This is a genomic window from Microcoleus sp. bin38.metabat.b11b12b14.051, assembly GCF_013299165.1.
Taxonomy (GTDB): Bacteria; Cyanobacteriota; Cyanobacteriia; order Cyanobacteriales; family Microcoleaceae; genus Microcoleus.
Genome location: NZ_JAAFKD010000011.1, coordinates 18154 through 75824, shown reverse-complemented (window position 1 = coordinate 75824; position 57671 = coordinate 18154). Strand labels below are relative to the sequence as shown.

45 protein-coding genes and 1 tRNA gene (1 of these 46 running past the window's edge) are annotated in these 57671 nt (G+C 45.7%); 34 read left to right on the top strand and 12 right to left on the bottom strand.

All coding sequences use genetic code 11. The annotated features are described in order from the left end of the window. The 16 genes from arsH to QZW47_RS13700 all read left to right on the top strand — a co-directional run. Window positions 1-586, top strand: the 3' portion of a protein-coding gene (arsH, locus tag QZW47_RS13775; RefSeq protein ID WP_293128010.1) for an arsenical resistance protein ArsH. The gene continues 83 nt to the left of window position 1, outside the view; the window shows 586 of its 669 coding nt (coding positions 84-669); its start codon lies off the left edge, out of view; its stop codon occupies window positions 584-586. Window positions 587-1019: 433 nt separating this feature from the next. Then, on the top strand, window positions 1020-1421 hold the full coding sequence (arsC, locus tag QZW47_RS13770; RefSeq protein WP_293128009.1) for an arsenate reductase, glutathione/glutaredoxin type: 402 nt from the start codon (window positions 1020-1022) through the stop codon (window positions 1419-1421). A 195-nt stretch (window positions 1422-1616) separates the two neighbouring features. Further along, entirely contained in the window at window positions 1617-2603 is a 987-nt protein-coding gene (gene arsS / locus QZW47_RS13765; RefSeq protein WP_293128008.1) for an arsenosugar biosynthesis radical SAM (seleno)protein ArsS, read from the top strand. A 318-nt stretch (window positions 2604-2921) separates the two neighbouring features. Beyond that, on the top strand, window positions 2922-3650 hold the full coding sequence (locus QZW47_RS13760) for a TVP38/TMEM64 family protein (RefSeq protein ID WP_293128007.1): 729 nt from the start codon (window positions 2922-2924) through the stop codon (window positions 3648-3650). Window positions 3651-4208: 558 nt separating this feature from the next. After that, window positions 4209-6698: an ATP-binding protein gene (locus tag QZW47_RS13755; protein ID WP_293128006.1), complete on the top strand. Its 2490-nt coding sequence runs from the start codon at window positions 4209-4211 to the stop codon at window positions 6696-6698. A 59-nt stretch (window positions 6699-6757) separates the two neighbouring features. Continuing rightward, window positions 6758-7657 (top strand): class I SAM-dependent methyltransferase, encoded by a 900-nt coding sequence (locus QZW47_RS13750; RefSeq protein WP_293128005.1) that lies wholly within the window; start codon window positions 6758-6760, stop codon window positions 7655-7657. Between the two features lie 349 nt (window positions 7658-8006). Continuing rightward, window positions 8007-8741, top strand: a complete 735-nt coding sequence (locus QZW47_RS13745) for an HAD family phosphatase (RefSeq protein WP_293128004.1) — start codon at window positions 8007-8009, stop codon at window positions 8739-8741. A 245-nt stretch (window positions 8742-8986) separates the two neighbouring features. Then, window positions 8987-9059 (top strand) — tRNA-Ala (locus tag QZW47_RS13740). A gap of 473 nt (window positions 9060-9532) precedes the next feature. Continuing rightward, window positions 9533-10861 carry an urea ABC transporter substrate-binding protein gene (gene urtA / locus QZW47_RS13735; protein WP_293128003.1) on the top strand — a complete coding sequence of 443 codons (1329 nt, stop codon included), beginning with the start codon at window positions 9533-9535 and terminating at the stop codon, window positions 10859-10861. Further along, window positions 10839-11129, top strand: a complete 291-nt coding sequence (locus tag QZW47_RS13730) for a hypothetical protein (protein ID WP_293128002.1) — start codon at window positions 10839-10841, stop codon at window positions 11127-11129. Before urtA ends, QZW47_RS13730 begins: the two co-directional genes overlap by 23 nt. Then, window positions 11098-12258, top strand: coding sequence for an urea ABC transporter permease subunit UrtB (gene urtB, locus QZW47_RS13725; protein ID WP_293128001.1), 1161 nt, complete (start codon window positions 11098-11100; stop codon window positions 12256-12258). Before QZW47_RS13730 ends, urtB begins: the two co-directional genes overlap by 32 nt. A 27-nt stretch (window positions 12259-12285) precedes the next feature. After that, window positions 12286-13428, top strand: coding sequence for an urea ABC transporter permease subunit UrtC (urtC, locus tag QZW47_RS13720; protein ID WP_293128000.1), 1143 nt, complete (start codon window positions 12286-12288; stop codon window positions 13426-13428). A gap of 90 nt (window positions 13429-13518) precedes the next feature. Next, window positions 13519-14247, top strand: a complete 729-nt coding sequence (locus QZW47_RS13715; protein WP_293127999.1) for a TIGR00266 family protein — start codon at window positions 13519-13521, stop codon at window positions 14245-14247. Window positions 14248-14684: 437 nt separating this feature from the next. Beyond that, window positions 14685-15434, top strand: a complete 750-nt coding sequence (gene urtD / locus QZW47_RS13710) for an urea ABC transporter ATP-binding protein UrtD (RefSeq protein WP_293127998.1) — start codon at window positions 14685-14687, stop codon at window positions 15432-15434. 187 nt (window positions 15435-15621) lie between these two features. Next, window positions 15622-16320 carry an urea ABC transporter ATP-binding subunit UrtE gene (urtE, locus tag QZW47_RS13705; protein ID WP_293128115.1) on the top strand — a complete coding sequence of 233 codons (699 nt, stop codon included), beginning with the start codon at window positions 15622-15624 and terminating at the stop codon, window positions 16318-16320. After that, window positions 16289-16489, top strand: coding sequence for a hypothetical protein (locus QZW47_RS13700; RefSeq protein ID WP_293127997.1), 201 nt, complete (start codon window positions 16289-16291; stop codon window positions 16487-16489). Before urtE ends, QZW47_RS13700 begins: the two co-directional genes overlap by 32 nt. Before the next feature lie 117 nt (window positions 16490-16606). Here QZW47_RS13700 and QZW47_RS13695 read toward each other — a convergent pair whose 3' ends face one another. Further along, window positions 16607-17296 carry a pentapeptide repeat-containing protein gene (locus QZW47_RS13695; protein ID WP_293127996.1) on the bottom strand — a complete coding sequence of 230 codons (690 nt, stop codon included), beginning with the start codon at window positions 17294-17296 and terminating at the stop codon, window positions 16607-16609. A 251-nt stretch (window positions 17297-17547) separates the two neighbouring features. On the opposite strand from QZW47_RS13695, the gene QZW47_RS13690 reads away from it, so the two are divergent. Both QZW47_RS13690 and QZW47_RS13685 read left to right on the top strand, forming a co-directional pair. After that, window positions 17548-18225, top strand: coding sequence for a response regulator transcription factor (locus tag QZW47_RS13690; RefSeq protein ID WP_293127995.1), 678 nt, complete (start codon window positions 17548-17550; stop codon window positions 18223-18225). Further along, the gene (locus tag QZW47_RS13685) at window positions 18191-19585 is read left to right on the top strand and encodes a HAMP domain-containing sensor histidine kinase (protein WP_293127994.1); all 1395 of its coding nucleotides are present in this window, start codon (window positions 18191-18193) and stop codon (window positions 19583-19585) included. The genes QZW47_RS13690 and QZW47_RS13685 overlap by 35 nt, the downstream gene beginning before the upstream one ends. 22 nt (window positions 19586-19607) lie before the next feature. Here QZW47_RS13685 and QZW47_RS13680 read toward each other — a convergent pair whose 3' ends face one another. After that, window positions 19608-19898, bottom strand: a complete 291-nt coding sequence (locus tag QZW47_RS13680) for a hypothetical protein (RefSeq protein WP_293127993.1) — start codon at window positions 19896-19898, stop codon at window positions 19608-19610. A 164-nt stretch (window positions 19899-20062) separates the two neighbouring features. Between QZW47_RS13680 and QZW47_RS13675 the strand changes: the two genes are divergently transcribed. The 4 genes from QZW47_RS13675 to QZW47_RS13660 all read left to right on the top strand — a co-directional run bounded on the left by QZW47_RS13675 (window position 20063) and on the right by QZW47_RS13660 (window position 24088). Next, window positions 20063-20722, top strand: coding sequence for a Fe2+-dependent dioxygenase (locus QZW47_RS13675; RefSeq protein WP_293127992.1), 660 nt, complete (start codon window positions 20063-20065; stop codon window positions 20720-20722). Window positions 20723-20829: 107 nt separating this feature from the next. Then, on the top strand, window positions 20830-21735 hold the full coding sequence (locus tag QZW47_RS13670; RefSeq protein WP_293127991.1) for a hypothetical protein: 906 nt from the start codon (window positions 20830-20832) through the stop codon (window positions 21733-21735). A gap of 255 nt (window positions 21736-21990) precedes the next feature. Next, window positions 21991-22575 (top strand): PepSY domain-containing protein, encoded by a 585-nt coding sequence (locus QZW47_RS13665; protein ID WP_293127990.1) that lies wholly within the window; start codon window positions 21991-21993, stop codon window positions 22573-22575. Window positions 22576-22804: 229 nt separating this feature from the next. Beyond that, on the top strand, window positions 22805-24088 hold the full coding sequence (locus QZW47_RS13660; protein WP_293127989.1) for an adenylate/guanylate cyclase domain-containing protein: 1284 nt from the start codon (window positions 22805-22807) through the stop codon (window positions 24086-24088). An 82-nt stretch (window positions 24089-24170) separates the two neighbouring features. On the opposite strand, the gene QZW47_RS13655 is transcribed toward QZW47_RS13660, so the two are convergent. Further along, complete coding sequence (locus QZW47_RS13655; protein WP_293127988.1) at window positions 24171-24641, bottom strand: chemotaxis protein CheW; 471 nt, start codon at window positions 24639-24641, stop codon at window positions 24171-24173. On the opposite strand from QZW47_RS13655, the gene QZW47_RS13650 reads away from it, so the two are divergent. Continuing rightward, entirely contained in the window at window positions 24633-24845 is a 213-nt protein-coding gene (locus QZW47_RS13650; RefSeq protein ID WP_293127987.1) for a hypothetical protein, read from the top strand. The genes QZW47_RS13655 and QZW47_RS13650 overlap by 9 nt on opposite strands. On the opposite strand, the gene QZW47_RS13645 is transcribed toward QZW47_RS13650, so the two are convergent. From QZW47_RS13645 to QZW47_RS13620, 6 genes are all read right to left on the bottom strand, one after another. After that, window positions 24842-27673, bottom strand: a complete 2832-nt coding sequence (locus QZW47_RS13645) for a hybrid sensor histidine kinase/response regulator (RefSeq protein ID WP_293127986.1) — start codon at window positions 27671-27673, stop codon at window positions 24842-24844. The genes QZW47_RS13650 and QZW47_RS13645 overlap by 4 nt on opposite strands. Window positions 27674-28183: 510 nt before the next feature. Then, a complete protein-coding gene (locus tag QZW47_RS13640; protein WP_293127985.1) occupies window positions 28184-34378 on the bottom strand; it encodes a PAS domain S-box protein in 6195 nt (2064 codons plus the stop codon). A gap of 199 nt (window positions 34379-34577) precedes the next feature. Then, a complete protein-coding gene (locus QZW47_RS13635; RefSeq protein ID WP_293127984.1) occupies window positions 34578-35078 on the bottom strand; it encodes a chemotaxis protein CheW in 501 nt (166 codons plus the stop codon). Window positions 35079-35506: 428 nt separating this feature from the next. Further along, window positions 35507-35872, bottom strand: coding sequence for a response regulator (locus tag QZW47_RS13630; RefSeq protein ID WP_293127983.1), 366 nt, complete (start codon window positions 35870-35872; stop codon window positions 35507-35509). A gap of 289 nt (window positions 35873-36161) precedes the next feature. After that, on the bottom strand, window positions 36162-38537 hold the full coding sequence (locus QZW47_RS13625) for an amylo-alpha-1,6-glucosidase (RefSeq protein ID WP_293127982.1): 2376 nt from the start codon (window positions 38535-38537) through the stop codon (window positions 36162-36164). 746 nt (window positions 38538-39283) lie between these two features. Next, entirely contained in the window at window positions 39284-40369 is a 1086-nt protein-coding gene (locus QZW47_RS13620; protein WP_293127981.1) for a glycosyltransferase family 4 protein, read from the bottom strand. Between the two features lie 517 nt (window positions 40370-40886). On the opposite strand from QZW47_RS13620, the gene QZW47_RS13615 reads away from it, so the two are divergent. From QZW47_RS13615 to QZW47_RS13595, 5 genes are all read left to right on the top strand, one after another. Continuing rightward, window positions 40887-42332 (top strand): EH signature domain-containing protein, encoded by a 1446-nt coding sequence (locus QZW47_RS13615; RefSeq protein ID WP_293127980.1) that lies wholly within the window; start codon window positions 40887-40889, stop codon window positions 42330-42332. 372 nt (window positions 42333-42704) lie between these two features. Next, entirely contained in the window at window positions 42705-43607 is a 903-nt protein-coding gene (locus QZW47_RS13610; protein ID WP_293127979.1) for a class I SAM-dependent methyltransferase, read from the top strand. Window positions 43608-43897: 290 nt separating this feature from the next. Beyond that, the gene (locus QZW47_RS13605; RefSeq protein ID WP_293127978.1) at window positions 43898-44632 is read left to right on the top strand and encodes a phosphoadenylyl-sulfate reductase; all 735 of its coding nucleotides are present in this window, start codon (window positions 43898-43900) and stop codon (window positions 44630-44632) included. Between the two features lie 257 nt (window positions 44633-44889). Further along, window positions 44890-45846 (top strand): class II fructose-bisphosphate aldolase, encoded by a 957-nt coding sequence (locus tag QZW47_RS13600; protein ID WP_293127977.1) that lies wholly within the window; start codon window positions 44890-44892, stop codon window positions 45844-45846. Between the two features lie 14 nt (window positions 45847-45860). Then, window positions 45861-46106, top strand: a complete 246-nt coding sequence (locus QZW47_RS13595; RefSeq protein ID WP_293127976.1) for a hypothetical protein — start codon at window positions 45861-45863, stop codon at window positions 46104-46106. A 317-nt stretch (window positions 46107-46423) separates the two neighbouring features. Here QZW47_RS13595 and QZW47_RS13590 read toward each other — a convergent pair whose 3' ends face one another. Then, complete coding sequence (locus tag QZW47_RS13590) at window positions 46424-47281, bottom strand: Uma2 family endonuclease (protein ID WP_293127975.1); 858 nt, start codon at window positions 47279-47281, stop codon at window positions 46424-46426. 194 nt (window positions 47282-47475) lie between these two features. On the opposite strand from QZW47_RS13590, the gene QZW47_RS13585 reads away from it, so the two are divergent. Then, window positions 47476-49683: a Tex family protein gene (locus tag QZW47_RS13585; RefSeq protein WP_293127974.1), complete on the top strand. Its 2208-nt coding sequence runs from the start codon at window positions 47476-47478 to the stop codon at window positions 49681-49683. A 312-nt stretch (window positions 49684-49995) separates the two neighbouring features. Continuing rightward, window positions 49996-51267 carry an RNA-guided endonuclease IscB gene (gene iscB, locus QZW47_RS13580; RefSeq protein WP_293127973.1) on the top strand — a complete coding sequence of 424 codons (1272 nt, stop codon included), beginning with the start codon at window positions 49996-49998 and terminating at the stop codon, window positions 51265-51267. A 145-nt stretch (window positions 51268-51412) separates the two neighbouring features. Here iscB and QZW47_RS13575 read toward each other — a convergent pair whose 3' ends face one another. Continuing rightward, the gene (locus QZW47_RS13575; RefSeq protein ID WP_293127972.1) at window positions 51413-51598 is read right to left on the bottom strand and encodes a hypothetical protein; all 186 of its coding nucleotides are present in this window, start codon (window positions 51596-51598) and stop codon (window positions 51413-51415) included. 12 nt (window positions 51599-51610) lie between these two features. Next, a complete protein-coding gene (locus tag QZW47_RS13570; RefSeq protein ID WP_293127971.1) occupies window positions 51611-52690 on the bottom strand; it encodes a PIN/TRAM domain-containing protein in 1080 nt (359 codons plus the stop codon). 375 nt (window positions 52691-53065) lie between these two features. On the opposite strand from QZW47_RS13570, the gene hemW reads away from it, so the two are divergent. The 4 genes from hemW to QZW47_RS13550 all read left to right on the top strand — a co-directional run bounded on the left by hemW (window position 53066) and on the right by QZW47_RS13550 (window position 57088). Continuing rightward, a complete protein-coding gene (gene hemW / locus QZW47_RS13565; RefSeq protein ID WP_293127970.1) occupies window positions 53066-54409 on the top strand; it encodes a radical SAM family heme chaperone HemW in 1344 nt (447 codons plus the stop codon). Between the two features lie 228 nt (window positions 54410-54637). Beyond that, window positions 54638-54898 carry a hypothetical protein gene (locus QZW47_RS13560; RefSeq protein ID WP_293127969.1) on the top strand — a complete coding sequence of 87 codons (261 nt, stop codon included), beginning with the start codon at window positions 54638-54640 and terminating at the stop codon, window positions 54896-54898. A gap of 101 nt (window positions 54899-54999) precedes the next feature. After that, entirely contained in the window at window positions 55000-55272 is a 273-nt protein-coding gene (locus QZW47_RS13555; RefSeq protein ID WP_293127968.1) for a DUF1830 domain-containing protein, read from the top strand. A 250-nt stretch (window positions 55273-55522) separates the two neighbouring features. Beyond that, the gene (locus QZW47_RS13550; protein WP_293127967.1) at window positions 55523-57088 is read left to right on the top strand and encodes an FAD-binding oxidoreductase; all 1566 of its coding nucleotides are present in this window, start codon (window positions 55523-55525) and stop codon (window positions 57086-57088) included. The last annotated feature ends 583 nt before the right edge of the window (window positions 57089-57671 follow it).

The following is a 57671-nucleotide window of genomic DNA, read 5'->3' as shown; positions in this document are numbered from 1 at the left end:
AGAATCGGCTCGAATTATTGAGGAATTTGGCGCAGAAGTTCGGTTTTTCGCTCCTCTGGAATTGCCGATTTATGGCAGCGTTCCTGATACCCATCCCAAGGTTCAGGAGTTGCGGGAATTGAGTTTGTGGTCGGAGGGTCAAGTGTGGTCTAGTCCAGAAATGCACGGCAATATTACGGGCATTATGAAAAATCAAATTGACTGGATTCCTTTAAGTATTGGGGCTGTGAGACCGACTCAAGGTCGCACTTTGGCGGTGATGCAGGTTAGTGGCGGTTCGCAGTCTTTTAATGCTGTGAATACTTTGAGGATTTTGGGCCGCTGGATGCGGATGTTTACGATTCCTAATCAGTCTTCGGTGGCGAAGGCTTATCAGGAATTTAATGATGATGGGACGATGAAAGATTCGCCTTTTCGCGATCGCGCGATCGATGTTATGGAGGAATTGTACAAGTTTACCTTGCTGTTGCGCGAGGAAGTTGACTATTTGACCGATCGGCATAGCGAACGCAAGGAACAAGCGGCAAAGAATCACCCGGCGATTGAAATCGCGGCGACACAGACAAAACCTGCCTCCGCAGGTTGAAGAATGAGCCGGCGATTGAAATCACGGAGAATCACCCGGCGATTGAAATCGCGGCGACACAAACACTCACGCGCCTTCGCGGGTTGAAGAATCAAAAATTTCTCTTCAGTCCGCGGAGGCGGACATCGTTTGTGTAGCCGCGGTTTCTAACCGCCGAGGCCTCAATAACGAACAAAAAAACATCGAAATCACGGAGGATTATCAACTTATCTAAATCGCAAAGAATCACCCGGCGATTGAAATCGCGGCGACACAGACACTCACGCGCCTCCGCGGGTTGAAGAGTCAACGATTTCTCTTCAGTCCGCGGAGGCGGACTTCGGTTGTGTAGCCGCGGTTTCTAACCGCCGAGGCTTCGTTTGTGTAGCCCCGATTTCCAACCGCCGAGGCCCCGACAATAACCAACAACCAAAAATCAACAACAAACAAAACCATGAAAAAAGTAATGTTCGTGTGCAAAAGAAACTCCTGCCGATCGCAAATGGCAGAAGGATTCGCTAAAACCATCGGCAAAGACAAGATTTCCGTCACCAGTTCCGGCTTAGAATCAAGCAGAGTTCATCCGACAGCAATTCAAGTCATGTCAGAAATTGGCATTGATATCACAAATCAAACATCTAACGCCTTAAGCGAATTCAACGCCGAAGACTACGACGCAGTAATTTCTCTGTGCGGCTGCGGCGTGAATTTACCCGAAGCCTGGGTATTGCGAGAAGTATTTGAAGATTGGCAACTCGATGACCCCGATGGACAACCGATCGCAACTTTTCACCGCGTTCGAGGTGAAATTAAAGCACGAGTTGAAAAATTAGTAGACTCTCTCAAACAAGATTAATAATCCTGGACGCACTGGTGGTCAGAAACCGGGTTTTTTTCGAGAAGACGTGTTACAGCCCGCAAAAATCGAAAAAAACCCGGTTTCTTTGGTTTTGATGCGTCCACGACTATTAGAATTAGTGCTAAATTATCAGAGGCGTTCCCCCGGAACGCCTCTACATTCGTTGCGAGCACAGACTAAAAAATTTAGCACATGATTCAGACCGCCATCACGCCTTTCAAAAACAAACTCAACTCAGCTTTAACTAAAAAGCAGATTACCGTCTTACAAATTAATCTAGGGAAACGCTGCAATCTCGCTTGCACTCACTGTCATGTAGAAGCTAGCCCCACACGAACTGAAGAACTTTCCCCGGAAATTTGCGACCAATTAATCGAAATTATTCGCCGTTTTCCTCAAATAACAACTGTTGACCTCACGGGCGGTGCTCCCGAAATGCTTTATGGTTTTAAACCATTGGCAGAAGCTGCGAGGGCGACAGGTAAAGAAGTAATTGTTCGTTCTAATTTAACGATTTACTTTGAAAAAGGCTTTGAAGATATTCCTGAATATTGCGCGCAATACCAACTCAGAATTGTGGCCTCGCTTCCTTGTTACCAAGCTGACAATGTTGACAAGATGCGCGGCAGCGGTGTTTTTGATAGTTCGATTCGGGCGCTGCAAAAGCTAAATGAGTTGGGCTACGGTAAAAATCCAAATTTAATTCTAGATTTGGTGTACAATCCCCAAGTACCGACAACAGATAAGTTTTCGCTAACTGCGGAACAGGGGAAGTTACAGCAAGATTATCAGGTTTATTTAGCCGAACATTTTGGGATTTGTTTTAATCAATTATTCGCGATTACTAATTTGCCGGTGGGACGGACTAAGTTTCATTTGGAACATAAAAAACTCCATAAGCCTTATCTGGGGTTTTTGGAGGATAATTTTAATCCCGGTACTCTGGATTATTTAATGTGTCGCAATGAATTGTCGATCGACTATTTAGGCAATGTGTACGACTGCGATTTTAACCAAATGGAGAATCTGCCGGCGAAAACTGGCAGCGGGGAAAGGATAACTGTTGCTAAATTGCTGGAATCTGGTAGTTTAGATGTAATTCAAGAGGTGCAAACTGCTGCTTATTGCTACGGCTGTACAGCGGGTAGCGGTTCTAGTTGCGGCGGTACTTTAACGTGATTTAAGGGAAAATTTGCGTTGATAGCAGTTTTCAATTTCACGAAATTCGGGACACGGTAGTGTTTTTCGTAGTGTCAACTTAAGTTCAAACGTAGTATCAGTCTACTGTTTGACAATTAGGCCCAGATCCCCCCTAGCCCCCCTTAAAAAGGGGGGGACAGGAAGCATTCAAAGTCCCCCTTTTTAAGGGGGATTTAGGGGGATCGAGACTAGGGTACAAGCGAGATTTATCAAGGGTTTTAGGCGATTGTTGTCACCATGAAGGGCACCGCGCCGTGTCCCCAACTTGCAATCAATTTAGACTTAGGAGTTTAGGTAATGAATGATTTGCGATCGCCCGATGAGAAAAATCCACCACCATCAAATAAGTGGAAGCTGTTTTTAGGGATTGGTTTAGCTGTGGCTTTGATTGTGGCGGCCAAGTTTTTCAATTTTCAAGGAATTCTGACAAATGCGCTATCGGCGATCGCCAATCTCGGCCCTTGGGGCCCCGCAGCTTTTATTCTAATTTACATTATCGCCACAGTCTTATTTATCCCCGGTTCGTTGCTGACTCTCGGTTCTGGCGTTTTGTTCGGAGTCCTGGGCGGTACGGTTTGCGTTTCCATCGGCTCGGTTTTGGGCGCAACTTGCGCTTTTTTAACAGGTAGGTATTTAACTCGCGATTGGGTTTCCAAGCAGATAGAAGGTAATCTCAAGTTTCAGGCGATCGACTCCGCAGTTGCTTCGGAAGGATGGAAAATTGTACTCCTGACGCGACTTTCGCCAATTTTTCCGTTTAATTTGCTTAACTATGCTTTTGGAGTCACGCAGGTGTCTCTCAGAGACTATTTTTTCGCCTCTTGGATCGGCATGATTCCCGGAACCGTGATGTATGTTTATATCGGTTCCCTGGCTGGTAGTTTAGCTGCGATCGGAGCACAAGGGCGATCGCGCACTAATGCTGAGTGGGCCCTGTACGGCATTGGTTTGCTCGCCACCATCGCTCTCACCGTTTATGCAACCCGGTTGGCCAAAAAAGCTTTAGACGAAAAAATTTCTCCTTGAAGCCAGAGCGCAAGTTTGTCAAATTGTCAAGAGTGTTTTGACCATACATTATAATACATTGCTAATTTAAAAAACTCCGTATTTTCTCTGTGTTATTTACAAGAATTTTGTTATAAAAACGAGATAGATATTAAAGATATAGCAATTCTCAAGTGATTCTGGTCACAGATTGGTAATTCCTAAGACTACCGACGAGTACCTCACGAAAATTGACAACGGCTATATCTTAAATCACTAACATCAAGTAAGCAAAGCGAAGGTCATAATATCAATTTGATGCTAAAACCGAATGCTATCGCGCGATCAAAACTTGTTTTTGAAGCCAGGAATGTTATACCATTTTCCCCAAAAACATAACTGTAAACTTTGTTTTTAACCCTAATATTAATCACTCACTTCCAATTTTTTAATCTAAAATTTAAACATAAAAAATGGTATAACCCCTGATTGGTATCACCAATCAAGACTCAAGCCCTCACTATTTATCTAATATTAATTCTGCCGGATTACGAATAACAAATGCCGTTTGATCTATTAGACTCTCAATGAGAACATTTGATGATGCAACACCCAGCAAATCAAGCCCAAACCGTGTCTGCGCAGCCGCCCCATCAAACAAAAAAGCTGCGCCACTTGTGGCAAAAAATAAGTAATTCTGCTCAATTGCGGTGGCAGCAAGCGCACAGTCTTTGGCAGCACAGACGGCAGCGCCGCCATTTGCTGACCCTACTAATACTGGGCAGCACGGCTTTAACGATTAGTACAACTGCTTGCATCAGCTATTTCGTAGTGCGCGGACTAATTATCGACAATTTAAAGGAAATAGCACTGTTAAAATTAGAAAAAGGCAGTGAAGAAATAGATTTCTGGCTCAGCAGCCGGAAAGCAGAAATAGAAACCATTGCTTACTCTCCTACTGTTCGCACTCTCAATTGGAAATTAGTTGAACCCATTTTGCAAGGAGAAACCTACAGGTTAAAAGAGTATTTCCTCTTGTCATTAGTTCAAGCAGATGGAGTAGTGCAGAACACTTTAGGTACTAACACCAACACGAAAGACCGCAAACAATTTCAAAAGGCAATGAACGGAAAAGTTAACGTTTCCGACCCGCTGATCGGACGCAGCAGTAAACTTTCGACAATCATCATTGCATCTCCACTTTGGGCATTGCCTCCCACTCCCAACAAAGTAATTGGAGTCCTTGCAGGTAGCATTAAAGTAGACCGAATAGCTTCTGTAGCTAACAGCTTGCAGTATGGTGCTGATAGCTATGCTTTTGTGCTTAATTCAAATGGAGTGCCAATTATTCATCCCAACAATAAATTAATAGGAACTATCGACCTGCCAGCCCCAACTTTTTTAAAATCACAAGACTCAGGATTAGCAGCAATTGCGCGCCATATGATCAGCCACCAGACGAATATCGAACTGGTAAAAATAGATAACAAATGGGTGTATGTGGCCTATGCTCCCCTGAACGAAGTTAACTGGTCAATGGCTCTAGTAATTCCCCGCGAAAATATTGAATCCCAACTCCAAGCATTAAATTTGCTGACATCCGTCGTCGGCGGACTGCTCGTCCCGGCAATCCTAGCAGCAATTTGGCTAATTTACTCCTCCGAAAACCATCGCGCTCAAGCGGAGCGAGAAGCCATGCTAAACCGCATTGCCGCAGGCATTCAAGCTTCCCTAGAATTAGACAAAATTGTGCAAAGCACAGTGGAAGAAATAGTAACTTTGCTGCATCTGGAGCGGGCAGCTTTTGGTTGGTATGAACCACACAATAGAACATTAGAAATTCTTTGGGAATCTTGCGAATTTGAGTGTCCGAAAGAAGCGATCAAATTCGAGCCTTACTTTTTAGAAAATTTGTCAGTTCGCAGCAACAAATCTGACCCAATTATTCTTTCGAGGGACACTTGGGCTGAGGAGGGTAGTCAACTAATCGAACTTCAAGCTAATAGCTATTTAGCCGTACCTGTTCAAACGAAAAATGAGCGGCAGGGTTATTTGATTTGTAGCCATGCTACCCATTGGTTTTGGAGTGGTGAGGAAATTCAATTGTTAAAAGCTGTAGCAGACCAATTGGCAATCGCCATCAATCAGTCTCACCTTTATGGTCAAACCCAAGACCAAGTAAAACTGCTCAATAGTGCCTTAGATGAACTCAAAAAAACACAAACTCATTTAGTACAGAGCGAGAAAATGTCATCCCTGGGTCAAATGGTGGCCGGGATAGCTCACGAAATCAACAATCCGGTTAACTTCATTTCGGCTAATTTGCCTCACACCACCAAATATACTAAAGATTTATTGGATTTGGTGAGTTTATACAAACAAACCTTCCCACAAGTAACTCCGGAAATCGAAGAGTTTGCAGAATCAATCGAGTTGGAATTTATCGAGGAAGATTTGCCGCATATGTTGAATTCTATGAAAATAGGAACCGAACGGATTCGCAACATAGTTCTTTCTTTGCGTAACTTTTCTCGTCTCGATGAATCTGACAAAAAACTGGCGGACATTCATGAAGGTATTGAAAATACCTTGCTGCTGCTATCCAATCGAATTAAAAATGGCATTTACATAGTCAAGAGATACGGGAAAGTGCCTTCAGTCGAGTGCTATCCGTCTCAGCTAAATCAGGTGTTTATGAACTTGCTGAGCAATGCGATGGATGCTTTAAATGAGAACGATCGCCTGGATAAAATCATTACTATTTCCACAGGAGTAGTTCGAGAAAATGGTCATAAATGTCTGAAGGTGACGATTGCTGACAACGGGCCGGGCATTCCCGAAAGCATTCAAGACCAAATTTTTAACCCATTTTTTACGACAAAACCAGTCGGAAAAGGCACTGGTTTGGGATTAGCAATTAGCTACAAAATTGTAGTGGATGGACACGGCGGCAGTATCAAAATTGCTCAACCTAAAGGCGGGGGGACAGAGTTTTTGATCAAAATTCCGATCGCGAATGAGCATCAAAACACAAGCAGGAAGAGGGAAGGAACGGCACTGATGACTGCAACCCAGGTAAAGGAGCTTTAATGAATGCTAAGTTGGCTGACTTTGGCTAAAATTAAAAGAGTTTTTGTGGAAGGAGTTTTATGGCTGTTGGCAAGGATACAATTTTTGAGCGCTTTTTGTCGCCTCTGATGGGACTGGCGATCGACGAAGAAGCACTGAAACGACTCTACGAAGGTATTGATTGGGAAGCAGCGGGCGATCGCCACCGACAACCCAACCTAGTTTATCCCGAATATTACAGCAGCCAAAACTTTCACGGCATCAAAAACGGCTACCTCAATCCCAGTGCAGCGGTTTCCTACGATCCAATTACGCAATACGTTTTACCTCCCAACGAAACAGTCGTCAGGCAATGCTTAATTGATGCTGTGCGGGTGAAACCGCGCCGAATTATCGATTTGGGGTGCGGCACGGGTTCGACCACGCTGATGCTCAAACAAGCCTTTCCCGAAGCCGAAGTTGTCGGCCTGGATTTGTCGCCTTATATGCTGGTAGTCGCCGAAATGAAAGCGCAAAAAGCCGGCTTAAAAATCGAGTGGTTGCACGGAAAGGCGGAAAGCGTCGCTTTTGCTGACGACAGCTTCGATTTGGTTGCAGCTTCCTTGCTGTTTCACGAAACGCCGCCTGCTGTATCGCGGGCAATTTTGCGAGAAAGTTTCCGACTGCTGAAGGTTGGGGGACAAGTGGCAATTTTGGACGGAAACCAAAAAACTTTGCGGCAGACAGAGTGGCTGACTGATATCTTTGAAGAGCCTTATATTAAGTCTTACGCCGCTGGTAGTATGGATGCTTGGGCGGGGGCTGCTGGATTCGCGGCGGTGCAAACTCAGGATCACTGGTGGGTGCATCAGGTAACGCAGGGTGTGAAACCTCTTCCTGGAGAAGATTTGGAACCGGTGGGGGCGGCGACGGCGTGGAATTGGGGCGATTTGGTTCCTGATTTTGATGGCGATTTACCTGGGATTCCAGCACCGGTTTGATCTATTGTTACTGATACCAATTTAAAAAAGTTTTGCGATAATCCTGAATCTTATATCGATTATTAAAAGTCGCAGATCCGGGTGAGGACACGACAATGCCCAAGGCGTGTCAACTTAAGCCCCAGCGAATGGAATTCGCGGTTATACAAACAAAGCCCACCTCCGTGGGCTTAAGAAAAAATCAAGGTTTTTTAACCCACGGAGGTGGGTTTTGCCTGTGTAGACGCGGTTTCTAACCGCCCTTTTACTTTGAATAATTGGTATAACTTCCTTCTTCCCTCTTCCTTCTTCCTTCTTTCTTCTTCCTTCTTCCTTCTTCCTTCTTCCTTCTTCCTTCTTCCTTCTTCTAATGACTCTAAAAGCAGTTTTATTTGATTTTAATGGCGTTATTATTAATGACGAGTCGATTCACGAGAAAATAATCGATCGACTAATGCTCGATGAAAATCTCCAACTCAAACGCGGGGAGTTTCGAGAAGTATGTTTGGGAAAGAGCGATCGCGCTTGCATTACCGAACTGCTGAAACGCCGGGGACGTTATCTCACAGAAACATACCTCGATCGCTTGCTGCGCGGCAAGGCCAAAGCTTATCAGGAAACAATCAATAGTTTGGAAAAATTGCCCATTTATCCGGGTGTGGCAGAATTTATTGACAAAATTCGGGTTTCGGGACTGAAAATGGCGGTAGTTAGTGGGGCAATGCGATCGGATATAGAATTGGTGTTGGAGCGATCGGGTTTGGCTGCAAACTTTGAATTAATTGTCGCAGGCGACGACTTGATGGCGAGCAAACCAGCACCCGACGGCTATCTGTTGGCGGTGGAACTTCTCAACCAGAAATATCCCGAATTTAACTTGCAAGCGATCGAGTGTTTGGCATTAGAAGATACTTTTGCAGGGATAGAAGCGGCGAAAAAAGCGGGGATTCAGGTAGCGGGGGTGACTCACACTTACCCGTTTCACATGATCCAGCGCCAAGCTAATTGGACAGTGGACTATTTTGCTGATTTAGAATTGGACAGAGTGGCGCAACTTTGCTCGATCGCCCGGGTGCATCTCACTTTTGAAGAGGGCGAAGCATGACCGCATATAAGTTATTAGTTACAATCCCATATTGACGGAGGTCATGCTTCGCCCCTACAAACATATTTGCCTTCATTGAGATGCACCCGATCGCCCCGACTCCGACGGCTGCGGAAAACCCTTGACGTTTTTAGCAGTTACGTGCTAACCTAGTTGACTGTCTGACCAAGTAAAAGCAAAGGCGACGTTTAAGCATTTTAGCTTCGCCAATCGCGTATCTAAAATGCTAAATTGAAAGTCAATCAGGGGAATTAGCTCAGTTGGTAGAGCGCTGCGATCGCACCGCAGAGGCCAGCGGTTCGAGTCCGCTATTCTCCATATATCAATTGACAGTGGACAGTGGACAGTGGACAGTGGACAGTGGACAGTTGCAGAGTAGGGGAATCAAACCATTTATCCTTGACTGGCATCGGCTCTATTCATCAGGTTATTTATGTCCGCGCCCGATGTGGCGGTTGCTATATTTGTAGAAAGGGCGATCGGTCACGCAGTTTGACATTTGCCTGTGTGCGATCGACCATTTTCTGGCTAACTCCCAGCATTCATCAAGTATTCCTCTAAAAAAAGTGGCTTTCTAACTTCAGACTGATTCCGCAAAATACGTATTTGGGTGGATAAACCGATTTCTGTCGCAGTTCCTATCAATCCAGACAATACCTTCATCTTGTCAATCAACAATAAGTTTTGTATCTAAAGGTACAACAGTCTCCTAAAGCGAGTCTTAATATCAAGTGGCTATGTGTTATTATTCTCAATCATCTGACTGAGCTATTCAGGAGTAACAAGAAAAAATGACAAAGAGATTCGATCGGCGGAAATTTCTATTATACAGTTCTGCAACCCTAACATCAAGTTTATTTCTAAAAGCTTGTAGAACTCCGACTCCAACAGCAACCCCAACCCCAACTGCTTCTCCAACAGGAACTACACCAGCAGCACCAGCAGCAGTGAGTGGAAACACGATCAAAGTAGGAATTTTGCATTCCTTGAGCGGCACAATGTCAATCAGCGAAAAAAGCGTTGTCGATGCCGAACAATTAGCGATCGAAGAAATCAATAAAGCTGGCGGCGTCCTCGGAAAACAAATCCAAGCAATAGTAGAAGACGGCAACTCAGACTGGCCGACTTTTGCCGAAAAAGCCAAAAAATTGATCGATCAAGATAAAGTTGTCACCGTCTTCGGCTGCTGGACATCCGCCAGTCGCAAAGCAGTGTTACCAGTATTTGAAGAAAAAAATCATATGCTCTGGTATCCCGTACAATACGAGGGTCAAGAGTGTTCCAAGAATATCTTTTATACCGGAGCCGCGCCGAACCAGCAAATCGAACCAGCAGTTGACTGGCTGCTAGAAAATAAAGGAAAAAAATTCTTCTTAGTCGGGTCAGACTACGTTTTCCCCCGCACCGCAAATACCATTATCAAAGCACAGCTAGCAGCCAAAGGTGGCGAATTAGTTGGCGAAGATTACATACCTTTGGGCGGTACAGAAGTCACGCCAATTATTACTAAAATTAAGGCAGCTTTGCCCGATGGCGGCGTCATTTTCAATTCCCTTAACGGCGACAGCAACGTCGCATTTTTCAAACAGTTGCAGGGTGCCGGTTTGGGCCCGGATAAATATCCGTCAATGTCCGTCAGTATAGCAGAAGAAGAAGTAAAGGCGATCGGCGTAGAATATCTCAAAGGCCATTACGCCGCCTGGAATTACTTCATGACTGTGGAAACTCCCGCGAATAAAAAATTTGTGGAAGCTTTCAAGGCAAAATACGGCAAAGACAGAGTGACCAACGACCCGATGGAAGCAGCTTACATCATGGTTTACCTGTGGAAGCAAGCCGTCGAAAAAGCAGGAACACCAGACGATTTAGAAAAAGTACGGGCAGCAGCTTTGGGTCAAACTTTTGACGCACCGGGGGGCAAAGTAACGCTGGAAACTAACCATCACCTTTCTAAATTTGTGCGGTTGGGCCAAGTGAGAGAAGACGGTTTGTTTGAAATCGCTTTTGCTACGCCAGAAGCAGTGAAGCCAGTTCCTTGGAATCAGTTTGTTCCTGAAACAAAAGGCTTTGCTTGTGATTGGTCAGACCCCGCTAAAGGTGGCAAATTCAAGGCACCATAAGCAGAAGGAAGAAGGAAGAAGGAAGAAGGAAGAAGGAAGAAGGAAGAAGGAAGAAGGCTGTAGGGTGCGGATTTCGCACCTTATACCTGACATAACGGCCCAAAATATTAGACAATATCGCAAAAATTGCTCGCTATTCTTGAAATTATCTGCGTTCATCTGCGTTGATCTGCGGTTGATCTCTAAATTAAAGATTTATGGAATCTTGTCTATTATAGAAAAAGCAAGGAAAAAAAATGGCTATCGACTTATTGGACGGTTTATTTAACGGCATTAGCATCGGCGCTGTTTTGCTAATTGCAGCCCTGGGATTAGCAATTATTTTCGGGCTGATGGGCGTGATTAATATGGCTCACGGCGAGTTGATGATGCTGGGGGCTTATACAACTTTTGTTGTGCAGAATGTCTTCAAAGGTATCGGAGGATTTGCCTTTGAAACTTATATTTTATTTGCCATTCCCCTCGCTTTTTTAGTGGCGGCATTAGTAGGATTAATTCTTGAACGCGGAGTGATTCGCCATCTCTACGGGCGGCCGTTAGAAACTCTGCTGGCAACTTGGGGCGTAAGTTTGATTTTACAGCAGTTTGTCCGCAGCGTCAGTTGGATGTTGGTAAGTGGGATTGCGGTGTTCTGTTTGCTGTTTTTTGGTGGCTTGCAGGTGCTCAAATCGCGCCCGGATTTCGATCGCACTCGCAGCACATTTATCGCCATAATTTTGCCTCTGTCTTTGGGTATTTCCTGGGCGGCGAGCGCATTTTTAGGGGAAACTTACAAACTGGCAGTAACTCAACCTTGGTTTGGCGCTCAAAACGTTGATGTGACTGCGCCTGCATGGCTGCGTGGCGGCATTCCGCTGGGAACTTTTCAATTACCCTACGCCAGACTTTTTATTATTGCACTGACAGGCATTTGTTTGGCGGGAATTTACCTATTTTTGCAAAAGTCTGTCTGGGGATTGCGGATTCGCGCTGTGACGCAAAATCGTAGCATGAGCGCTTGTTTGGGAATACCTACCGAACAAGTAGATGCGCTGACTTTTGCTTTGGGTTCCGGCTTAGCTGGTGTCGCTGGGTGCGCGATTAGTCTGATTGGTTCCGTAGGGTCAAATACCGGACAAAATTATATAGTCGATACCTTTATGGTGGTGGTTGTCGGCGGTGTCGGCAAGATTATGGGGAGTGTAGTTGCTGCAATGGCGATCGGCACTGCCAATTACCTGATCGGTTCGGGAACATTAGCATTAATGTTTGCTCCTGTCAAGCCCTTAGCTGATTTTTTCACATTTTTCGCCACCACCAGCATGGCAAAAGTGATGGTATTCGCCTTAATTATGGCTTTTCTACAAGTGCGGCCGGGAGGAATTTTCCCGCAAAAAGGACGCACAGTTGAGAATTAAAAACTACAGCTTTGAGCGGCTAAACTAATGAAGAATACAGAAAAAAAGGCTCTGTTTAAAGAAGCAGCAATCGTAGGGGCGATCGCCCTAATCCTCATATTGCTCATCCCAGGAATACTCCCCGACGCTCGTCTCAACCAATTGGGACGATTTTTAGCACTAGCAATTGCAGCCCTCGGTATAGACTTAATCTGGGGATATACAGGTTTGCTCAGTCTGGGACACGGCGTATTTTTTGCGATCGGTGGCTACGCCTTCGCCATGCACCTTAAACTGCAAATTCCCCCAACCGCCAGCAGTCAATTGCCCGAATTTATGAGCCTCTACGGCGTCACCGAACTGCCTTGGTTTTGGCAACCGTTTTACTCTTTTCCCTTCTCAGTTTTTGCAGTATTCCTCATCCCCGCCATCTTGGGCGGACTTTTAGGTTACTTAGTATTCCGCAATCGAATTCGAGGCGTTTACTTTTCAATTCTCACCCAAGCAGCCACAATTGTATTTTTCAACTTCTTTAATGGCCAGCAAAAACTGATTAACGGCACCAACGGACTCACCGACTTTAAAACCCTATTCGGAGCCACAGTAAACGGCAGAGATACTCAATATATTTTCTACATTCTCACCATACTATTTCTAGTAGCAACTTACGCCCTGTGCCGCTGGCTGACAAGCGGGCGTTTCGGGCGCTTGCTAGTAGCAATTCGCGACGACGAAGTGCGGCTGCGTTTTTCCGGCTACAATCCCACAGGATACAAAGTTTTAGTATTTGCAATTTCCGCCGGTTTAGCCGGGATTGCAGGCGCTTTATTCACCGTACAAACGGGAATTATTTCGCCAAAAGCGATGGATATTGCATTTTCGATCGAAATGGTAATTTGGGTAGCAGTCGGAGGTCGCGCCACATTATCAGGAGCAATATTAGGAGCATTGCTAGTCAACTTTGGCAAGAGTTTCTTGAGCGAACAATTTCCAGAAGTGTGGCTATTTTTCCAAGGTGCGCTATTCTTAATAGTAGTCACAGTCTTGCCCGACGGCTTAGTTGGGTGGCTGCAATATCAAGATTTTGAGCCAATTCGCCGCTTGTTCAGAAAACCGAAGTACGCATCCACTTACCCCAGCCTGGAACAAGACCCCGAAGTGCAGCAGGAAAAAGAAGAACTTGAACATTGATCGTTCAAAAATGATGTACGTTACTTTTGCGGATTCCCAACCAAAGATTTTGTAGTAAAATATTCAGTTATTTAATTTGAGGGAAAATGTATGGCAGATGTTATTGACTACAAAATCTACGGCGACGATTTGCAACTCATCGAGATTGAACTTGACCCGAGAGAAGGCGTCAGGGCTGAAGTGGGAGCCATGACATACATGGAAGGCGACATCCAGATGCAAACAGCCACAGGTGGTGGCATATTTCAAGGTTTCAAACGGATGCTGACAGGGGAAAGTTTTTTTATTAGCACCTTTGTCAACAGTGGAAATCGCAAGGCCCGCGTCGCTTTTGCCGCCCCCTATCCTGGGAAAATAATTCCCCTCGATTTAGGCAAACTTGGCGGCAAATTTCTGTGTCAAAAAGACTCATTTCTCTGTGCGGCCAACGGTATTGACATTGATGTAGCTTTCACCAAGCGGCTTGGTGCCGGTTTCTTTGGCGGAGAAGGCTTTATTCTGCAAAAATTGCAGGGTGACGGGCTAGCTTTTGTTCATGCTGGAGGAACAATTGTTGAGAAAAATTTGGGAGTTGGTGAAGTGTTGCGGGCGGACACTGGTTGTTTGGTCGCTTTTGCGCCGACTGTAGATTACGATATTCAGTTTGTGGGTGGCTTTAGAAATGCTCTGTTTGGTGGTGAAGGTTTGTTTTTAGTCAAGCTAACCGGGCCTGGAAAAGTGTATTTGCAAAGTCTGCCGCTCTCGAAGTTGGCTGAGCGGATTATGGCGGCCAATCCAGCTCCAGTAATTAGCAACTCTAGCAGTTTTACGTTAGAGTAATAGGTTCGTAGTGAGGACTTCAGTCCGCATTTAGCTCAAATACTCGTTACCAGGCTAAGAGGTTTGTAGTGAAGACTTGAGTCCGCATCTTACCCAAATACTTGTTACCAGGCTGTAGCTGATAACCCAATACGGTTGACTTAAGAACAATCTGAGTTTCAAGAAATCCCTGTATCGCCTATAAAATCGCGATCTGAAATTCGCCAAAAAGTAATATTTGTGTAGGGTGCGTCAGCCCGAAGATTTTTCGCCTTTTAGAGAGACTGTGAACTGACGCACCTGACCGGAAAAGTACGAGGGTATCGGTCGTTGTATATTGCTGAATTCAAGTTATGTAAGGTGCGTTAGTTATGCAAGGTGCGTCAGTTAGTAGATTTTTCGATTTTTTCGGGAACTGTTGACTGACGCACCCTACAATTAAAATTAAGGATAAGCAGATGAACCAAAAAGTATTAGAAATCGAAAACTTGACTGTGAGTTTTGATGGTTTTAAAGCCATCAACGGTTTAAATTTTAGTATGGATGCGGGTGAACTGCGAGTGATTATTGGCCCCAACGGTGCGGGGAAAACAACTTTTCTCGATTCGATTACTGGGAAGGTGCAGCCGACGGAAGGGCGTGTGTTATTTAAGGGAAAAAATTTGCGGAAGTTGTCGGAATATCAGATTGCGCGTCTAGGGATTGGCCGCAAGTTTCAAACGCCGCGAGTTTATTTGAATTTAACGCCTCGGGAAAATTTAGATTTGTCTTGCAATGGCAATAAAAATGTATTTCCAACTTTGTTTAAGCCTGCTCCTGCTGCTGAAAAACGCACGGTGGCGGGTTTGTTAGAAACAATTGGTTTGGTTGCTAAAGCTGATACTGCTGCTGGTTTGCTTTCTCACGGGGAAAAGCAGTGGTTGGAAATTGGGATGTTGGTGGCTCAATCTCCCGATTTGTTGTTGGTGGATGAACCTGTGGCGGGCTTGACTGATGAGGAAACGGCGCTGACTGGAGAGTTGCTGATTTCGCTGGCCCAAAGTCACTCGGTGTTAGTTATAGAACATGATATGGAGTTTGTGCGGCAAATTGCTAAAAAGGTGACGGTGTTGCATCAGGGTGCTGTTTTGTGCGAGGGAACGATGGATGAGGTGCAAAATGACGATCGCGTAATTGAGGTATATTTGGGAAAACCTGACAACAGTTGACAGTTGACAGTTGACAGTTGACTGTTGACTGTTGACTGTTGGCTGTTGACTGTTGGCTGTTGACTGTTAGCTGTTGGCTGTTGACCATATTTCTTGTGGAACAGGCATCCTGCCTGTTCAAAACTGGCTTCTCTGGAGATGTCTATTAGTTCCCAATGACCAATTCCCAATGACCAATCCAAAAAATATGCTGCAAGTCTCTGATTTGAATGTTTACTACGGCGAAAGTCACATTTTGCGCGGTGTGGATTTAAGCGTTAATGCGGGACAAATGGTTTGCTTGATTGGCCGCAATGGTGTGGGCAAAACTACGATGCTGAAAACGATTATGGGGTTGCTGCAACCGCGCAGCGGCACTATTGCTTTTGGGGGTAAGTCTATTACTTCTAAGTTGACTCACCAGCGGGCTAAATTGGGGATTGGTTATGTTCCTCAAGGGCGGGAAATTATTCCGCGCTTGACTGTGAAAGAAAATCTGTTGTTAGGTTTGGAAGCGAAACCAACTCTGACTAAAAATCCTGAAGTTCCTGATGAGATTTTTGAGTTATTTCCGGTTTTGAAGACTATGCTCGATCGCATGGGAGGCGATTTGAGCGGGGGACAGCAGCAGCAGTTGGCGATCGCTAGGGCTTTGATGGGTGAGCCGCAATTGTTGGTTTTGGATGAACCGACGGAGGGGATTCAGCCGTCTATTATTTTGGATATAGAGGCTGCGGTGCGCCGTGTGGTTGCTACTAGGGGGATTTCGGTTTTGTTGGTGGAACAGCATTTGCATTTTGTGCGGCAAGCTGATTGGTATTATGCTATGCAAAAAGGCGGGATTGTGGCTTCGGGAAGCACTAGCGAATTGAGTGATGAGGTGGTTCAGAGGTTTTTGGCTGTTTGAATCGAAGGAAGAAGGAAGAAGGAAGAAGGAAGAAGGAAGGAAGGAAGGAAGGAAGGAAGGAAGGAAGGAAGGAAGATTTTTTGTAGGTTGGTTTCGGCTGGAAAAGAGGAGGCAGAGCCTCCGGATCTTCGTTACCAGGCAGAGCCTGGTAACGAGTAACGCCTGGTAACGAGTAAAAAAACCCGGTTTCTGCTTGTAGGAATTTTATTATTTTTTTCTTCTTCCTCTTCCCTCTTCCCTCTTCCCTCTTCCTTCTTCCTTCTTCCTTCTTCCTTCTTCTGTATTATTAATTTTTTCGGCCGTCGGGCATTGTGGTGCCGGTCATGCTGGCTCGATCGACACTAGCGCCATCTATATTAGCATTCCGGAGGTTGGCATTTGACAGGTTGGCGTCTCTCATGTCGGAAAATCGCAAGTCGGCGCCGTCTAAATTGGTTCCTGTCAAGTTGGCTTTGCGGAGGTTGGTGTTGCTGATTCTGGCTCCGATTAATTCGGCGCCGCTTAAGTCGGCGCGAGCCATATTGGTGTTGACAAAATCTGATATCTCGAAGCGACTACCGCTGAGGTTGGCGTCTGATAAATCTGCTCCTGTGACGATCGCATTTTTTAAGCGCAGGTTAACTAATTTTACGGCTCGGAGGTCGCAGCGGGCGCAGCTTTGAGTTAGCAGCAGCGTTTCGACGTTGGCGTTGATTTGGTCAATTTGTTGCTGGGAGAATCTTTCGGCAAATTCTGGGGAGACGTAGCCGAGCTTTTTGGGATCTTCTGCTTTTGGTTGGGCTGTTGGTGGTTGACTTGTCGGTGGTTGACTTGTCGGTGGTTGGAGTGTTGGTGGTTGGGGTATTTGTGGTTGGATGATTGGTGGTTGGGGCGTTGCTGTTTGCCCGATCGCCCTTAGTTGCAGTCCCAGTTTCGGATATTCTAGACTTGCGCCAACAATTAGCAGGGCGATCGACAATATTGTGAGTTTTTTCATAATTTTTTTGCAAATATACCATTGATATGGTATAATACTCCCAAAACTAATCGGAAGCATCTCATTTTTGTAAAAAGTATTGTACAGCTCGCGAGTGGAGACGATCGCACTCTTAATGCAAAACACAGATACTCCCAACAAATCCCCCTACATTGAAATAAATCTCAATTTATATCAAATACTTCGCAACTATCAGGCACGAAAATTAGTTTTTATCTTGCAGTTCGACAGTCAGTATTTAGCAGTGATCTATGAAAATTCTGTTAGTAGAAGATGACTATCGCATTTCCCAAGCATTAGCAGAATCCCTCACAGACCAACATTATGCCGTCGATATAGCCGCCGACGGCCAAGAAGGTTGGAACTTTGCAGAAGCCTGTACCTATGACTTAATTTTGCTAGACGTAATGCTGCCAAAATTAGATGGGATTAGCCTTTGTCAGCGCTTGCGCCGACAAGGATTAAAAACCCCCGTGCTAATGCTCACAGCTAGAGACACCAGCAATGATAAAGTCATGGGCTTAGATGCCGGAGCAGATGATTATGTCGTCAAACCCTTCGATTTGCCAGAATTAGCAGCAAGAATTCGAGCCTTACTCCGGCGCGGAAGTACAACTTTATCACCAATATTAGAGTGGGAAAATCTGCAATTAAATCCGAACACCTGCGACGTAACCTATCGTGACAATTTGCTGCGTCTCACTCCCAAGGAGTACAGCTTACTAGACTTATTCCTGCGAACCAGCGGGCGGGTTTTAACACGAAGTGCTATCCTAGATAGTGTATGGAGTTTTGAAGACTCACCTGGAGAAGAAACCGTCAAAGTTCACCTCCGGGGTTTGCGACAAAAACTGAAAGCAGCAGGCGCACCCGCTAATTTTATAGAGACTATTTATGGCATGGGTTATCGGCTCAACCAAAACCTCTAATCCCCAATTCCAGGCTTTGGGATGGCGTTTATTGCTATCTTACTTAACAGTTATGATAGCTATTTTAGGGACTTCTGCTGTTGCTGTTTATGAATTATTTGCCAGCACTCTATATCAAGAATTAGACCAGCGATTAGAAGTTTTATCTCAAGCAGCTTCTCACAGTTTAGTTGCGATTGAAAAGCAATACTTTTCACAACATTCACAAGAAAAAAGCGGACTTACAAACAAAGAAAATAGAGACGAAAATAATGATTTCCATCTTGAACTCTATAGCCAAAAAGTCACCCGTCAGTTAGATAAAGACGGAGACTTAGACATTCCTTGGCAAAATCTGCGGGAAGCCGATCAATCTGTAGAATGGTTTAATGAAACAGGTCAAATGTTAGGAAATGCTGGCAAGTCTTTACCTCCTCTACCGATAAAATCGGGTTTCAAAAACATACAAAACGGGCAGATTCGGTCTGCCACAATTCCCGTTTACATTTATGATGGTGAAAAGCAAGAATTAAAAGGTTACATTCGCAGCAGCGAATCTACTAAAGAAGTCGAAGAAGTCCTCAGCAGACTCCGCTGGAATTTGGGTTATGGAAGTATTATTTTTCTCAGCTTGACAGGGGTTGGTGGTTTGTGGCTGACGAAACAATCTCTCAAGCCAATTGAGGAGAGTTTTCAGCAATTAAAACAATTCACCGCCGACGCTTCCCACGAGTTGAGAAATCCGCTAACCGCGATTAAAACTTCAGTGGAAGTGATGCAGAATCATCCTGAGAGAATTCATGCAGCGGATGTTAAAAAAATGGTGGCGATCGCCTCTGCGACTAGACAGATGAGTCAGTTAGTTGAAGACTTACTTTTATTAACTAGAATAGATGCTGCTGCTACAACCATCACCCGCGAGTGGGTAGCCGTTCCGTTAGATGAATTGTTAGAAGATTTACTCGATTTTTGGGAACTGCAAGCTCAAGAAAAACAAATTACTCTCAAATCAAATTTAGGCATCGACACGTCTGTAATGGGAGACGGATCGCAGCTAACTCGTTTGTTTTCCAACTTGATCGGAAATGCAATTCATTATACACCAACGGGCGGCATTGTGACTGTTTCTCTTAGAAGTCAAGGTCGCTTAGCAATTGTTAGTGTACAGGATACTGGGATTGGCATTGCTCCCGAAGATGTTAAATTAGTTTTTGACAGGTTTTGGAGAGCGGATCGAGCCCGAAGTTGCCGGGAAGGAGGTTTAGGGATGGGATTGGCGATCGCCCAATCTATTGTTCAAAGTCACCGAGGAGAAATTAGCGTTACCAGTCAGCTAGGGGTAGGTAGCTGTTTTCAGGTAAAATTCCCCTCAGTAACTTAAAATTTGATATTAATAAAAAACCTTAACTCTTCTTCCCAGATTCTCCTTTTTCTCCACTTTCTCCTTTTTCTCCACTTTCTCCTTTTTCTCCACTTTCTCCTTTTTCGGCACCGCTACTACTCATTAAGACGATCGGTTTAACCGAATTGCTGTCGCTAACCGATGAATTAGCAGCATTAGCGGCATTACTTAAAAAAGAAATCGGAGACAATTGATTAACACTGCTATCATTCTGAGATGCGATCGCGCTAGCAGCAACAGAAGTTAAAACACAAGCTCCAACGCCGAGCCAAATCTTAGTTTTATTTTGCATCTTTCAAAAATCCTTATTGTGGGTGATTACTTGTACTATCCCACACAAAAGTAAAGAACTCGGAAAGAGGGAAAAAATCTAAAAATTGTTTGCACAGACATTACCTTATTGCTACAATGCGAATTCACTAGCAACCTGCAGGAGTGTCCGCAATGATTATCTGTATGGCTAATATTTTGAATGCCGAAGAATTAAAGTTAATTATCAATAGTCTCAAAAATGCTGAGTTTGTAGATGGAAAGTTAACCGCAGGTGGGTACGCCAAACAAGTAAAAAATAACGATCAATTAAAAAATGATGCGACTCCGACTCAAGAAATTAGAAGTCTAGTCAATCAAGCACTCAAACGCAATTCTTTATTTCAAATAGTGGCTCGCCCGAAAGTAATTCGTCCGATTATCTTTAGTCGATATCAGGTAGGAATGTACTACGGGACACATATTGATAATGCAATTATGGGAGATGAAGAACTTACGCGATCGGATTTGTCTCTCACTTTATTTCTCAGCGATCCTGCAACTTACGCGGGCGGGGAATTGGTGATTGAAAGTACCCAAGGCGAACAAGCTTTTAAACTCGATGCTGGCTCGATGGTTGTTTATCCTACTACAACTTTGCACCGCGTGGAACCTGTCACTGAAGGTGAGAGATTGGCGGCGGTGACTTGGGTGCAGAGTTTAGTTAGGGATGCTCACAATCGAGAAATCCTATTTGATTTGGATACGGTTCGCGATATCCTCTTTCAGAAGTCTGGAAAGACGGCGGAGTTTGACTTGCTGTCCAAAAGCATTGCTAATTTGCTCCGAAAATGGGCTGATGTTTAGGTTGAGGAAGTCTTAGAGGCAGTTGAAATAAATTTTATGTCTTTCCGAGTTCTTTACTTTTATTTGTCACAATGCAAATAGATAAGTTAAACAACAAGGATTTGACAATGAGTAACGAAACTAAAATTTGGACAGGCGTGGGACAGTCATATCTCACAAAAGATAATTCGATAGATGTAAATATAGCGTCATCGGAGAGATACCAACTCTCCATCAAAGAGAGTGGCGAAAGTGGTGACAGCAATTCTGGTTACGAAAGTGGCTATGACAGCAGTTACAAAAGTGGTGACAGCAATTCTGGTTACGAAAGTGGCTATGACAGCAGTTACAACAGTGGTGACAGCAATTCTGGTTACGAAAGCGGCTATCAAAGCTACAATAGTAGTTACAGCAATTCTGGTTACGAAAGCGGCTATCAAAGCGGTTATGAGATGGGTTTTTCGAGCGGTCAACCTGTAAATTATTCCAATTATAGCCCAGTAACTGGCAATTTTTCCATCAGTTCTCAGGGATACGAAAGCGGCGGGAATTTCTATCAAAATGAAATTAAAGGTACAGATGGTAACGACATCATGACTGGGATTCTTGGCAATAATATTGCTTTAAAAGGACGCAGTGGAAATGATATTCTCAGCGGCAATAATGGTAATGATAAACTAGAAGGTGGCAAGGGTCAAGATACCCTTGATGGCGGTGCAGGAAATGATATTCTGGAAGGAGGAAAGGGCAAAGATATTCTCACGGGCGGTATGGGTTCGGATCTATTTGAGCTAGAATGGCGATCGGCTGGAAATACTCTCGAACTTGCTGATGTCATCACTGACTTTCAAAAAGGTGCAGATAAACTGAACCTGGCAGATGGCTTAGGATTGTCTAACGTTAATATCACTCAAGGTACGGGAATTTATGCTGGCGATACTCTGCTGCAGGTAGCAAGTACGGGTCAATATTTAGCAGTGTTGAGAGGGGTTAATTATGCAAGTATTAATGTGGCAGATTTCAGTTTTTCATAATGCTAGGATTTGCGCCGAAGCCGGGTTTTTCACAACATGACTTACCCACTTCGACCAAAGAAACCGGGTTTTTTACCGAATCTACAGGTAACAACGAAATATTTTCGTAAAAAACCCGGTTTCTGGCTGCCTCACGGGTCCAAAACTATACAAAAGCGAAATATTTTCGCAAAAACCCGGTTTCGGCCTACCCCTGCGTCCAAGAATATCTGATTTGTCAACAACAAAACCTTTAACAAATAGGAGTATCAATATATGGATAACGTTAACTTTCGCAAACTTCACCGCCAAGTTGCACCGATTATTTTCATCCCTTTACTATTGACGGCCTTGACTGGTGTTGCCTATCGGCTGGGAGAAGATTGGTTTGGCATAGAAGGTGATGCTGCTGAGATTTTTATGGATATTCACCAAGGAAGCTATCTCGGAAAAGAGCTCAGACCAATTTATGCACTTTTGCTGGCTTTAGGAGTGATTGGGCTGATAGTTACTGGTTTAAGTATGACCAAACTTTTTGGTGGCGCACGCCCTGAAAAACAGGGTGCTAAACTTGATTTTCGTAAGGTTCACCGTATTGCTACACCGATTGTTGTCTTGCCTTTAGCAGTTAGTACGGTGACAGGTGTAATCTACCGAGTTGGCAGAAGTTGGTTTAAGATGCCGAAAGAGGTAGGACAAGTTTTTCTGAATATCCACCAAGGAGGATATTTGGGAGATTTTTTGATGCCAATTTATGTGCTTTTTGTGGGTTTGGGTGCAATTTTGCTGCTGGTAACAGGAATTAATATGACTGGTATGTTTCGGAAACGCCGCCAGCCGAAAATAGAGGAAGATAACTAAGGAATGAAAATTTAATAACTTAAACACTTCCTACAGTTTTTTATCCTATAAGCTGTGAGGTAAAATGAGGCAGAGCCTCCGGAGCTGTATTACCAGGAAGAGCCTGGTAACAAGCCAATTGCTTAAGTTATTTAATTGCTATTCCTAATTAGATTGGCGATTAAAGAATTGGAATCGATAATTTTTGTGGTTTTCAGCTTGATGGTGGTGCATCTTTTGGAGATATGGTATGCAATATTTTTTGGTACTCTCGCTTTTAATTAAGATGATGAATCAAGCTATGAAAAATGCAAAAAAACGTTTTCGATCGGAAAATCTATGGGAAATTCGCTTAAAAGGAACCCGCACTAGCGCCTTTTTGACTGAGATATTAAGTAACAGCGGTCACTTTTTTATTCTCAAGAGTTTATCTGACCTGATATTGGCTGGTTGGTTCAAATTTATCACAGATCCAACTGAATATTTGTTGATAGTAGCAATGTGCGTTCAGTCTTGGTATCTGTCGAACTCGAAATACCATCGTTTTTGGGGAAATCTGATGTTTGTCGGCATCTATACGGTGGTCGATTTGCCGATAGATGGGCTAGATTTTTTCCAAAACCCGACTCACTTTGTGTTTTGGTTATTTTCTTTGATGATTGCTACTTTGCAAGGATTGCGATTCCATTGGGCTAAGGGTATCGATTATTGGCTGATTCCATTGGAAAGTTTGGTGCGGGCTTTGATGGTGGTAGCTTTCTATGTTGTGATTGGGATTAAGTCTCACTATTTAATTGCTGATACAGAATTTATTCTGAGCTTTGTGGGGAGTGCAACGCACTGGTTTCTTACGTGGAGTATGGTGTTTATTGGTTTGCTTTTGGGGTTGCAGTCGCTACAGCTTGTCAAACAAAGAAAGCAGCTACAAGAAACTGCTCAACTGCTGGGAAATATGGCAGAATGGGGGATGGGAAGTCATGTGGTGGAAACTGCGCTGAATAATCCTGAAGGTTTGGCTTTCCAAAAGTGCGATCGCACAATTGTATTTATGGACATTCGCGGTTTTACCAGTTGGTGCGAAAAAACTTCCCCTGAGACGGTTGCAACTGTTCTTAATGAGTATTATCGCTGCGTTGAACCAGCAGCAGCTAAGTTTCAGCCTTTGAAAATCACATTTACAGGGGATGAAATTATGGCTATTTATGCTACGCCACGGCAGGGAGTTGCTGCGGCTAAATCTATGAGTAAAGCTGCTTTAGAAATCCTTGAATTATATGGAGTTGGTGCGGGATGCGGGGTGCATTGCGGGAGCGTTATCGAAGGGCTATTTGGCAGTGAAGACGTGAGGACTTATACTGTAATTGGTGATGTTGTGAATACAGCAAAACGATTAGAAGGTGCCACGCCTGGTGGTGCAATTACTATTTCTGATGCTGTCTATCAAGGGATGTCACAAAATCTAACAGTCGAACTTTGTGAACCGATTGTGGCTAAAGGTAAAACAGCAGCTTTAATTGCATGGCGGTTAATATAGCACAATACGATTCACTTAAGACCGATCGCCCCTAAGATCATTTCCGGTGGACGATTGTAACAAAATCAGGTGTGAGGTTTGATTAGTTAAATAGATCCAAATTCAGATAAAAAACTTCGGAACCGTCAGGTGCGCGAATCAACTTTTCTATTAGCGGAGGCAGTTGCTGTTGGCGGTACAATTCGGGAATTTCGCAGAAGCTTTCTTCGGCAATTTCTAAAATCTTGGGCATATCAGGAATGGCAATCCCCAAGCGATCGCTCTTATTTAAGGTGCAAACAATTAAATAGTTGCAGTCAGCAATGCTCCGGCTGCTGGGAAAAAATTTGGATAAATTAATCAGGGTAATCAGTTCTTCTTGGTGGCGCACTAAACTTTGACCGCTATCTAAAAAACCGTAGGGATTAAAGTCTTTAACAACGCGCTGCACTCTTTCAATAGGAACCGCATAATTAACGCTTCCCAGTTCAAAGGAAACAAGTTTTCGAGGAGGATTTCTGACAGCACCTTGTTTTTTACTGCGAAATCGACGATTATAATTCGTGTGAGTCATGCGATTTTAGATTGGGAATTGGGAATTGGGAATTGGGAATTGGGAATTGGGAATTGGGAATTGGGAATTGGGAATTGGGAATTGGGAATTGGGAATTGGGAAATTAAAAAGCTAGAACTATTTATATTTCTACTAACAACTGTCAACTGTCAACCGTCAACTGTCAACTGTCAACTGTCAACTGTCAACTGTCAACTGATTTAATGTTTGATTAATTTGGGGATTGCTTCTAAAAGTTGGGCTTCACTGTAAGGTTTCGTAAAATATTGATTAGCGCCTAATTCCATTGCCATTTGCCGATGTTTTTCGCCGCTGCGAGATGTCAGCATGGCTACGGGAATTTTAGCAAAGCGCTGGGTCGATCGCATAGAGCGCAATAATTCAAATCCATCCATCCGGGGCATTTCAATATCCACAATCGCTAAACTGCAATCAAGACCATTTTGCAGCTTTTCCAGGGCATCCAAACCGTCTTTAGCCTGCACCACCCGGTAACGGGCGCGAGTCAGCATCAGAGACAACAACTGTCGAATTGTATAGGAATCGTCCACTACCAAAATCTGGGGCGACTGACTCGAAGTCGGCGCCATTGGTGGCGTTTTACCCGACGCAGGGGCGATCGAACTATTTGATAAAGGTTGACCCACCAAATCATCCACATCCAAAATAGTTACAACTTTACCGTCACCCAAAATCGTACTCCCCAAAACCCCGCGAGGCTTGGATAGAGGAGGTGGCAAAGGTTTAACCACAATTTCCTGCTGGCCGATGAGGCGTTCGACAGCCACCGCCAGCATTCCTTCGGTAGAAGCCAAAACTAAGACGGGAATGTGATCTTGCGTCAAGGGGTCTGGAGAGGGGCCATCGGGCCCGACGACGCTGTATTCGAGCAAATCTTGCAGCCGCACCAAACGAATAAATTCATCCCGCCACCACAGCATCGGCTGATTGCCGGCGGTGTGAACTTCGGAGGCTTTGACGTGCAGAATTTCCTCGACTGCATCCAGCGGTACTGCTATTTTATTGCGATCGGTCTTTACCATCAAAGCCTCAGTAATAGATAGCAACAATGGCAGTTTGATGATAAAACTCGTACCTTTTCCCAGGCGAGAGTCCACCTTCACAGTGCCCCGCACAGTCCGCAAATTTGTTCGCACCACGTCGAGCCCGACTCCCCGCCCGGAAAGATCACTTACTTCCTCAGCAGTGCTGAAACCAGGCCAAAATAAAAAATCGTAGAGTTCGGCAATGGAAAATTCTTGAGCTTGTTCTTCCGTGGCTAAACCCTTTTTAACTATTTTGCGGCGAATGATTTCCGGGTCGATACCCTTGCCGTCATCGGCGATGGTAATGATAGTTTGGCCGCCTTGATGGCGGGCTTCGATTTCAATTTGACCGCTGGCGGGCTTGCCGTTCGCTTGCCGAATTTCGGGCATTTCGATGCCGTGATCGAAGGCGTTTCTCACTAAGTGTACTAAGGGGTCGCGCAAGGCGTCGAGCAAGCTTTCGTCAATTTTAGTATCCCTTCCTACTAGCAACAGGTTGACATCTTTATCGTAAGTGAGGCACATATCCCGGAGCGCTCTGGGTAGGTGATCGACGGCGCGGCTGAAACTGACGACTCGCAACTGCATGACGCGGCTGCGGAGTTGTTCGGTGATGCGGCGCAGTTGGTCGGTACTGCGCTCGAATTTCATCGCTAAGGTGTCTAATTTGGTGGCGGATTGGGAAATTGCTTCGGCGGTTTCGATGACTTCTGCGGCGGTGGAGTGGAACTCTGTATAACGATCCATCTCTAAGATGTCGAAGTGCTCGTGGGCGATCGAGGATTTGTCGATCGCCATCAGTGGAAATTCTGTTTCAGATCCTGGAAGTTTTGCCAATCCGGAATTACCGTTTCCTCCTTTCCAGTCTGCAAAACTCAGTCTGTCGTATTCTTCCCGCAACTGGCCGCCGAATTGGTTCAAATCTACGATACTGCGGCGGATGCGTTTGACTTCGCCGCGCAATTCGGATTCTTGCAGTTCCAAATTTGTACGGTTGATGACTAATTCTCCGACTAGATTCACCAATTCTGTTAACCGTTCTAAGTCTACGCGGATTGTCGGCCTTTGTGGGTTGGGGAGAGGGGGAGTGGGAGAGAGGGGGAGTAGGGGAGTGGGGGGGAGGGGGAGTCGGGGAGAGGGGGAGTCGAGGATTTCGGATGTTTCGGATGTTTCTGGTGGGTTTTCGGCGGGTGGGGGGGAGATTTGGGGAAGTTCGATCGCCCTTCCGTCTAATAGCTGTTGGCGTGCGGTTTGCAAGTTTTGGGCGATCGCCCAACCCTCGGACTGCAACCGCTGTAAAGTCAAATCGGGAGAGTCGATTAAATCTCTGAGGGGTTCAGCGACTTTCCCAAAATCCGGCAATTGCAGCATTCCAGCCAAGCCGGAGAGTTGGTAATAAACCTGGTTGAGGGCGGTGATGCTTTTTGCTAAATCTGCCTCGGAAGCTTGGGAAAGTTCGGTTTCTAGGCGATTGAAGATTGGCGGCAATTCGTGTTCAAAAATCAGTTTCAGGGTTTCCGGGGCTGCCGATCGACTGGCTGCGGGGACTGGTGGCGGCCCCGGCTTGCCGTATTTTGCCTCGAACTCGGCCTGAATTTGGGCGATCGCCTCCAAGTTTGCGGTTTGATCTGGAGTGTTGACATCCGAGTGCACGATTGCTTCGGCCGAAATCTTTTTGAGAATGTCCACCCCTTGCAGCAAAACAGTTACAGTGACCGGTTCCAGGGCCGACAAGTCCGTGCGATCGCGCAAAATGACAAAACAGTCCTCCAGCGTGTGAGCGGCCGCCGACACGTTTTGAAAGCCCAACATCGAACCCGCACCTTTAATCGAATGCGCCGCCCGAAACATTTCTTTTACCGCCGCTTGTCGCTCTTTTAAATCAGCAGCTTCCATCGCCAGCAGGTGAGTTTCCATTGATTGGAGAAACTCTTGAGTTTCTGCGGTAAAAGCATCTATTAATTCGTTTAAATCATCGTCATTCATATATAAAACTTGACAGTTGACAGAAGAGCCCCGAGCGGAGTCGAGGGGTTGACAGTTGACAGTTGACAGTTGACAGCTTATTAATTGAGTAGGATGCGGAATGTGAACTGGTTTGTAGTGAGGACTTTAGTCCGCATCCAACAAAGGACTAAAGTCCAGCGAACTTTCTTAAAATTGGTTTGTAGTGAGGACTTTAGTCCGCATCCAACAAAGGACTAAAGTCCAGCGAACTTTCTTAAAATTGGTTTGTAGTGAGGACTTTAGTCCGCATCCAACAAAGGACTAAAGTCCAGCAAACTTTCTTAAAATTGGTTTGTAGTGAGGACTTCAGTCCGCATCCAAGAAAGGACTAAAGTCCAGCAAACTTTCTTAAAATTGGTTTGTAGTGAGGACTTTAGTCCGCATCCAAGAAAGGACTAAAGTCCAGCGAACTTTCTTAAAATTGGTTTGTAGTGAGGACTTTAGTCCGCATCCAAGAAAGGACTAAAGTCCTCACTACAAACCTAATAACTAGCTGCGGAAATTCGCTACCGACTTTTGCAATTTGCTGACAGAACCCGATAAATCATCAAGCGATGCTTTAACATCCGAACCTTTTTGTGCAGTTGTATTCGCAATCTCGTTAACTTGCTGCATACTGTTAGAAATTTCCTCAGCGGAAACAGTTTGTTTTGCCGAAGCGCGAGTAATATTCTGCACCAAAGCATTCATTTCTCGACTAACTTCGATAATCGCATTCAGGTGAGTTTTAGCTTCGCTGGCTAGCTTAGTGCCTTCCACTACCTCTAGCGTCCCCGATTCCATTGCCTTCATGACGCGGCTGATTTCTTCTTGGATTGTACCGACAATTTCCGAGATTTCCTCCGTCGCGCCTGCCGATCGCTCTGCGAGTTTCCGCACTTCTTCGGCGACAACCGCAAAACCCAAACCTTGTTCGCCGGCTCTGGCTGCTTCAATCGTAGCATTGAGAGCTAACAAATTGGTTTGCGAGGCAAGTTGAGAAATCGAAGTGACAATTTTGCCGATTTGTTGCGAAGATTCGCCCAAACGCTTCATCATTTTTGAGGTAGAGGCGATCGTCAATCGGAGCTCGTTAATGCCTTCGACAGCGCGATCGACCGCCAGCCCTCCAGCTTCAGCGGTGTGAGAAGACTGCTGGGCGACGGTTTCGGCGCGCACCGAAACATCTCGCACGTCGCGGATCGAATTCACGATCCGCTCGATTTCCCGCATGATCGCAGATATTTTTGTGGCTTGAACTTCCGCCTGTTGGGTGAGTTCGCTGGTATTGTTAATTGACTCGCCGGTGGCAGAAGTTACCTGTTCGGCTAAAGTTTGAATCCCCGTTACCACCTTCCGCAGAGAACCGATTAAGAAGTTAAACGAGTCGGCGACAGCACCTAAAACATCGTTAGTTACTTCCGCCCTAACTGTCAAATCGCCTTGAGCCGCGCCTTTAATTTCTCCCAACATTTTGAGAACTTGCTGCGTCATCGAATCCGCTTCTGCTTTGCGTTCGGCTGCTAATTTTTCCAGTCCTTCTTCTGCCTCTTTGCGCTCGGTGATGTCAAAGCGGATGGCGATATATTTGACTATTGTACCGTTAGTATCGAAGATGGGGGCGATCGTGGAATCTACCCAATAAAACGAGCCATCTTTGCGCCGATTTTTAACTTCCCCTTTCCACACCAAGCCGCGAGAAATTGTCAGCCACATTTCGGCAAAAAATGCTTTGGGATGGTAGCCGGAATTGACAATGCGGTGGTCGCGGTGCAACAGTTCTCCCATGCTGTAACCGGATATTTCACTAAATCTTTCATTGACGTAGGTGATCGTGCCTTTGATATCTGTTTCGCTGACGATCGCAGCTTCATCGAGGGCATTTTGCCGCGTTTTGAGTTCTTGCAGCAAGCGTTCCTGTGCCTCGGCCAACTGCTGCATCTGTTGCTGCGATGCTCTTTCCTGGCTGACGTTGCGGCAAACGACTACACCGCCTTTAATCTCCCCCGTTTCGTCTTTAAGTGGTTTGCCATTAACTTTTAGCCACAGCCCCTCTGGCTTGCCTGCGTGGCGGGTGAACACTTCTACTTCGTGTACTGATTCTCCTCGAATCGTGCGGGCTAAAGGGATGTCTGCGGGAGGATAGGGAGTGACTTGATCTGGCAAAAATAAGCCGTATTTTCCTGGCCATTCGCCAGGGGGAGTATCTGTCGAACCCAAGCCAATGATAGTTTCAGCGGCGGGGTTGAACAACACAACATTCCCATTTTCGTCAGCAGCAATCACGCCGTCACCTATGTTGTCTATTAATAATTGCAAGAGATTGCTTTGCCGTCTAAATTCGTCTTCCGAAGTTGCTAATTGAGCTGTTGTTTCTTGCAGTTGACTAATTCTTTGTTTGCTTTCGGTAATGTCGCGCGCGACTGCATACATGATCTTTTCTTCGATTAGCGGTCGCGATTTCCAGGACAGCCATTTGTAGGAACCGTCTTTGCAGCGGTAGCGATTTTCAAAAGATATTGTTTCGACGCCGGCGGTGATTTTTGCTGTTTCTGCTAAGGTTTTTTCCAGGTCTTCGGCATGGACAAAATCGATAAAAGATTGGTCTTGCAGTTCCTCTACTGTGTAGCCGAGGGTTTTTGCCCAAGCGGGATTGAGGCGCTTGAATTTGCCTTGAAAATCGGCGATGCACAGCAAGTCGAGGGAGAGGGTGAAAAACCGATCGCGCTCTGCTTCGGCTTTTTTGCGATCGGTAATTTCGATCGCCACACCGCCGACACCCATCGGTTTGCCATCAACTCCCGGCAAAGGAAAGTAAGAAGCCAGCCAATCTCGGATCGCGCCCGGTTGATTGACGGTTGTGCCTGAAACTTCGATGTTTAAAAGCGGTTGGTTGTTTGCCAGAACGCCCTCCAAAATCGGCTGTAGAGTATCAACCATATCCGGTATAACTTCTCTCACCGTCTTGCCGAGGTGTTCGGCAACTGAGGGGCCTGTGGTTTCGGCTAATTTCTCGTTTGCTTGCACAAACCGCAATTGGTCGTCAAAAATAAACATCGAAGCCGGGGCGGCGGCGAAAAATGCGTCAAAGCGGGATTGACGCAAAACTAATTCTCGTTCTAAGACTTTGCGATCGGTTACTTCCAGAATGAAAGCACCAATACCGATCGGTTTGCCGTCCTCTCCCGGCAACGGAAAGTAAGAAGACAGCCAATCCCGCACCACATCAGGCTGCGCGGTGGTGCCGTGGGAGAGTTCGAGGTTTAAAATCGGTTCGTTGGTACTAAAAACCTGCTGGTAAAGGGGGCCAAGAGTCGGTGCCATTTCCGGTTCAACTTCCCATAGGGTTTTGCCAATGTATGCCGAAGCCGGTTGACCTCCCAATTCGGCTAATTTTTCGTTGAACTGCACGAACCGCAGTTGCTCGTCGGTGATAAACATTCCCGCCGGTGCGGCAGCGAAAAAGGCATCAAAGCGAGCTTGACGTACAGCGAGTTCTCGTTCTAGAGCTTTGCGATCGCTAAGATCACGGCCTTCTGGAATTAACAGCACGACTTGGCCACTCTCGTCTTTGATGGGTTTGAGGGAGAAGTCAATGGTTATTACTACACCGCCGACAACTAGCACGTCGGCTTCGTAGCGGACTACCTCGCCGGCGGCGGCTTTGGCCACAGATTCCCGTACCTGTTGCTTGACTTCAGGAGAAATCTGCCACCACGGGGTTTCCCAAAAGGGCTTGCCTATTACCTGTTCGAGTGGCACGCCAGCCGCGGAGAGGGCTGTTTGGTTGGCTTCCAACATCGTGCCGTCGGGTGTCAGCAAACCTATAAATTGGAAGGATTGGTCAAAAATGGCTTGGAGTAGTCTTTCGCGATCGCGCAGCATCTCTTCGGCTTGTTTGCGATCGCGAATGTCGCGCGTCACAGTCGCTAAACCAATAGGCTCGCCTGTTTCTGGGTCTTTGAGAGTAAATAGGGTAAAGTCTACGGGAATATTTTCGCCGGTTTGAAAGTTTTTCAACCGGAATTCGCCCTGCCACAAGCCATCTCGCATGGTAGCAGGCATAATCTCTTCTGTGAGTATTGTCGCGTCTTCCTGCGAGAAGGATTTCAATATAGTTTTGGTTGTGAGTTCTTCAAGGTTTTGAATTCCGACTAGCTTCATTCCAGCAGGATTCAGGTATGTTAACAGTCCCTCCATTGTTCCTAAGCCAATAAAATCCGAGCTGTTTTCGACTATCGCAATTAATCTTTGGTTCTCGATTTCGGCAAGCTTGCGCTCTGTAATATCGTTATTAGTTTCCAAAATTGCTTTGGGTTTGCCCTGTTCGTCTCGCTGCAAATTCCAGCGACTGAATACGGTAATTTTGGTGTGGTAATTAGTGGTATGAATCACTTCTCCTTCCCAATAATCCCGCTCTGCTAACTGTGCCGATATTATTTCTAAAGGCTGGGGGAAGATGGTGTGAAATAGATTATGGGTGAGTTGACCCAAAGCTTCTTGTTTCGTGAAGCCGTACATTCTCTCGGCGCCTTGGTTCCAATAATTAATCGTGCCGTCAATATCCCGAACAATCAAGGCATCGCTGGCGAGGTCGAGCATTTGTAAGTTCTGCTCCAAGATTTGTTCGGTGCGCTTGCGTTCAGTGATGTTGCGGGCGATCGTTGAGATAAATTCAACTTCTCCGTTCTGAGATTTGTGGGCAATAATTACTTGAGAAACTGGTATTTCTTCGCCGTCTAAAGTCTGCCAAATCGTCTCGCCGCTCCACACTCCATCCCGACAGGCTGCGGGGATGCCGACTTGCATCAGAATGTCCATACTTTGGGGCGATGTCACGTCGGAAATGCTGATGTCTGCTAAATCTGAGTCCTCGCTAACTCTCAAGATTTCTCTGGCGGCGCGGTTGAGATAGATGGTGTGCTGTTGTGAGTCACTCATACCTACCCAGTCGGTTGTGGTTTCTAGGATTGCTTTGAGGCGCAATAGTTCTTGTTCGGATTCGCGTCGTTCTGTGATGTCGCGCGCGAAGCCGAGAACGCCTAGAATCTTGCCTTCTGCGTCTTTGAGGGGCAATTTTTGGGTGTCGAAGACGTGTACTTTGCCGTCTGCTAAGGTGGCAATATCGTTCGGGTTATGGAGTTCCTGACCGCCGAGTACGGCTGTGTCGTCAGCGCGCCAGCCTTGAACTTGTCTTTGAGGATCAGTTTGGGTATCGAGGTTGCCGAATATTTGCTCTGCGGGTACGTTGAGTTCTACGTCGTCTTTGCCTAGCATTTCTGCTTGAGTTTTGCCGAAGGCGGCGGCGAAACCTGCATTGACTAGGGTGTAGCGGAAGTTGCAATCTTTGACGAAGATCAAGTCCGGGGTGGCGTCAATGACTGTACGCAGCAAATTTTGAGAGCTTTCTGCTGCTGCGAGTATCTGCCGCAGTTGTTCTTCCATTTCCACGCGCTTGGTGATTTCTCGAATCGCGCAAACGAGGACTTTGCTGCCGGATGCGTCTACAAACGTAGATTTTTTCACCGATAGAAAGCGGGTATTTCCTGTCAAGTTCGTGATAGTTTCTTGGGTTTCGATGCTGGTGTTTGCCAAGAAAACTAATTTATTTTTTTCTTCATATATGTCTGCTTGTTCTTTTGGCAAGAAGTCGCGGTAAGCTTTGCCTATTAGTTCCGATCTACTGTGACCTATGTATTGACAGAAGGCATCGTTTAATGCTAGCCAGCGGTGCTGTTCGTCTTTGACGTAAATCGGGTCTGGGATGGCGTTGAGGATATTGTTTAAGAATTGTTCTGAGGCTTTTAATCGCTCTTGGATTGCAGTGCGATCGCGAATTTCCTCTTGCAATAGTGCGTTGGTTTCTTGAATCTGCTGGGTTCTTTCATCGACCCGCTGCTCTAGTTCTGCGGTTAGCTGCTGCAATTGCGATTCTATCTGTTTGCGCGCTGTAATGTCGCGACCTTCGGCGAGGATTTGAAATACTTCTCCAGTTTCATTTAACAAGGGCTTAAATGACACGTCAATTACTCTCACCTGGTTGTTGAAATCGGTAATTTCGTATTCTTCCCGCACAAATTGGCCTGTCGAGACTTGTTTGATGTTGGTTTTGAGTCGCTGCTGGTTGGTTGAGGATGATGCCCACCAAGGTGTGTGCCAAAATTTCATCCCGATCGCTTCGGAGGCTGCCAAATCCCCCAATTCTAGGGCTGTCTGATTGGCTTCGAGCAGAGTACCGTCTGGCTCCAATAACGCGATTAGTTGAAAAGCTTGGTCGAAGATTGCCTGAAATCGCTGGGTAGTTTCGCTGAGTGCTTGTTCTGTTTCTTTTTTGGAGGTCAAAATTTGGGTGGAACCTACTAAGAACTCGTAGCGGTTGGACAAACTCAAAAAGGCGATCGCCGGAATCACAGTTATCCAATCGGACACAGTTTGTGCTACCGGGGAGTGTGGCAGTCCCAGATATTCGGCTGCGTGCCCGGTGTGTCCGAAAGCGCAGCTCCAAAATATGAATGCTGTGACTGTAGCGAAGATGTCGAAGCCGAATTGACGGTTTCGCCACAAACCTAAGCTGATCAGCGAGGCGATCGCAAAGTAACAGAAACAAATGATGCAATTAGCAACCCCGGCTACCAGCGAGGCGGAGAAGTCGGGCAATGTCAGGGTGAATGTTGTTGCGAGCAAGCTATAAAGAAGTTTCATCATAAAATTAAGAATTGGTAAATTAAATGGGGGCAATGGCTCTATTTTAGATTTTAGATTTTAGATTTACTCCCTATTCTTCCTTTATAAATTGTCAACTGTCTAAAGACTTCGCTGTCAACTGTCAACTGTCAACTGTCAACTGTTCTCAACTGTCAACTGTCAACTGTCAACTGTCAACTGTCAACTGTCAACTGTTTAATTACCAGCGTTCCGAATGGGCGATCGCTTCGACATCGACGATCATGAGCAAGCGTTCCTCGGAATTGTACAAACCTTTTAAAAAAGGAGCTAACTCGGGGCTGACATCTACTGCTGAGACAGTGCGATCGGGATTCAGAGACAAAACTCCTTCGACGCGGGAGACGGCCAATCCCATCCGCATTCTCGACAATCTCACATCTCGCGGATCGGGCGCTTCCACCACTAAGATGCGGCTGCTTGGGTGGTGAGTGTCAACCGGCTCAATACCTGCAAACCGTCCGAAGTCTGCTGCTGCTAGGATTTCGCCCCGCAAGTTGGTTAGTCCCAGCAAAAATGGTAGGGTGTTGGGAACCGGGGAAATCGGTTGTTCCTTGAGGGAAAGGACTTCCCGCACTGCTTCTAGCTCTACGCCAAAGAGACTTCCTCCTTGACCGAAAAGGAGAAATTGCTGTGTTCCACTTGTGTGAGTCCCCGCTGCGGGTGGAGCAGTTGTTTTCATGGCAGATTTTTTGTTTCTAGTGTATCTTACAAATTCGGATTTTGCTTTGCCACGAAAGTCGATCGCTAGTAATTTTATTTTTGCCTCAAATTATTAACCTATACAATTGAAAATTCTGTGTCTAAAAATAGGGAATTAAATCCTGTCCGCTGGGAACACAGAATAAGATTGGTTCACCTTGTTTATTTAAGGTAATTAACGGCATGATGGAATTACTCATAACTACCGCGTTGGGGATCTTCACTAAAGTTGCATTCTTGTTAGCAACTGCGGTTAAATAAATAAATCGCGGGTTGAGCAAATCACCAAGTCGAGATTGCGATTAAAAGCAAAATCTTTAGGAGATTCTGAAACCCAGTTTGTTTAAAAAACAGGGTTTCTCTAAAGTAATGTTTTCTATGAAAGCTACTCAACACTTTATATTGTGTTTACGCCGAAAGCAGGCGCTGGACGATGTTGACGAGTTGCTGAGGTTCAAAGGGTTTGCTGACGTAAGCGTCGGCGCCTAAATCGGTTCCCCAAGCTTTATCGATATCGGTGTTTTTATGAGTACAAAATACTACTGGCAAGTGTGCCGTTGCGCGATCGCCCCGCAATTCTCTGATCACTTCAAATCCGTTCATTCGCGGCATCACTACGTCTAAAACCACGAGATCCGGGGGCATTTCTCGGATCAGGGCGATCGCTTCTTCGCCGTCGCCAGCCCGGATCACCCGCATTCCGGCATCTTGCAGAATGCGACAGATGATTTCGAGTTCGCTAGGAACGTCGTCCACTACTAAAATTTTTGACATAATTCCACACTTCCTTGGTGTTGTTGACTGCGGACAATCTTGATTCAGAAGCTGGCGCTCTCGGCTATTTGACGGCAGCCCACCAGCGAACAAATTAATGCAGTTCTAAATACAATATAACCGGTCACAGTGCCCAAGGGAAGAATGAAGAAGTAAGAAGGAATAAGGAATCAGCAATAAATTAGATGAATTCGAGAAGTAAAAAGCAGCTATTTGTATATCTGTGACTTCCGTCTTTTTCACAAAAATAATTGAGAATTGGGGATTTTCAATTCTCAATTACCCAGATTTAAGCTTCGATAATTACTCGCAGATTACCGCGCTTTTTCATCACCCGACAAGCGGTTGATGAACCAGAGCGCTCAAATTCCAAATCGAGCAAAGTCGAGCCGATTCTTAAGTTATTTAGCGACAGTTTGTTAATCGATTCTGGCAGTGCAGGATCGATAATTCGCAGTTGGTTTTCCGGGGCATTGGGAACTAAATTTAACATCATTTGCAAGAGTTGAAAAATGCTCCCGGTTGCCCAAGCTTGGGGCGAGCAAGCTACAGGATACTGCACGGGGCGATCGCTCTCGCTGTTGCGCTCGTAGCCGCAAAAAAGTTCGGGGGGACGTTCGTAGGGTTGCAGCAATGTCATGTCAAATAAGCCTTGAGCTACTTCTAGGGCTTGTTCGACGCGGCCGATCGATCGCAATCCCATGGCTGTCAAAGCGTTGTCGTGGGGCCAGACGGAGCCTGTGTGGTAGCCGATGGGATTGTAGGCGGGAGATTTTGAGGACAGGGTGCGAATTCCCCAACCGCTAAACATATCTGGAGCTTGCAATCTTTCTGCTACGCTTTGAGCTTTTTCATCGGACAAAATGCCGAGGTGCAAACAGTGTCCGGGATTTGATGAAATGCTGTCTGCGGGTTTGCCTTCGCCGTCTAATGCTAGGGCGCAATAACCTAAATCTTCGAGCCAAAAATCGCGGTTAAATCGGGTTTTTAGGTCTCTTGCTTCTTCTTCCCAGCGATCGACTAAATCGATGCGTTTCTTGATGCGGGCAATCCCTGCGAGCCTGGTTTTGGCAGCGTAAACGTAGGCTTGAACTTCGCACAGGGCGATCGCTCCTTCTGCCATGATGCCGGAGCGGTTGACGATGCAATCTCCCGAGTCTTTCCAGCCTTGATTTGCTAAGCCGCGCTTGGATTTTTGGTAATAGCTGAGGTAGCCTGTGGCGGCGCATTTGCGATCGATCCATTCCATCGCTGCCAAGGCATTTGGCCACAAAAAATCCAAAGTTTGGTTGTCGTAAGTCCAGGCGTAATATTCAGCGTACAGCATCAACCACAGTGGCGTTGCATCGACAGTTCCGTAATAGGGAGTGTGGGGAATTTCCTGACAGCGAGCCATTTCTCCCATACGAATTTCGTGCAATATTTTGCCCGGTTCTTCGTCGCGCCAATCGTCGTCATTTTTGCCTTGGTAGTGAGCTAAAGTTGTCAGGGTTTCTCTGGCTAAAGTTGGATCTAGAATTAAGATTTGAGCAGCGGCGATGATGGAGTCGCGGCCGAATAAGGTTGAAAACCAGGGAACTCCGGCGGAAATTGCTTTACCTTTACCAAAGGTTTGCCGCAGGGAATAAATGTCTTGTTCGGCGCGTTTTAGGAGTCGGTTAAATGTGCTTTTGTCCGAGTTGATTCTGGTGATTTGACTCAGCCATTCTCGCTCTTCTAAAAGTTCTGCTGCTTTGGCTTGAATTAGGTTGACGGGAGTGGTGACTTTGGAGATGGATTTGCGATCGATCAGCATTTTCAGCCGATAGCCCAGTTTGATGGCTTCGTGGGATTCTAGGGAGATGCGCCACACTGCTGTGTTGCCTTGAAAAAGTGCTGGCGGTTGGTTGTAAAAATCGATCTGAGATTCCATCACCGAGCCGTCTAAACCTTTGTAGGCAAGGGTTAAACTTTCCTGGAGCTGGCAGGCAGGATATTGCCCGATTGAAAGTCCGTCGATCGCGAGTTGTGCTGGAATTGCGGCATTTGGGTTTTCTACTGCCAAATTTTCACCGTCGTTATTACCGTTGGTACTGGCGATCAAAGCTGGTTTTTCTGCTTCAGTTGCGGACAAGCCGTCGGTTTTTTTGGGCATCAGGCGCAGGAGCGTGCCGCGTTTTTCGCGCCCGTAACCCCGCACTTCAAATAAGTCTAAGAAATCTGAGTTGAAGCTGAGACTTATTTCAAAGCTGACTGCTTTTGTGGTGAAGTTGGTGATTTCTATGTCTTCAAACAAACCGCCGTTGAGTACCATTTCTCGCCTGATGCCGATGGTTTCTGCTGGGATGCGATCGTCAATGCGGGGGTTCGAGCACAAAACTGTTTGCAGGTAGCCTTTTTCGGCGTTGCTGCTGAGCAAAATTGGCGATCGCCCTTCTATTTGCAATTCTAGGCGGCTGAGAAAGCGCGTGTCGTGGCAAAACAATCCGAGGCTGGCCACGCTGTCGTCTTCCAAGCAACCTGAGATGTTACCGAGGGTGTCGGTAATTAGGAATAAATCGTCGTCTTTGAGGGTGAGTGTTGGTTGAGGTCGATCGGCGATCGCGCAAGGCCACTCGGTTACAGGTGCCTCTGCTGCGGCTGCAAATGTTTGTCCTTCTAGTTCATATGTTGTTGTATCGGTCATTGTTACTAAAAGTGGATTCCCAGCTTTCAAAAGTTTAATTTTCTTGAGCTTTTGACTCTTGTCTTTTTGACCTTAATTTTTGATATGAAGCGCCCTGATGTAATGCTTCACTCTTTGAATCCTAGCATTTTTTTTTGCCTCCTGCTACCAAAATGTTAGATTCATCAAATAAATTTAACTTTTCTTAAAGCAGCACAAAAAAGTGCAGCGATTGGTAAAAAATCAGCATAATATCGACCAACTAATCTAGCAGTTTTTAAGATAATTATTAGCAAGATAGCTAGGACGGGCTAGAAGCCCATCCCACATTTTTTTATTGTGGGATGGGCTTCTAGCCCGTCCCAAAGATAGCTAGGACGGGCTAGAAGCCCATCCCACATTTTTTTATTGTGGGATGGGCTTCTAGCCCGTCCCAAAGATAGCTAGGACGGGCTAGAAGCCCATCCATCCCACATTTTTTATTGTGGGATGGGCTTCTAGCCCGTCCCAAAAAATTAATTAAAAAAACTTTTGCAATATTATCTAATCCTCTGAAATACATTAGGGACATGGCAGTGCCGTGTCCTTCTTCCTCCTACTGTTGAGAATCTTCTTCTGAGAGTTCGATTCTGATTTTTCCACAACTAAAAACACAATAAAAATCAGGTAAAAACCGGGCATTTCCATAAGATAACCCGGCTGATTGAATGTTGTAACTAAATTTTGGATAAGTAAACCCGCGTTGCGTTTAATTTGTCCTCGCGCAGCTATCTGCTCGATACTTCTAATTCTGTCCCATGATGCGCGTGACCGTTTTGGGAAAAGCGATCTTTTAAAATTTCTCGGTAAACTGCTTCATAGCCGTCAACCATTGTTTTAACGCTGAAGCGATCGATCGCGTGTTGGCGGCAAGCGCTGCGATCGAGTTCTCGGGAGGGTTCGATGGCGGCGATACATTCTGCCACAGTTTCGCATAGAAAACCAGTTTTTCCCTGAACAATTACTTCTGGAGTTGAGCCTAATTTCATGGCAATTACGGGCGTTCCCGTTACCATCGACTCAATCATCACTAACCCGAAAGGTTCGCGCCAAGTAATGGGGAATAATGTCGCGACTGCGCCGCCCATCAGCACGCTTTTCTGGGCGTGGTTGGCTTCGCCTAAATATTCTATTTGTTTGCCGTCGATGTGCGGCTTGATTTCTTGCTCGAAATATTCGCGATCGACCATATCGACTTTACCTGCCATCTTTAGATGCCAGCCGGAAGCCTTAGCAATTTCTATAGCTAAATGCGCTCCTTTTTCCGGCGAAATCCGACCCAGAAAAGCTAAATAAGGAGGATTGTCGGGCTGCGGGTGAAATTCGTAGGTTGCCGGATCGATGCCGTTGTAAACTGTGGCGACGCAATTGAGGTTTAATCTATCTTCCCGCTGAGAATTAGAAATACTTACATAAGGCTGAGTGCGTGCCAAGCTAAACATCTTCTCGTTATCTGGTGTAAAAATGCCGTGCATGGTGTGAACTGTGGGCGTTTTTACTAAGCGCGAGTAAGATAAAGCCGCACAGCCTACGTGAGAGTGAATGATATCAAATTCTCCGGCTTTTTCATATAGTTTGCTCAGTTGCATCATATCGTAAATGCCGTATTCTTTCACGGTGGAATCGAGACGCAACGCTCTAGGGTGAACTGATTCTAAAGTAGCAGAAGTAATTGAGTCGCCGGAGGCGAATAAGGTGACTTCATGTCCCCTTCTGACTAATTCCTCAGTCAAGAGGCTGACCACCAGTTCAATTCCTCCGTAAGCTGGGGGCGGAACTCGCTCGAATAGGGGGGCAATTTGGGCAATTCTCATCACAAACCTTCTAATTTTATATGCAGTAAAATGTGCTTGCTACGCGATATAGGGTGGTTGAGGTAGTGTTACCAATTTTTGTTAACTTCTAAGTTCTTGTCGCGTACAATTAGATTTAATAACAGTTTACAAATTAAGTCTATGCTACCTGAGAGGGAGATTGGAATGTCAGGCGATCGCACTTTTTTGCTTGGCTTTTGAGTTGACATGACTGCTAGGGCAATGACAAAGTGAGTTGACTTCTGCCGAAAGAGAGAATCACTCACCCCCAGCGGAGCGATTTTTGGCAGTTCCACCTTCCCTAAATATCGAAAATTGTGTAAAATACTACAATCATCCGACTAACTCGCGGGCGATCGCAAAAAACCGGGTTTTTCAATTATAGAAACCGCCACATCGGTGAGGACATAAATAACTTGATGAATAGAGCCGATACCCGTACTGCATCAATGGTTTGATTCCCCTTATGCAACTGTCAACTCTTCGACTTCGCTCAGCGCAAGCTGTCAACTGCTATATGAGCATTCAGTTTCGCGAGATTCAACTGCCGCCAAACCCCACCCAGCGGCTGCCAGAAAAAATCAAAAATGCCGGAAACTTTGCACAAAAAACCCAGCCAAAAGTTCCCAAAGTGAAAACCTTGCTGCGAGGGCTGGCAGAAATTATAGCAGATATTGAGGGCGATCGAGCTGACAGCATTACTGCTCTAGAATGGACTTATTGCCTCTGGGCTAAAGCTAAATGGGACATCAAAAACCCCGATCGCGCCAGAGAAATATCCCAAGCTATTTGGCTGGTAGCTCAAAACAATGTCCGCCTGAAACAGCAGTTGCTGTGGCGTTTGGCTCTCTATCACAGCCACCAGTTAGAAAATGCAGAAAACAGTAATGTTTCCGTACTCGATCGCTCTTTGGTAGAGTGCTTTGCCGACTTTGCCAGCACGGCGGCGGGTACTGATGCTCTACCAGTACAAATCATTAAAATCCTGACTCGCGACAACTCTGATTATGAGCTAGCAAAATTGAGTTGGCAATACCTAAAAACTCCTGGAGAACTGTTAGCAAAAGCTCAGTTACCTGCCAGCATTCCTGTAGTCGATCGCGCTCCACCACACCTGGCGGGAATTTTTGCCAAAAATCAAGTTTCCGATTTGTCGGGCGTAGAATGGCTGCTGAGGTGCTTGAAGGAAATGTCGCCTGCACCGCAACTTGCAGCAGTTGAAGAGTTGTTAGTGAAAATTTCCAGTGATATTCTGAAAAATCAACGGCCGAAATTGGTTGAGTGGGTGCGAGACGAATATTATCCGAAATTGCGATTACTTTCGGATGCTGCGAAAGAGTCCCTGAATCGATGGATTGGGGCGCTCAGTTACAGTTATTTCCAGAAAACGGTTGATTTGGTGGCGCGGATGCTGCGGCTGTCTGATGCGGAAATTAAGCAGTTGGAGGAACGCCGGGATTTTTGGGCAAATTATAGCGATCGCCTTCAACGAGTGCGCTTGCTGTTGCCGCAGTCGTCTGTGAGTGCGATCGGCTACCAGTTACAGTTTGATGTGGATATCTTACCCGAAGACGGCAGCGAAGTAACTGAGGTTTGCATTTTTCAGTTGGAGGGCTATTGTGCGATCGAGCTTTTTCGGGGTAGCCGCGCCGAAATTCGCTTGATTAAGCGCAGTAAAGAGAGCGATCGGCTGTTGTTTGTCAAAAAAGAACTGTCTGTGAAGCGCATCAGAAAATTGGGTGGTGAAGTGCACGATCGCGTTTTTATGTGGCAAAGTTCTTGCGAAAAGTGGCTGAAACAGAAAAAAATCGTGCCCAATGAGGGGACTACATCTTTTCAGGGAATGTCGCAGTATTACGGCAAATATGATGCTAGAAATGGCTTGAGAATGCCGGAACCTCAGGAACAAAAAGAGCGGGAAGTTTTGTTGAAAAAATGGCAGAAAGAAATGGAAAATTTGTAGCAATCAGTTTGTAGTGAGGACTTTAGTCCGCAAAAATTATTGATGCGGACTAAAGTCCTCACTACGAACCTGCATTTATTAAACATAAAAAAAGGCTGAATTAAGTAGATTGGCGTCAAAAAATATGCCTGAGGCGGGCGAGGCAAAGATGAAAACAGCCATTTGACTGCTGCCAAACTAGCAATGCCATGATATTTTTGACCAAAAAAGACTTTAATCAAACCGCATACTCACAGATTTGCTCGAAGCTCCACCAGGCAAATGAACTGGTAAAAGTTAAATAATATTAAGTTGCGGCACAACCTAGGTGCGCGTAGGTTAGTCTGCTAACAAATACCCAATTCGGCTAAATCAAGTAGGAGTTTCAAAGCTATGACATACGTTGCGTGCAATTTGTGCGGTAGTAATGAATATACTGTTAAATTTGAGCCGGGAGTAGCCCAAGCCAATCAAATTGTCAATTGTAAATTCTGTGGCTTGATGTATGCTAACCCCAGAGTCAAAGAAGTAGACAATGTGCTAATAGAAAACTACGATCCAGACTTTGTATTATCTGCAATAGTCAACCAAGATTCGCAGAGGCTTGAAAAAGAAGCACTGCAAGTAAAAGATTATGAAATAACCAGGAATTTTCTGCGGGAACATTATCCCGAAAGAGGTACGTTAGTTGAAGTGGGCAGCGGCTTGGGGTATTTGTTGAACTACTTTAAGCAAGATGGCTGGAATGTAGTTGGGCTCGAACCCAATGTGGGTATGTGCAGATATGCAGAATCTGAGTTTGGCATTAAAATCATCCCTACCATACTAGAAAAAGCTGGAATCGCCGATCGATCGGCAGATGCTGTATTGATGATGCACGTGATCGAACACGTATCCGATCCTTACAGTACGTTGAGAGAAGTTTACCGGATATTGAAACCCGGTGGGACATTCGTGATGGAAACCCCGCGATACGATACATTGGTATTCAAATTATTGGGTAAAAGAGAAAGAAGTCTCAGTTGCGACGGACATATTTACTTTTTTACGACCAACACGCTAGAAAAGATTGCAACTAAGGCAGGATTTATAGTCATGAAAACAGATTATGTGGGGCGATCGCTAACTCTCGATCGGCTGTTTTATAATGTGGGCGTTGTCAGCAAAAGTCAGCTCATTAAAGGCATCCTTAAAGATATTGCGGCTAAACTGCAATTAAATAAAGTTGCGTTATACTTAAACACGCGGGATATGGAACGCATATATTTGAAAAAACCTGAGTCTGATTCAGAATAACTAAACTTAAGCGCACAGAACAGATGAGATGACATCAAATGTTTGAGCGTGGTTTTACCCTGATTTTTCTCCCCGCATTCATTCGATCGTCTGAGACTTGCACGGCTAAAAATTTTAGCGAGGGATGCTGGGGACAAGAGCGCTGTCAAGTCTCAAGTTTTTTCCTCTCCACGGCTGCTGTGTTCAAGCTGTGGATGCGTCTTGGAACCAACTCTGATTCATCGGTAAGAAAGATACTGCGATCGGCTATAATCGAGGGTTAGAAAAAAGAACACCGATCGCGCGAAAACATGGTTGCCATCCAGAAAAATCTCAACATTGCCGCCCTCGAAGCAGAATACAGTCAAAAAACACCGCGAGAAATTCTCAAATTTGCCCTAGACAATTTTGACAATATCTCAATTTCTTTCAGCGGTGCCGAAGATGTAGTTCTGATCGACATGGCATCAAAAATTACTAAGAACTTCCGCGTTTTCACCCTAGACACCGGACGGTTGCACTCAGAAACCTATCAGTTTTTAGATGCAGTCAGAAAACATTACGGGATTAAATTAGAGGTAATGTTTCCCGATGCAGCAGAAGTACAAGCCCTAGTAGAAGAAAAGGGATTGTTTAGTTTTTACGAAGACGGTCACAAAGAATGCTGCGGCGTGCGGAAAGTCAAGCCACTGCGCCGCAAATTGAATACGCTCGATGCTTGGATTACCGGTCAGCGCAAAGACCAAAGTCCCAGTACCCGCAACGGTATTCCGGTAATTGAAGCTGACGGTGCTTTCTCAACTCCAGACCATGAATTAATTAAATTCAACCCTTTAGCCAACTGGTCTTCTGCCGAAGTTTGGGAGTACATTCGCGCCTTAGAAGTGCCTTACAATAAGTTGCACGAACGCGGTTTTGTCAGCATTGGTTGCGAACCTTGTACGAAACCAGTATTGCCCAACCAACACGAGCGTGAAGGTCGTTGGTGGTGGGAAGAATCGACGATGAAAGAGTGTGGTTTGCACGCTGGTAATGCACAAAAATAGTTGACAGTTGACAGTTGACAGTTGACAGTTGACAGTTGACAGTTGACAGTTGACAGTTGACAGTTGATAGTTGACAGTTGATAGTTGACAGTTGACAGTTGACAGTTAACAGTTGACAGTTAACTAATGACTAATGACAGTTAACTAATGACTAATGACTGATGACTGATGACTAATGACAACTAACAACTAACGACGGACAACTGACAACTGACAACTGACAACCGACAACTGAAAAGTTTTTAAGCCAGGTACTTATGCTCGCCTCAACTAGCGAATTGCTGAACACAGCCCGGAGAAACGCTTATGCGATCGGCGCTTTTAACGTGTACAACCTCGAAGGAGTAAAAGCCGTCATCGATGCCGCCGAAGCGCTGCAAAGTCCGGCGATGCTGCAACTTCACCCCAGTGCTCTCAAATACGGTAAATCGCCTTTAGTTGCGCTTTGCATGGAAGCCGCGCGCAAGTCTTCAGTGCCGATCGCAGTACACTTAGATCACAGCACGTCAGAAAAAGATATTCACCTCGCCCTCGCCGCTGGTATTAAGTCCATCATGGCGGACGGTTCTCCTTTGTCCTACGAACAAAACTTAATATTTACTCGCGAAATGACTAAGCTATCCCACGCTAACGGTGCGGTAGTTGAAGCGGAAATCGGCAGAATTAGCGGCACGGAAGATGGTTTGACAATTGAAGAAAAAGCTGCGAAGATGACCGATCCTGTGGAAGCTGTAGAGTTTATTGCAGCAACTAAGGTGGATTTTCTAGCGGTGACAATTGGCAATGTTCACGGTAAATATTTCAGCGAACCTAAACTCGATTTCCCGCGTTTGGCAAAAATCCGCGCTTCGGTTTCGGTGCCTTTAGTATTGCACGGCGCTAGCGGTTTGCCGGAATCGATGATTAATCAATCTATTAAATTAGGTGTGTCTAAGTTTAATGTAAATACGGAAGTTCGCGATGCCTATATGGAGGTTTTGAAAACGAGCAGTTCTTTGTCAGATCCTGATTTGCTGGAAGTTATGGAAAAGGCGATCGCTGCTATGCAATCTGTGATTTCTGGGAAACTTCAACTTTTTGGTTCTGCGGGTAAGGCTTATTTGCATCAGTCACCTTACGCGGATGGATTTACGGCAAATAGTGCGAGTGATCGAAAAGAAAACCGGGCGGTTGAAACCGCTTCTATACACACAAAACCCGCCTTCGCAGGTTGAAGAAAACCGGGCGGTTGAAGAAAACCGGGCGGTTGAAGAAAACCGGGCGGTTGAAGAAAACCGGGCGGTTGAAGAAAACCGGGCGGTTGAAGAAAACCGGGCGGTTGAAGAAAACCGGGCGGTTGAAACCGCGTCTACACAAACAAAACCTGCCTCCGCAGGTTGAAGAAAACCGGGCGGTTGAAGAAAACCGGGCGGTTGAAGAAAACCGGGCGGTTGAAACCGCGTCTACACAAACAAAACCTGCCTCCGCAGGTTGAAGAAAACCGGGCGGTTGAAGAAAACCCGGCGGTTGAAACCGCATCTACACAAACAAAACCTGCCTCCGCAGGTTGAAGAAAACCGGGCGGTTGAAACCGCATCTACACAAACAAAACCTGCCTCCGCAGGTTGAAGAAAACCGGGCGGTTGAAACCCCTTAATCCCAAGCATATTGGGTTAAACTTACGTTATCTTCTTTACACCGCGGAGGCGGACATCGTTTGTGTAGACGCGGTTTCAACCGCCGTATTTTCTAACCGTTTTTAAACGGAGGTGGACTTCGTTTGTGTAGATGCGGTTGAAACCGCCGTCCTTTCTAACGGTTTAAAAATCGATCGGGATCTATGTCAGATTCCCGCAGTCGCTGAATTAAAGACTGCAATTGATCTTCCGCTGACTCGGCCCTAGCTTCCGCTGATTCAGCCCGCTGCCGTTGTTGTTCGGCTTCAGTCAGAATCCAATTGCCATCTACATCATACCAGCGCAACCACAGGCGATCGACTCCCTGAAACTCCCCTTGCCACAAACCCAAGCCCAAACTTAAGTCAGCAATCCAGACTCGCGAGTCAGACAATTCTAATTCTTGATAGCGTCCGGCGTTCAAGGCAAACACTCGCAATCTATTAGTATAGCGACTGAAGACAGCATAAACAGGAACCCGCAAAATCTGCTCGTAAACCTCCCACTTACTGGGCGGTTTGTCATTGGTTTCAGCCTGCAAAACTTGCCCGTTAGTCGCAACATTCGACTGAATTGCTAGATTTTCGTCATTGATATTTGCGCCTAAATCTTCTTTTTCCGTTCCCGGCGACAGCAATTCTACAACTACAAAAGGATTCACCCCTTCCTGCCAAGTAACATAACTCATCCGCAGTTCAGATCCATCGTACAGTCGAGGAACTCCCACCACCCCAAACCAATCCGGGCGCTTGTGCCATAGAGGATGCTGCACGTCATAATACAGGTTCATGTCCGTGCCGCTAAATATCTCAGAAGCCTGATAATTCCGAGGGCGAAACGCCAAGGTTAACAACTGTGGCTGCAAATCGTGAAATTCGTCGGGCAAACCAGGTTCCTCCGGGTCTTCGCTAGGTAAATCGTACATCGTCGGCAGCGTTTCTCTGGGCGATCGCGGCGGATCGCTTTGCGGTACAGGATATTTAAAAGGAAACATATAATATTGAGAAATGACTGCATTTATGCTAACATTATTTTAATACTCCTGAAACAATCCATAAAACCTTCTCAACCTCTTATTTATCTCATTTCCTCCTCTGTGCCCTCTGCGCCTCTGCGGTTCATTTCCCTCTTAATTCGCGAAACTCATAAATAATTTATTAAAGCCTAATTGCTCCGAACTTCTGCACTATGCTCAACATTCCCCAACTGATAGCTCAAGAACTCTCAATCAATCTCTCCCAAGTCAATAATGCCCTGGAACTTTTCGCCGAGGGCGCAACGATTCCATTTATTGCCCGCTACCGCAAAGAACGCACAGATTTGCTGAATGAAATTCAGTTGCGGGATATTTCCGATCGCTTCACTTATTTGACCGAAATCGAAGACCGCAAAAAGTCGATTTTAGAGACGATCGCCTCCCAGGACAAACTCACGGCAGAATTACAAGCGAAAATTGAGTCCTGCTTGCAAAAAAATGAACTCGAAGACCTCTATCTGCCTTACAAACCGAAGCGGCGGACGCGGGCGACAATTGCTAGAGAGAAGGGTTTGGAACCGCTGGCAATTTTTATTAAGTGCCTGAACTTACCGACAGCTAAATCAGCCGATATCGAGGCGGAAGCCGCTAAATATATTTCCGAAGAAAAGGGAGTGAAGACAGCCGAAGAAGCTGTAAAAGGTGCTGGAGATATTTTGGCTGAGGCAGTTTCGGAAAAAGCTGAATTGCGAGCTTACTTGCGAGATTTTTTGATGAAAACTGGGGTTTTTATCTCGAAAATTAAAGAGGATTTCCCGGAAGGAAGCACGAAATTTGAAATGTACCGCAATTACCAAATTGCGGCGAGAAATGTTCAGTCGCACAATATGTTAGCGCTGTTTCGCGGGGAAACGGAAGGAATTTTAGATTTAGACTTAGCCTTTGATGAATCGGCGGTGATGGCTTATTTGGAATCTCAGGAAATTAAAACTAGGATACCAGAAGTTAAAGAGTTTTATCGATCGACCTTGAAGGATGCTTTCAACCGCCTGATGAAGACTTCGTTGATGACAGAAGTGCGATCGCACAACAAAGCCGTCGCCGATATCGAGTCCATCGCCACCTTTGAAACCAACCTCCGCGAGTTACTGCTGTCGGCGCCGGCGGGAATGAAACCCACATTGGCGATCGATCCGGGATTTCGCAGCGGCTGCAAAGTTTCCGCCCTCGATGAAACCGGGCAGTTTTTGGAATATCAAGCCATTTTTCCCCACCAAGCGGCAGGTCAACGACAACAAGCTGGTAAAATTGTCAAGCATTTGATTGAAAAATATAAAATTGAATTAATTGCGATCGGCAACGGTACAGCTTCCCGCGAAACCGACGAGTTTGTATCGGAAGTTTTGGCAGAAATGGACAGAAAACCGATTAAAGTCATGGTGAACGAATCCGGCGCATCGATTTATTCAGCGAGTGATGTGGCGATCGCCGAATTTCCCGATCTCGACATCACAGTCAGGGGCGCAGTCAGCATCGGGCGGCGCTTGCAAGATCCCTTAGCCGAACTTGTCAAAATCGATCCGAAGTCGATCGGAGTCGGTCAATATCAGCACGACGTTGACCAAAAAATGCTCAAAAAGAAACTCGACGAAACAGTCGAAAGTTGCGTTAACTATGTCGGAGTTGACTTAAACACAGCCTCCAAAGAACTGCTGACATTTGTATCGGGAATGAGCGCCACAGTTGCCAAAAATATCGTCAATTACCGCAACGAAAACGGCGCCTTTAAAAATCGCCGCCAACTGCTGAAAGTTCCCAAACTCGGCCCGAAAGCTTTTGAACAAGCAGCCGGATTTCTCCGGATTCGCGGCGGCGAAAATCCCCTCGACAATACAGCAGTCCATCCTGAAAGTTATCCTGTCGTCCAGGCGATCGCCAAAGATTTAACTTTGCCGCTGACTGAAATAACACAAATATCGGAAAAAGTCAAGACTGTAGATATTAAGAAATATGTGACCGAGAAAGTCGGAGAACCGACACTCCGAGACATTATTTCCGAACTAGAAAAGCCGGGAAGAGACCCGCGCGCCGAGTTTAAATATGCCACCTTCCAAGCCGGAATTAACGAAATCTCCGATTTACAAGTTGGGATGGAATTAGAAGGCATCGTCACGAATGTAGCTAACTTTGGAGCCTTTGTTGATGTGGGAGTGCACCAAGATGGTTTGGTTCATGTTTCTCAATTAGCCGATCGCTTCGTGGACGATCCGAAACAGGTTGTGAAAGTCGGACAAGTTGTGAAAGTGCGGGTTTTGGAGGTGAATGAGAAGTTAAAGCGGGTGAGTTTGACGATGAAGCTGCAAGAAAAACCGCAACCCCAAAATAGCGATCGTCGGCTTCCGGCGCCGCGCCGGCGTTAAAACTGCGATCGAAGCGAGATATGGTGGATGGGTGATCTGGCTCATCCTACAATTCTAAATATTGATGTCAGTAACTCAGCCCTAAAGGGACTGAGCTTGTAAGAGAAATCGAGCAAGCTGTGCTGACCAGCTTAAGACCTTAGAGGTCTACGTTATTTGAGTCACGACACCAGGTAAATGCGAAGCTAGTTTCCTGCTCTGTCATCTGCAATTAAACAGCCTTAAAGTCACTGAGGCAGTGTTGCAGGTTTAAAAAGCTCGTATAACATTGACCGACAAGCTAACATTACACGCAAGTGGAGGGACACAACAATGTCCAACTTTATTTTCGTACTTGATACAAACAGAAAACCACTCACACCTTGCAAGCCGTCAATGGCTCGTAAGTTGTTAGTCGCTGGTAAAGCGGCTGTTTTCAGAAGGTTCCCGTATACCATTATTCTAAAGAAGGCGGTAACAGCAAGCATCGAATCAATCTCACTGAAATTAGATCCAGGATCAAAGACTACTGGCATCGCTTTATTGCAAGGCGAAAAAGTAATCTTTGGTGCCGAACTAACTCATCGTGGTCAAGCTATCAAAGCCAGTCTTGAATCCCGTCGTTTACTGCGCCGAGTTCGTCGAAATCGTCACACTCGTTACCGCCAAGCGCGTTTCCTAAATCGTACTCGGAGAAAGGGTTGGCTAGCGCCATCTTTGCAGCATCGAGTAGAAACAACTTTAACTTGGGTCAACAAATTTATCAGACTTGCACCCGTAAGTAGTATCGCGATGGAACTGGTTCGATTCGACCTCCAGCAACTAGAGAATCCCGAAATCTCTGGTGTTGAATATCAGCAGGGAGAATTACTTGGATACGAAATTCGTGAATATCTGCTCAATAAATGGGACAGGAAATGTGCTTACTGCGGTGCTGAGAATTTAGCGTTGCAAGTAGAACATATTCATCCCAAGGCAAAAGGAGGCAGTAATCGGATTTCTAATTTGTGCCTAGCTTGCGAGAAATGCAATGTCAAGAAAGGTACTCAGGATATCAAAGATTTTCTGTTTAAGAAGCCGGACTTGCTCAAGCAGATCATGGCGCAAGTTAAGCGTCCGCTCAAGGATGCTGCTGCTGTAAACTCGACTCGATGGGCGTTGTTCAACCGACTCAAGCTAACAGGATTACCTGTCACGACAGGTTCCGGCGGGCAGACAAAATACAACCGTACTAGATTAAAGCTACCTAAACCTCACTGGCTTGATGCTGCTTGTGTTGGTCAAATTGAATCCTTGTCCGTGCTGACAAGTAATCCACTGCTAATCAAAGCGACTGGACATGGGACTCGTCAAATGTGTCGCACAGACAAGTTTGGCTTTCCATCTCGTTATGTGCCTCGCGAAAAATTTGTTAAAGGTTTTCAGACAGGTGACATCGTAAAAGCAGTTGTTACCAGTGGCAAGAAAGTTGGTGAATATGTTGGTCGGGTTGCAGTTAGATCAACCGGTTCGTTCAATGTCTCAGCATCAGAATTGGTACAAGGGATTAGTCACAAATACTGCAAAATAGTTCACCATAAAGATGGTTACAGCTACTCATTTTGAGCTTGAAGATTCAAGGCGGTTGAAACCGCCGGGTCGTTTCCCTCTCGGGACTAAAGTCGCCGAGTTTCCCACTTACCGTATTTCTTTTTATGATTGAACCGCGAAGGCGCTAAGGACGCGAAGGAAGAGAAGAAGAAGGAGCTGATTATTTTTTCTTGCTAGCTTTCCAAGTGCCACCGTAGAAGTACAAAGGATTGTTTTTACTGACCGATTCCCAACATTTAAGGCACAGAAAAAACCACTGCCCCGACTCTTCATACCGGGCGCGGTAGAGTGTCGGGGCAGATTTGGAACAGCGATCGCAATATTTGATTCTAATTGCTCTAACCATTGTTTCTCAGTTTCAAGCAATAGCGGACTCTTGAGGGCGGGCAAAAATCATGCGGCCTGCGCTGGTTTGCAGGGCGCTGGTGACTACGACTCGGGCTTCGGCGCCGACGTAGCTGCTGCCTGCTTCTACGACTACCATTGTGCCGTCATCTAAGTAACCGATGCCCTGAGATGGTTCTTTGCCTTCTTTGCGGATTTTTAGTTCGATCGTATCTCCCGGCAAATAAGTCGGGCGCACTGCATGAGTCAAATCGTTGATATTTAAAACCGGCAGTTTTTGAACGGTAGCTACTTTCGATAAGTTGTAATCGTTGGTGAGCAAAATGCCGTCGATATCTAAGGCGAAGCGGACTAATTTAGCATCGACTGTGGCAATCTCTTCGTAGTCGGCCGAGTGAATTTGAATCCGTTCTGGATAGGTTTCTTTGATGCGGTTGAGAATATCTAAGCCGCGGCGCCCGCGCACTCGCTTTTGATCGTTGGCGGAATCAGCTACCAGTTGTAGTTCTTGCAGCACGAATTGCGGGATAATAATTTGACCTTCGAGAAAGCCTGTTTCTAGTAGGTTTTCAATCCTGCCGTCAATAATGCAGCTTGTATCGACAACTTTGGCAGAGGCTGCTTTGAATGTTCCTTCGGCTACCAACACCGTGTCTAAGCTTTTGGGGTTGATCAGGCGCAAGAAAGCGCGGCCGTGGGTGTCTGTCAAGCTGACTCCTGTGAAGCCGAACATGACGCTACCCAAAACTGCGACTAGGGGTTTGATGAAGCCGAACTCCCGGGGAATTGGCAGCAGGAACAGCGGAGCCAGCATTAAGTTCGCTACTAGCAGCCCGATGATTAAGCCGATCGCCCGCGTCAGCAGCATTTCCACTGGCATATCGCGCACTTGCTTTTCTACCCGCCGATAGGTTGTTTGAGCCACTAATCCCAGCACGAAGCCGATTAATGCTCCAAACGAGCCGAGTACGGAACTTAAACCTTGTATATTTGTAACTTGCTCCAGCAGGTTGTTCGGTAGCAATTCGACTCCGTAATAGCCGATGCCTCCGCCTGCGATTATGAATGAAATAATTATGATTGCGTCTAGCATTGTTCTAGGTTAATGAATTTGTTTACATTATATCTTTCCTTTGCCGATCGTTTTTTCTTAGTTGCGATCGGATATCGCTATCTTTACTCAGAAATTTTCATAAACTTATATTTCGCGCTTGTACCCTTTGGGGGATATGCGATCGAGCTACAACCCCGCCCTGCGCGCTGCTTATGGGGCAGACATAATGTGTAAAGCGACCGCCCTGCGCCCTGTTCGGGAATTGCTGCCGATCGCGACGGCTGCGAGTTTAAACTAAAATAGCCGAGCGTTCGCCGCGCGTTTTTGCTAAGAAAATGTCACAATATACATAATTATTTATGACGGTTTAATTAAAACTTTAGATTTGAACTTACACTTTTGGCTGGAAATGTAATGAACCCTACCACAGATTATTTAACATTTGAATTCAAAAAAAGCGCGCAACCATTAAATTCGGGAATGCCGAGTTCGGCTTACCTGCACGTACCTTTTTGTCGCCGCCGCTGTTACTACTGCGATTTTCCGGTTTTTGTGGTGGGCGATCGCAAAAATGGCGAAAATTCTGGCACCATCGTCCAATACGTTGCCGCCCTGTGTGCAGAAATTCAAGCAACTGAAAATTTAGGCGCATCTCTGAAAACAGTTTTTTTTGGTGGCGGCACGCCTTCGCTGCTTTCTGTCAATCAGTTGAGCCAGATTTTAGAGACTGTTGACAGCAAATTTGGGATTGCTGCTGGGGCGGAAATTTCGATAGAAATAGACCCGGGAACTTTTACTTTAGAACAGTTGCGGGGATATGCAGCGGCGGGAGTAAATCGAGTTAGTCTGGGAGCACAAGCTTTTCAGGATGAATTGCTGCAAGCTTGCGGGCGATCGCACTCGGTGGCCGAAATTTTTGAAGCAGTAGAAATAGTGCGATCGGCTGGGATTGTCAATTTCAGTTTAGATTTAATTTCCGGACTGCCGCACCAAACTTTAGCGCAGTGGGAAACTTCTTTAACATCGGCGGTGGAAATTGGCCCGACTCACCTGTCGAGTTACGACTTAATTGTTGAGCGCTTAACTGCTTTCGGGCGGTACTTTGAACCTGGCGCGCACCCGTTACCAGCAGATGAAACCGCTGCTGCTATGTACCGTTTGGCGCGATCGATTTTGACCGATGCCGGTTACGAACATTACGAGATTTCTAATTATGCTCGCGATGGCTATCAGTGCCGCCACAACCGTGTTTATTGGGAGAATCGCCCTTATTACGGTTTGGGAATGGGGGCGGCGAGTTACGTGCAAGGGCGGAGGGTGACAAGGCCTCGCAAAACTCAGGAATATTATCAGTGGGTGCGAAATCTTGTTCAGAGCAATTTTCCAGCTACACCAAAACTTGCAGGGGAAACTCAGCCCGATATCGAGTCTGAAAGCGAGCAAAATTTTCAAGTTTCAGAAAATGATGTTTTGTTGGAAACGCTGATGCTGGGTTTGCGTTTGGCCGCAGGAGTTAGCCTGTCGGTGCTGGCTCAAAAGTTTACTCAGCAAACTGTCGATCGAATTTGGGATTGTTTGCAGCCCTACTGGCGGCTGGGATGGGTGGAAATTGTGACTGACGCTGGGGCGATCGTCGCTTTAGATGAGGGCGCTAAACTACCGCTGTCGGGAAATCTCAGGTTGAGCGATCCAGAAGGTTTTTTATTTTCTAATACCATTTTAGCTGCTTTGTTCAGCAAGTTAGGCGAAGATAATTAGCTTCCGTAGACGGAAGTATACCTCTAGGTAAGGCTAGGGTCGCTGGCATCCTGGGCAGCCGATTAGATACTAACAAACTAAATTGCTCCCTAGGTTTATTGTCTCAAAAGTTATATGTTTTGTATCGATCCCTCAACAAAACTTCAAATGCGAACTAAGCCTTGAGATAGAAGCGGTGGCTGAAATCCGGCTGTCATACTTGAGAGTGAAGATTTAACACATACTTTGATGGATACTCTGGCTCTCGAACGCAACAAAATTCACAGCAATCCCAATGTGGTAATTAGCGATCGCCGCTCCAATCCGACTTCTAAATGTAAATTTTGCGGTCACTACAAGATGCAAAGAGGTGCAGTGGGTCACTGTGAATTGTTAAGCGCACCTGTTCGAGGAGGATGGAAATCTTGCCCTTTAGCAATGCCGCCTTTTGCACCTTCTTGGGAACACGCCGAAGGCGCCACTATTTCTCCTGGAAGATTTATTAATTAACTGTAAGAATGTATAAAATGTTGCAATTAACTTGTGATATGCTATATTGAACTAAAGCCAGTAACCGATAGATTGCACAATTTCACCAACAATTTAAAGAGATGAATTTGACACTGAAGCAAGTAACTTATGAACGTGATACGCGCATTTTGTGTTGGTATCTGAATACTACTAACCAAGTGCAAATTGCTCGAATTACAAATATACCTAATTGGTATTTTGAACGGACGGTGTTTCCGGGGGAACGTTTTTTGTTTGAAGCATTGCCATCCGCTCAGTTAGAAGTTTGCAGGAGTGTGGAAAAAGGTGCGATTGTGTGCGAGCGAATTTTGTGCGATCGGCTGCGAGTTGAAGAGTTAATCACGGCTGATTGAACCGAATCAAAAATGGTGCGTCAGGTGTGACATTTTCAATCACCACGCAAAGTCTCAGGCTGACGCACCATTGATTCCGGGGGTGCGCCAGCCTGAGATTATTGGTTTGTCGCCAAAATCATCCTAGCTGACGCACTCTACCGATCGGGAAACCGTGTTTCTCGCCCGTGCTAATCAGCCATGAAACAGTCCTAAATCTCGATCTAAGCTAAATTAGATCGAATCAACCGCTGTTTAATACTAAAACCCCATGTCCCTCACCGAAAAAATCCTCTCCCAAGTGCCGGGAGACGCCCTTGGAGGCCTGCGAAAGGTCGATCGACTCTGGGAAAACCTCAAACAAAACACCGCACCAGCACCCGCCGCCGTCAAACACAGCCAACAACCCCTAGAAACCCTCGACTTCGACATAGTTATCAGCGGCGGCACCCTAGGAATATTAATCGGTACAGCCCTAGCCGTGCGAGGCTGGCGAGTAGCCTTACTCGAACGCGGCATCCTGCGAGGGCGCGAACAAGAATGGAACATTTCTCGCAAAGAATTAGACGCCTTCATGGAACTAAATTTGCTGACTGCTGCTGAGATAGACAAAGCAATAGCCACCGAATACAACCCAGCCCGCATCAGCTTTACCAACACCCCCGACATCTGGGTGCGCGACGTACTCAATATCGGAATCGATCCAGTTTACCTCCTCGAAACCCTCAAACAAAAATTTCTCCAATCCGGAGGCAAACTATTTGAAAAAACACCATTTAAAACAGCAACAATTCACCCAAACGGAGTTACAATAGAATCAGAAAATACAGATTCGCCAACTGGCAACACTTCATTTAAAACGCGACTATTATTAGACGCAATGGGACATTTTTCGCCGATAGTGCGCCAAGCCAGACAAGGCAAAAAACCAGACGCCGTATGTTTAGTAGTCGGCAGTTGCGCCCAAGGATACCCCAAAAACGAGACTGGTGATATATTTGCATCCTTCACCCCAATGCAAAATCAATGCCAATATTTTTGGGAAGCATTTCCGGCTAGAGACGGGCGCACCACTTACTTATTTACATACATAGACGCCGACACAGAAAGATTCAGTTTAGAAACATTATTTGAAGATTATTTGCGCTTGCTGCCCGAATATCAAAACATCGAACTCGACGAGTTAAAATTTCAAAGAGCACTCTACGGTTTTTTTCCCTGCTATCGCCAAAGTCCTCTAAAAACCGGTTGGAATCGGATACTCCCAGTCGGAGACAGCAGCGGTAGCCAATCGCCCCTCAGCTTCGGCGGTTTCGGCGCCATGGTGCGCCACCTCAAACGCTTGACTCTGGGAATTGACGAAGCTTTGACAAGCGAAAGTCTCGACAAAAATTCCCTCGCACTTTTGCAGCCGTATCAGCCGAATCTATCAGTTACTTGGTTGTTTCAGCGTTCGATGAGTGCTGCGATGAATCAGAAACTAGACCCCAATCAAATCAATCAACTTTTGGCGGCCGTATTTGGGATAATGGAAGAGTTGGGAGAACCAGTGCTCAAACCGTTTCTTCAGGATATCGTGCTGTTTCCGGCTTTGTCAAAAACTTTGTTTAAAACAGCAATCAGCCATCCCGGATTAGTGATGAAAATTATCCCGCAGGTGGGAATAGCTAATTTGCTTGATTGGATGGTTCATTATGTAAATCTAGGAATTTATACGGGATTGCAGCCATTGGGGAAAGCGGTAGAACCGCAGGTTAAAAATTTAGATCCCCAACAGCAATACTATATTCACCGATTAGCTGAAGCGTGGCAATACGGCGCTGGAGGCGATTATTAATTCTAAGTAATTTGGTTCGTAGTAAGGACTTTAGTCCTCGAATTTGACCAGGACTAAAGCCCTCACTACAAACAGGTAATTTGGTTCGTAGTAAGGACTTTAGTCCTGGGATTTAGATAGGACTAAAGTCCTCACTACAAACAGGTAATTTGGTTTGTAGTAAGGACTTTAGTCCTCGAATTTTGCCAGGACTAAAGCCCTCACTACAAACAGGTAATTTGGTTCGTAGTAAGGACTTTAGTCCTGGGATTTAGATAGGACTAAAGTCCTCACTACAAACAGGTAATTTGGTTCGTAGTAAGGACTTTAGTCCTGGGATTTAGATAGGACTAAAGTCCTCACTACAAACAGGTAATTTGGTTTGTAGTAAGGACTTTAGTCCTCGAATTTTGCCAGGACTAAAGCCCTCACTACAAACAGGTAATTTGGTTCGTAGTAAGGACTTTAGTCCTCCTCCGAATTTTGCCAGGACTAAAGTCCTCACTACAAACAGGTAATTTGGTTCGTAGTAAGGACTTTAGTCCTCCTCCGAATTTTGCCAGGACTAAAGTCCTCACTACAAACAGGTAATTTGGTTCGTAGT

Bases quoted from the DNA above. Each gene is read 5' to 3' on its own strand.
- QZW47_RS13655 (WP_293127988.1), bottom strand. From the start codon at position 24,641: ATGACTCACACGAATTATAATCGTCGATTTCGCAGTAAAAAACAAGGT.
- QZW47_RS13745 (WP_293128004.1), top strand. From the start codon at position 8,007: ATGACTCTAAAAGCAGTTTTATTTGATTTTAATGGCGTTATTATTAAT.
- urtE (WP_293128115.1), top strand. From the start codon at position 15,622: ATGCTGCAAGTCTCTGATTTGAATGTTTACTACGGCGAAAGTCACATT.
- QZW47_RS13760 (WP_293128007.1), top strand. From the start codon at position 2,922: ATGAATGATTTGCGATCGCCCGATGAGAAAAATCCACCACCATCAAAT.
- urtB (WP_293128001.1), top strand. From the start codon at position 11,098: ATGGCTATCGACTTATTGGACGGTTTATTTAACGGCATTAGCATCGGC.
- QZW47_RS13640 (WP_293127985.1), bottom strand. From the start codon at position 34,378: ATGATGAAACTTCTTTATAGCTTGCTCGCAACAACATTCACCCTGACA.
- QZW47_RS13585 (WP_293127974.1), top strand. From the start codon at position 47,476: ATGCTCAACATTCCCCAACTGATAGCTCAAGAACTCTCAATCAATCTC.
- QZW47_RS13555 (WP_293127968.1), top strand. From the start codon at position 55,000: ATGAATTTGACACTGAAGCAAGTAACTTATGAACGTGATACGCGCATT.
- urtC (WP_293128000.1), top strand. From the start codon at position 12,286: ATGAAGAATACAGAAAAAAAGGCTCTGTTTAAAGAAGCAGCAATCGTA.
- QZW47_RS13665 (WP_293127990.1), top strand. From the start codon at position 21,991: ATGGATAACGTTAACTTTCGCAAACTTCACCGCCAAGTTGCACCGATT.
- hemW (WP_293127970.1), top strand. From the start codon at position 53,066: ATGAACCCTACCACAGATTATTTAACATTTGAATTCAAAAAAAGCGCG.
- QZW47_RS13755 (WP_293128006.1), top strand. From the start codon at position 4,209: ATGATGCAACACCCAGCAAATCAAGCCCAAACCGTGTCTGCGCAGCCG.
- QZW47_RS13600 (WP_293127977.1), top strand. From the start codon at position 44,890: ATGCTCGCCTCAACTAGCGAATTGCTGAACACAGCCCGGAGAAACGCT.
- arsC (WP_293128009.1), top strand. From the start codon at position 1,020: ATGAAAAAAGTAATGTTCGTGTGCAAAAGAAACTCCTGCCGATCGCAA.
- QZW47_RS13560 (WP_293127969.1), top strand. From the start codon at position 54,638: ATGGATACTCTGGCTCTCGAACGCAACAAAATTCACAGCAATCCCAAT.
- QZW47_RS13590 (WP_293127975.1), bottom strand. From the start codon at position 47,281: ATGTTTCCTTTTAAATATCCTGTACCGCAAAGCGATCCGCCGCGATCG.
- QZW47_RS13680 (WP_293127993.1), bottom strand. From the start codon at position 19,898: ATGCAAAATAAAACTAAGATTTGGCTCGGCGTTGGAGCTTGTGTTTTA.
- QZW47_RS13690 (WP_293127995.1), top strand. From the start codon at position 17,548: ATGAAAATTCTGTTAGTAGAAGATGACTATCGCATTTCCCAAGCATTA.
- QZW47_RS13570 (WP_293127971.1), bottom strand. From the start codon at position 52,690: ATGCTAGACGCAATCATAATTATTTCATTCATAATCGCAGGCGGAGGC.
- QZW47_RS13715 (WP_293127999.1), top strand. From the start codon at position 13,519: ATGGCAGATGTTATTGACTACAAAATCTACGGCGACGATTTGCAACTC.
- QZW47_RS13660 (WP_293127989.1), top strand. From the start codon at position 22,805: ATGCAATATTTTTTGGTACTCTCGCTTTTAATTAAGATGATGAATCAA.
- iscB (WP_293127973.1), top strand. From the start codon at position 49,996: ATGTCCAACTTTATTTTCGTACTTGATACAAACAGAAAACCACTCACA.
- QZW47_RS13550 (WP_293127967.1), top strand. From the start codon at position 55,523: ATGTCCCTCACCGAAAAAATCCTCTCCCAAGTGCCGGGAGACGCCCTT.
- QZW47_RS13615 (WP_293127980.1), top strand. From the start codon at position 40,887: ATGAGCATTCAGTTTCGCGAGATTCAACTGCCGCCAAACCCCACCCAG.
- QZW47_RS13630 (WP_293127983.1), bottom strand. From the start codon at position 35,872: ATGTCAAAAATTTTAGTAGTGGACGACGTTCCTAGCGAACTCGAAATC.
- QZW47_RS13635 (WP_293127984.1), bottom strand. From the start codon at position 35,078: ATGAAAACAACTGCTCCACCCGCAGCGGGGACTCACACAAGTGGAACA.
- QZW47_RS13605 (WP_293127978.1), top strand. From the start codon at position 43,898: ATGGTTGCCATCCAGAAAAATCTCAACATTGCCGCCCTCGAAGCAGAA.
- QZW47_RS13625 (WP_293127982.1), bottom strand. From the start codon at position 38,537: ATGACCGATACAACAACATATGAACTAGAAGGACAAACATTTGCAGCC.
- arsS (WP_293128008.1), top strand. From the start codon at position 1,617: ATGATTCAGACCGCCATCACGCCTTTCAAAAACAAACTCAACTCAGCT.
- QZW47_RS13620 (WP_293127981.1), bottom strand. From the start codon at position 40,369: ATGAGAATTGCCCAAATTGCCCCCCTATTCGAGCGAGTTCCGCCCCCA.
- QZW47_RS13670 (WP_293127991.1), top strand. From the start codon at position 20,830: ATGAGTAACGAAACTAAAATTTGGACAGGCGTGGGACAGTCATATCTC.
- QZW47_RS13700 (WP_293127997.1), top strand. From the start codon at position 16,289: ATGAGGTGGTTCAGAGGTTTTTGGCTGTTTGAATCGAAGGAAGAAGGA.
- QZW47_RS13645 (WP_293127986.1), bottom strand. From the start codon at position 27,673: ATGAATGACGATGATTTAAACGAATTAATAGATGCTTTTACCGCAGAA.
- QZW47_RS13675 (WP_293127992.1), top strand. From the start codon at position 20,063: ATGGCTAATATTTTGAATGCCGAAGAATTAAAGTTAATTATCAATAGT.
- QZW47_RS13750 (WP_293128005.1), top strand. From the start codon at position 6,758: ATGGCTGTTGGCAAGGATACAATTTTTGAGCGCTTTTTGTCGCCTCTG.
- QZW47_RS13610 (WP_293127979.1), top strand. From the start codon at position 42,705: ATGACATACGTTGCGTGCAATTTGTGCGGTAGTAATGAATATACTGTT.
- QZW47_RS13685 (WP_293127994.1), top strand. From the start codon at position 18,191: ATGGCATGGGTTATCGGCTCAACCAAAACCTCTAATCCCCAATTCCAG.
- urtA (WP_293128003.1), top strand. From the start codon at position 9,533: ATGACAAAGAGATTCGATCGGCGGAAATTTCTATTATACAGTTCTGCA.
- QZW47_RS13695 (WP_293127996.1), bottom strand. From the start codon at position 17,296: ATGAAAAAACTCACAATATTGTCGATCGCCCTGCTAATTGTTGGCGCA.
- urtD (WP_293127998.1), top strand. From the start codon at position 14,685: ATGAACCAAAAAGTATTAGAAATCGAAAACTTGACTGTGAGTTTTGAT.
- QZW47_RS13575 (WP_293127972.1), bottom strand. From the start codon at position 51,598: ATGGTTAGAGCAATTAGAATCAAATATTGCGATCGCTGTTCCAAATCT.